The sequence below is a fragment of the Bacillus sp. FSL K6-1338 genome (assembly GCF_038006965.1).
Lineage (GTDB): Bacteria > Bacillota > Bacilli > Bacillales > Bacillaceae_G > Bacillus_A > Bacillus_A thuringiensis_S.
The window spans coordinates 762,501-819,432 of record NZ_JBBOWI010000001.1 but is presented as its reverse complement, the minus strand read 5'-3'; the positions used below and the strand labels follow the sequence as shown (position 1 = coordinate 819,432).

The following is a 56,932-nucleotide window of genomic DNA, read 5'->3' as shown; positions in this document are numbered from 1 at the left end:
CTGTCGTTTCTGATTTAATTCCCTCAGCTCGCCGCGGAGAAGGCATGGGATATTTTGGCCTTTCTGGAACAATTGCAATGGCCCTCGGTCCACTTATAGGACTATGGCTCATGCAAACATATAACTTCACAATTCTTTTTTTATGTGCACTATCGTGCACAATTGTTTCATTAATATTAACGAAACTACTTCAAATCCAAAAAACGAAACAGCCGCCACAACAATCATCTAGTACTTTTCTCGATGGATTTATTGAGCGTAAAGCTTTACTTCCTTCATTATTAATATTATGTATTACATTAATGTACGGAGGAATCGGAAGTTTTATCACACTATTTGCTACAGAAGTCGGCATAGCTGATATTAGCCTCTTCTTTTTATGTAATGCACTAGCAATTGCTGTAACTCGTCCATTCTCTGGAAGGCTATATGATGCGAAAGGCCATACATTCGTCATCATTCCGGGAGTTATTATAACGTTTACAGGCATTATTTTATTGTCGTATACGACGACAATTCCGAGCTTAATTATTGCTGCAGCATGTTACGGAAGTGGTTTTGGAGCGATCCAACCTGCACTACAAGCATGGATGATTGACCGCGTAGCACCGCATCGACGCGGCGTAGCAACAGCTACATTCTTCTCCGCATTTGACCTTGGAATCGGCGCTGGAGCGATTATATTTGGATTTATTGCTCATTTTACAAACTATGCAACTGTATATCGTTACTCCTCTCTATTACTTATTGCTTTTCTCTTCATTTACATTACAAGCATAAGAAAACAAAAGTATGGCGATAAAAACACGGAAAAAGCTGCTGGATAATTCAGTGGCTTTTTTATCGTGTTAAAAAAATTGTTTTCTCTCGTTTTGCTGTTATAAAACTACATGCATTTTCCTACATATTTTTTTAACTTTCATCAAAAAATATACGATGAACTCGCAGACGCTTTCCTTGATATTCAACTGAACAATACTATTCTAAAAAGTATGATTTCTTTACAAAATTAAGATTTATACAAGATGAAAACCAATAAAATACAGCTGTTTCTTTAAGGTATTGTAAACTTTTCTACCCTTTGTAAATTTAGTGTAAATTTTACTAGCAAACCGTTTACAGTGACTCAAGGTTCAGTTAATAATTACATCGTACATGAAATTTAAGGAGTGGAATGCGTGGAATATAATGTTCAAGATATGATCTTCCAGTTCATTGGTGGATTAGGTATTTTCTTATTCGGGATTAAATACATGGGCGATGGACTGCAACAAGCAGCTGGAGATCGTCTTCGTGATATTCTAGATCGTTTTACAACAAACCCACTCATGGGTGTACTAGCAGGTATGTTAGTTACGGTATTAATCCAATCAAGCTCAGGAACAACCGCTTTAACAGTCGGACTTGTAAGCGCAGGATTTATGACATTAAGACAAGCAATCGGTGTTATTATGGGTGCAAACATCGGTACGACAGTTACTGCATTTATTATCGGAATTAAAATCGGAGAATACGCTCTCCCAATTATGGCAGTTGGAGCTATCTTATTATTCTTCTTTAAAAATAAAAAAGTACATTCTTTAGGTCAAGTTATATTCGGCTTTGGTATGTTATTCTTCGGTTTGGAATTAATGAGCGCAGGTATGAAACCTCTTCGCTCTTTAGAATCATTCCAAGAATTAACGGTTAGTATGAGTGATAACCCAATTTTAGGAGTTGTTGTCGGTACAGTCTTCACTTTAATTGTACAAAGCTCAAGCGCAACAATCGGTATTTTGCAAGAATTATTCGGTCAAGGTGCAATCGATTTACAAGCTGCCCTTCCTGTATTATTCGGTGATAACATCGGTACAACAATTACAGCTGTATTAGCAGCAATCGGTACTTCTATTGCCGCAAGACGTGCAGCATTAGTTCACGTTATCTTTAATATCGTCGGTACAATTATATTTACGATTTTATTAGTACCATTTACAAGCTTAATTCAATATTTCCAAACATCATTAAACTTAAATCCAGAAATGACAATTGCATTTGCACACGGAACATTTAACGTAACAAATGCAGTTATTCAATTCCCATTCATCGCTGTATTAGCATGGATTGTAACAAAACTTATTCGCGGCGAAGACTCTGCTATTGATTTCAAACCGCAACATTTAAACCCAATCTTTATTGAGCAATCTCCAGCTATCGCTTTAACAGAAGCTCAAAAAGAAATTATCCGTATGGCTGAGTTTTCATTACATGGATTAAAAGAAGCAAACCAATTTTTAAATACACAAGACAAAAAACACGCTGACATGGCTACTCAATTAGAAGGAGCTATTAACAATTTAGATAAAAAAATTACCGAGTATTTAGTTCTACTATCTGAAAAGCCGCTTTCACCTACGGATTCTGAAAAACATTCCGTTTTAGCAGGTGTTGTTGGAGATATTGAACGTGTTGGTGATCATGTAGAAAACCTTGTAGAACTTGTAGATTTCCAAATTTCAAATCGTGTTTCACTATCAGACGAAGCATTAGGTGAATTAAACGAAATGCTGGAATTAACGATTTCAACACTGCAAGACTCAGTTGAAGCTTTAACAAACTTCGATACCGAACTAGCTCAAACTGTTATTGCAAAAGAACGCAAAATCGACCAAATGGAACGTGTTCTTCGTAAACGTCACGTATTACGTCTAAACGAGCGTAGCTGTTCAGGTGATGCAAGTATCATCTTCGTCGATATGGTAAGTAACTTAGAACGCATTGGCGATCACGCTGTAAATATCGCTGACGGTGTTTTAGGTGAACAAGGAAAAATCAATTTAAAACAATCATTATAATGAAGAAAAGAGACGCTACATTAAGCGTCTCTTTTTTCACTTTATTTTAACAACTGTTCTTCCTTTTAACTTTCCTTGCAATATAAGTGCAAACTTCTCATCTAATTCTTCTAATGTACATTCTTCTGTATAAGACGCTAACTTTGAATTTTCCCATTCATCCGCTAACAATGTCCACACATCTCTTCTCACATCCACCGGGCATTGCACGGAATCTATCCCTAAAAGGCTTATGCCTCGTAAAATAAACGGATATACCGTTGTATGTAATTCCTGTCCTGCCACATTACCGCATGTCGTTACACAACCACCATACTTTACTGTTTTTAAAGCTGTTTCTAACATATGTCCACCTACAGTATCGATAACTCCGGCGTATATCCCTTTTAACATTGGTCTTCCTGATTCATCATTCAATTCCGCGCGATGAATCACTTTTTTCGCTCCTAGACGTAGTAGCATCTGTTCCTCTTCCATTTTCCCTGTCGCTCCTACTACATTAAACCCTAACTTACTTAAAATACTAACAGCTACACTCCCTACGCCGCCTGTAGCACCAGTTACTAGAACGTCTCCCATACCAGGATTAATTCCTGCTCCAATAAGCTTATATACCGACAAAGCAGCAGTAAAACCTGCTGTCCCATACATCATACTTTCCTTTAATGACATTCCTTCTGGTAAAGGCACGACCCAAGATGATGGGACGCGAATATATTCTCCGAAACCACCAGAGGTATTCATACCTAAGTCATATCCCGTTACAATAACTTGATCTCCTACATTAAAGGAGTTATCTTCACTTCTCACAACTTCTCCTGCGGCATCAATTCCTGGCGTATGAGGATACGTTCTCGTAACACCTTTATTACCAGTAGCTGAAAGGGCATCTTTGTAATTTAATGAAGAATAATGAACTTGTATGAATACGTCTCCCTCAGGTAAACTACTTACTTCTCTCTCAACAACTTTTCTTACAAACTGATGATTTTCCGTTTCGTTCACAACGATTGCTCGGAATGATGTATGATTCATTATGCTCTCTCCTTTATCCGTCAAATTCTTCTTTATTATATAGAAGAAATAAGTAAGCTTACTCATTTCTTCTTGGCTATATTTCAACAAATCTTACTTCCCTATCACTTTCTCATAATATATATTTTCATTTCTACCAAAAGCCCTTATACTTATTCTACATCTAAAAAAGAATATATAGAAAATCTGACTTTTTATAAATAAATTGAATTTTTACGAAATGTAAATGATTTGTAATGTTTTTTTTCGCTAAATTTCATTATAATAAGTGGATATGAGTGTCGTATTTCAATCCAAATGAAGGAGTACAGGAAATGGAGCAAAACCCATCTTTGCAAGAAAATACACGCAGTAAACCGAACAAAAATAAGAAAAAAATAAAAATTATTATAAGCGCTATACTATTCGTTTTATTAATAGGTGGCGGTTATACTTGGTTTTTAGTAAATAAAGCATCTTCTGCTGTTCGAAATGCCGCACACGATTTAGCACGCGGTGATAAATCAGATTTACGAGATAAAGCTGTTAAACCTATTACAAATAACGTCTCTGTTTTAATAATGGGTGTTGATGAAAGCGATGTCCGAGGAAAAGAATATGGTGAAGCTATAAGAACAGACGCGCTTTTACTTGCAACATTTAATAAAGATAGCAAAACTGTTAAACTATTAAGTATCCCACGTGACACATATACTTATATTCCAATAGAAAAGAAAAAAGATAAAATTACACATGCTCATGCATTCGGTTCTGCTAAAAACGGAAAAAATGGTGGACCACAAGCAAGCATTGATGCAGTTGAAAAATTAATGAATGTTCCTGTCGATTATTTTGTGAAATTTAACTTTAAATCATTTATAAAAATCGTCGATGACTTGGGCGGTGTTGAAGTTGATGTACCAGTTGAATTTACTGAGCAAGATAGCAATGATAATGCTGAGGCAATTCACCTAGAAAAAGGTGTTCAAAAGTTAAATGGCGAAGAAGCTCTTGCTCTTGCTAGAACAAGACACATCGATAGTGATGCAATGCGTGGACAACGTCAACAACTCGTTATCGAAGCTATTTTAAAGAAACTAACAAATGCTGGTTCTGTAACAAAAGTTGGCAACATCATTGATGATATTAAAGGACAATTCGTTACAAACTTAACATTTGATGATATGCTTTCATTCTATAAGTACGGATCGGATTCGGAAATTGAGAAATTACAAATCCAAGGTGATGATTGCTATATGGCAAAAGGTGACGATACATGTAGCAAATCTGCTGGTGGTGGTCGAACTTACTACTACAATCCAGATAAAAAAGAATTAGCTAATGTTACAAATGAACTTCGTACTCATCTTGGGCTACCTGCATATACAAAGTCTGACTCAGACTCTGATTCGAAAAAGACAAAAGAATCTAAGTCTGAAAATTCAAGTGAACGCGAATCAAGTAACAATGAAGTGAAAAATAAGAACAAAAATAGCAGTGAAGATACAGAAACATCGTCTAACGACAATGAATAGTAAAGAAGCAGTACTCTATGGAGGTAGAGTACTGCTTCTTTTTATTTCGTCAGAATCAAAAATCAGAACTTTCTAACTATCTTTTTTAATATTTTTAAATTATAATAAATAGTAGCAATCTATTCCAATTATCAGGGGGCTCATACATATGAAAGCTGCAGTAAAACATAACATCTCAGATTTTAAAGACTACTTAAAATCCAACGATATATACATGGAAGAAAATATAGATGAAAATGATGGCTCTGTTCATTTTTCAGTAGGATTAGAGACAGAAGCTGGCGCAAAAATTCAACTTATCGCTGCTTTCCAAAACGAACATCCTACGGTGGATATATACTGCTTCAATGTTGCTCACGTGCCTGATGCAACATCAACAAATGATATTTTACATGTCATTAATGAATTAAACACATCTTATCGCTTTGCAAAATTCACATTAAACAAGCAAAATGCAATTGATATTTCAGCATCTCTTGCATTCTCAGAACCAAACTTTAATCCAGCACTTGTCTTTGAACATACGAGAATGCTATATAAATTAGCAAATGACGAATATAAAAACTTAATGAAAGTTATTTGGGCATAAATAAAAGGATGGGCTACAAGCAGCCCATCCTTTTATTTCGATATCATATCAATCCACATTTTAACAGCAGTGCCTACAATCAAAATCGATAACATATATTGCAGTGCTTTTTGATTGGTCCCCTTCCCGACTCGCACTCCAAGCGGCGCAGCAAAGATACTTGCAACCGCAATAATAAGAGCTGGAATTACAACTACTTGACCAGTTATCACTTTTCCAGTCGTAATCCCTACTGAGGAAATAAACGTAATAGCGATAGATGTTGCTATTGTTGTACGTATCGGCAATTTTAAAATAACTAACATAATCGGTACTAATAAGAAAGAACCGCCAGCACCTATAATGCCTGATGCTCCTCCTACAATAAACGCTAACAAGCTTGCTAACCATTTATTATATGTCACTTCACCACTGTTATTTCGTTTCGGTACGAACATCATAATAGCAGCAATTGTTGCTAACGCTGCATAAACAACATTGACCGTATGTTCCTCTAATACGTTAGCACCAAAGCTCCCTATGAAACTTCCTATTAAAATACTAGCTCCCATATACACAACTAACGTTTTATCCATATCATTACTTTTCCGATAAGCCCATGCGCCTGCAAAAGTTGCAAAGAATACTTGTACCGCTGTAATACTACTCACTTCATGTGACGTATAACCAGTAAATCCTAACAATACTGGAATGTATAAGATCATCGGATAATTAATAATCGCACCGCCAATTCCAACCATTCCTGATATAAACGATCCTATAAACCCAATTATAAAAAGTAATAATACTAAACTCACCTTACATCCCCCTCCTTCTAAAAAGAAGGTGATTTAAATGAATAAGTTTACATTCCCATCCGAAGCATCTGCTAAATATGCCCCTACGCCTGCAAACTCTATCCCTTCCATAATCTCTTCCTCTTTTAACCCTAATAAATCTACTGTCATTTGACAAGCTACAAGTTTAATTCCTTGTTCTTTCGCCAAATCAATTAAATCTGGCAAAGGCATTGCATTATGTTTTTTCATAATGCCTTTAATCATCTTTGGCCCCATGCCAGCAAAATTCATTTTGGATAATCCCATCTTATCGGCACCGCGTGGCATCATTTTTCCAAATACTTTTTCTATAAATGTTTTCTTTACATTCACATGTTCATCTTTCCTTAAAGCATTTAATCCCCAGAAAGTATGAAAAATAGTTACCTCTTGGTCATACGCCGCTGCACCATTTGCAATAATATAAGCAGCCATTGCTTTATCGTAATCTCCGCTAAATAACACGATTGTCGTTTTCTTCTGTTGTTCCATATTGTTCCTCCTTCGAATTACCTATAGGGGTATTTAATTATTTATAAAAAGGCTCAAACCTTTTATCTCTATGCTATATGACTTTACCTTCCCAAGCTAACATACCACCTACCATATTGATTGCTCGAAAACCGTAACCTTCTAAAAATTGAACGGCTCTTGCACTTCTCGCGCCAGAGCGACAAACGATAATATATTCTTTCTTTTTATTCAACTCATGCATACGAAACTCTAATATCCTTAGCGGAATATTACATGCTTCTGGAATTTTTCCTTCAGCTACTTCTTCTACTTCACGGACATCCACAATATTTACTGCTTCTTTACGTAATAATTTTTCTTCTAATTCTTTTGCTGTCATTTCTTTCATTTTAAAGTCCTCCTCACAAACCATTCATACCACCTGAAACATTGATAAGGTGCTGGAATCCTAATTTCTTTAATACCTTTGCCGCTTGCTTACTTCTCATCCCGCTCTGACAAATAACGATTACTTCCGCATTTTTATCTAATTGATTTGCTTTACTAGCTAACTCATTTAACGGGATATTTCGAAATCCCTTCATATGATTCCCTCTATATTCACCTACTGTACGAACATCGATAAATTGCTTCCCCTTTTTCCCCACTATACTCTTTAATTCTTTTCCACTTATATTTCGAACACCTTTTACCGGTAAAAAACGTGAAATAACAAATCCTGCAGCAAGTACAATGAAAAGCGTACTTAATATTGTGTTCATATAACTCCCCCTCTATATTTATAAAATTATTTCTTTACTACGCCTTCTTAATCCAAAACTTTAGTACATCGCCTTCTTCTTCATGCTTTACAATGTCATGACCACTTTTATTTGCCCACGCTGGAATATCCTTAACTGACCCTTTATCCGTTACATGTATTTCTAACACTTCTCCAGTGTCTAAAGCATCCATTGCTCTCTTTGTTCTTACAATCGGCATTGGACATGCTAAACCTTTCGCATCTAATACTTGTTTTATATTCATAATCAATTCCTCCAATTTGTTATTTTTATAATGACTCATGCACTGCACAACGATTTGGGCCAATCTCCATTTCTCGCTCTTCTTCCACACTCGGATGAATTTTCCCCATATTCGTTTGACGAATTTCTTCATATGCATTTGGTTGTGGCGGTAAGTTCTCTGTCACAGCTTTACGAAACTCTATTTCATCAGCAATATTTAACCCTACATTCTCTTTAAATAAATCTTGTAAGCTCGCACTCACAACGCCTCTTTCATCCATTTCACTTATTTTTGAATAATGGGCTGGTAAAACAATTAAATCTTGAGACAGTTCCTTATAAAGTGTATATAACGTATTTCTTAAATCACTCACCCAATCTTCAGCCTTACCAGCAAGATCAGGACGCCCGATTGAATCTACAAATAAAATATCGCCTGATAATAAATAAGAATCATCAACAATGAATGACGTACTTCCAATCGTATGCCCTGGTGAGTATAATGCGTCAATTACAATTTTAGTACCCCCCACCGTAATAACAGATCCTTCAACAAGCGGTTCGTATGAGAAAACAACTTCCTCGGCATCTTTTGGCGGTAACCAATACGTACCACCTACCTTTTCAGCTAACTTACGTCCACCAGAAATATGGTCTGCATGTAAATGTGTATCCATTACATTCGTAATCGTAACGCCATGCTCTTTCGCAAACTCTTCATATGCCTCGGCTGTCCTTACCGCATCAATAACTGCTGCTTCACCGTTAGAAACAACCATATAAGATAAACAGCCTTTTCCAAGACGATTAAATTGATATATACTCCCTCCGCCCTGTACATCCCCTACTTTTAACGGCTTCACATATTCACTCCAAGCTTTCATTCCACCAGCTAAATAATAAATATTTTGTAATCCCGCTTCTGTTAATTGCTCTGCCACAAATATAGAAGACCCTTCTTTTGCACATACTACTAAAACATCTTTATCTTTAGGTAATTCACTTACAATATGATCTACACCATCTAACAAGTCAAAGTAAGGTTTATTAATAGAAGAAACTTGTTTCCCTTCAATTTTCCAATCTTCATAATCCGTCTCATTACGAACATCTAAAATGAATAACTCTCCGAATAAAACTTTCTCTGCAACATCTTTTGCTTGTAACGGTTTAACATTCATCTTATTACCCCCATAGGTATATTTTCGTTCAAAAAAATTTACTTCTCTATATTCCCTTGCCACTCTACCATACCTGGAATGACATTTTTCACATTTAAATAACCTTTCTCATTCAACATTTGGCAAGCTATATCACTGCGATTACCAGTTCGGCAAATAACATAAATTTGCTTCGTCTGATCTAACACTGCGCTGTCTAATTCACCTAATGGCACCGAAATGGCAGATGGAATATGGCCAAAAGTAAATTCCGCTGCTTCGCGAACATCTAATACAATGCTCTCTTCCCCATGAGACAATATAGACTGTAATTCTGCATTCGTAATTGTATGTGGATATTTCACAGCTTCATTCACTTCATGCTCGTTTGCTTTCCTAACATAATGCACCAATACATCCCCCTCGTGTTTCGTCCCGATATATTGATGTCCTACTTTACTCGCCCAACTTTTTATATCTACCGTAGATCCTTTATCTGTTGCCTTAACTTCAATCACCTGCCCTGGTGTTAACCCTTCTATCGCCTTCTTCGTTTTCACAATAGGCATCGGACAAGCCAAACCTTTACAATCTAAACTCATATCCACTTTTATACTCATAATCGATTCCTCCACAATTCACATACATATACCTGTATGGGTATATTAAAATGTTTTTGAAAATCTGTCAACACTTACGTTTGACAGATTATCGGCTTTTTACAAGTAATTGAACAGCTTCTTTAATTAACTCTTCATTTGAACCATTACCACTTTCAAACTGTTCACGCAAACATTGCTCTAAATTCGTTCCAACAACGAGTCCAATTGTACGATCAAGTGCAGAACGAGATGCCGTTAACTGTGTAATAACCTCTCGGCAATCTTTTCCTTCTTCCATCATACGAAGCACACCACGAACTTGACCTTCAATACGTTTCAATCTATTTTTCATATCTTGATTGTATTCCACTATAGACCACCTCCGTAATTGTAACTATATTATACATTACTTTATAACTTTGTATAATATCATATACCCTTCAGGGTATATTGTAAAGTTTTTAATCTTTAGACTGAAATTTATACTTACTTCACAATTTTTCTAAATTATATAAAAATAGGCCGAATCAACCATATGATTGGTTTCGGCCTATTTTTATTAATTTACGTTAATCATTATTAATTTAGCTACATTTCTATCATTAATCACAATCTCTTTTTTCTCATTATTCGGCAATAAAATTATATACTTTCCTTTTCTAGGAATCTTCCAAATCAATTTTCCTTCTTGATTAGTTTTCCCTATCGAAATCACGATTTCTTTACTAGGCTGAGGGGTAATTCATCTTTTATAAGCATAATTTCAAAGTCTTTTATCTGTTGTTTCTCTTTATTTTGAACATAGAAAGTTATAGGATTAACAACTTTACTAACATTCTCTTCGTTATTTACTATATAACTAGACATCATGATTATGACCAATATACAATACAAAATCCAAATAGAATTACTATATTTATTCAGGCCATTTTTTAATATTATTAAACACATCGTCTGTTATCCGATTTCCAAAATTCATATTTTTATTTCCTCTTGTATGAATGGCTATTATTTTGATACCGGTATCGAAATACTGATATACAGGTGATCCACTTTGCCCCTCATAAGTATCAATCTTGTATGTTAACATTCTAGGAGAAACTCCCTCAATTGGACCATAGTCTCTCCACATTGTGTAACGTTCATTTCCTATTTTATCAGCGGGATATCCAGGAATCGCCGCAAGTAAACCTTTTGGTGATTCTACATAGGTAGTTCTATATCCCAACCAGCCAATATAATCTCCTGGAGACCCATTTAATTTAATCGTTCCATAATCATAATCTGAATTTTCATTATCAGTCCATCCACTTACTGAATAGAGTTTTGTCCAACTATAAGGTAAATACGGTGCTTGGTTTCCATTTCTACCAGGGGTCACAATAACATTTGTCGCCCATCCACCAATTTCTTTATTGTAAATACAATGTCCAGCTGTAAGCACTGTATCTTTACTAACTAGTGCTCCTGTACACCCATAAACTTCTCCACTATTTTACTGAGTCGCAACATGGACTATAGCGCTATACGGATATGAATTTGTATCATTAACCCGTATTCGATCATCGCTTCCTATAACAGAATAGGTAAGAATATTAGGTGAATAATTTAACGTACTATTTTCCAAATATGCTCCCCAATCTTCCCCACCATGTTTTCGCCCTTCAAATGAGGGCGAAACAAGATCTTCTCCCCTTCGATCATTACTATACAATGATTGTTCTTGAAACAGTTCACGTTCTCCCTCATTTGAGACCGATGTCCACGGTACATCTTCTGCATACACCTTCTGATGCACCAAAAATACTATGCAAAAAAATATAAAAAGAACACCAAAACGATAAAGAGCCAACCTGCATCTTATAGAAATAAAGCTATCCAACATAACTTACCTCCTATACAAGTGATAGCAAACAATTGAGGATCCCTTTATAAATTCTAGTTTTTCTTTTTTTAGAAGTCAATGTAATTAACAATGATAATCATTGTTAATTACATTGACTTAATAAACTCAAACAATTATTTATATTCTTTACTCTGCTTTCAAAAATCTGTCTTATTAAAGCTTCACTTTATTACATAAGCCCGTAACCTTCTTCACAATCAGCTCCGCAGTATTTTTCTCCGGTGGCATCAATAAATTCGTAACAGGCCCATATACAACAGGATTTAATTCTACTTCATATCCACCATATGTAAACTCTTCCCTTGTCGGTAAATAACCAATATATCCATTCGTATATCCACCAAGAAAGGCTATTTCATTTTGAAGACTCTCTTTCACTTCTAACGCGGTTTCTGAAAAAGGTTCCATCGGTATACCAAAGAACATTCCATCATTAACTTGAAACAGTTGAACTTCTAAATCAATACGTAACTGCCGAATACCTTGCTTATATTTCTCTAAAACGATAGTAAGCCACTCGTCCGTGTTCACACCCCACTGCTTCTCCGCCAATTGAGCCATGCTTCGTATCTCATTCATTTCAGGAATATCTTTCAACTTCATTTGCATCATACTCGAAACTGTTCTTAAATTTACAATTGGGCTATATGTAACTATTGGCAATATTGTTAATACATGTCCACTAAGTGTGTAAGCCATTTGCTTTACTGCTTCCCTTGAACCGCGATACTTCGCATTTACATTACCAGCAGCTCCTTGCACAATAATAACAGGGCAATTTACGATTTTCTCAAGAATCTCCCTCGTCATTCCAGGATAATCCGCTGATAATACATCGCTATCACCTTTTAAAACATTCGGATGCGCAGTACAAAATACAATAATCCCAGATAGCTCCTTCGTTTCAGCATTTCTTATTGCTAACATGCCAATTCGCTTATCTACAACACCCTCTATATTTGTTCCCATCTTTGCTCTTCCATCAGATGTTCTCTCTCTTCGGTTTATCCCAATATCACCTGTCGTAACACTCCAGCCAACTTCACATAGCCCCAAGTTATTATTTGCAGTAACAGCACCGTGCACTACATTATTTACTAAACTCGTTTTATACGACTTTACTAAAGCTTGCTCACCAACAGTTTCCGGACCAGAATGTGTATGTGTATAAACAACTGTTATTCGCTCAAATGGCACATGAAGCCTGCTAGCTACGCGCTCACGAATAATATTCGTATCTTCTACTAACATCCCAATATTATCAATGCTTATAAACACAGTTTTCATTTCATCTTTTTCAAATACAAAAACTGTCCCATAAATATGCTCTTCAATATTATTTATTCCTGTCTCTCTATGGTATCCAACAAAATCAATACCGACAGGCGGCGTAATATCTACCTTGCATACCCCTATTTTGCTCATTTGAATCGCTCCATTTCTCTATATAACTCCCTTTCTTCAAGAATAGCATATTTAACTTTGCCCCAAATAAAAAAGAACGGACATAGCATTCTATGTCCATTCTTTTCATCACACATACTTCCGATGCACCATCTTCCCATCATAAGAAAACACAACGCCCTTACTTTCCACAATCGACTCCATATGCACCGTTCTTCCCCATAACTGATGAATGTATGGCAGTACTTTTTCTAAGTATTTTAAATCGAGCTCAATTCCTTCGTAACTATGTTTAATGTACAACTCTCCGTTCTTTAAGTAGTCACCATCTTCTACTACTAAGTACGGGAAGCCACCATTTGTACGCATATTTACGAGCTGATCACGTACATGTTCCCACTCTTTATCTATTACCTTATATTCTTTTCCTTGGCGTTGGAATAAGTACATATCTTCTCTCATTACGAGATCTTTGTTTAAGTAGTTCCTTAAGAATGATACATCCCATTCGATTTCGCGTACTTCAAAGATTTTGTCACGGCCAGATCCTGGTTTTACACCGCGTCGTTTCATTTCTTCTGTCGGGTTATTGTAGCGCTCCTCTATATCTTCAAACATTTTAATACCTAGGTAGTATGGGTTAATACTTGTTTTTGATGGTTGAACTACACCTGCATTAAGCTTTGCGAATTCAATCGCTTCAGAAGATGTTAAGTCCATTTCACGGAGTATGCGTTGATGCCAGTATGATGCCCAGCCTTCATTCATAATTTTTGTTTCAAGCTGCGGCCAGAAATATAGCATTTCCTCACGCATCATCGTTAATATATCTCGCTGCCAATCTTCTAGCTCACGGCTATATTCTTCAATGAAGAGGAGTAAATCTTTCTCTGGTTGCGGCGGAATTTTCTTCTTTTTATGCATATTAGGTCGTTCTCTCTTTTTGTTTCGATCATCTAAATTCCATAAGTCATCGTACTGTGATATCTTTTTCTTTTCTACATCCTCTTCTAAATCTTCAATACTCCACGCAAGTTTTGGACGCATAATCGATGGGTCAATATGCTCTTGAATGGCAAGTACGGCATCTAAAAATGTTTCTACCTCTGCTTTTCCGTACTTATGCTCATACGCTTTCACACGGTCCGCTGTTGCCGCCATACTTTCTACCATATCTCGCTTCGTATTTGAAAAACGAATATTATTTTTGAAGAAGTCACAGTGTGCTAAAACGTGCGCTACAATTAATTTGTTTTGAATTAAAGAGTTCGTATCTAATAAAAAGGCGTAACATGGATCAGAGTTAATAACGAGTTCGTATATTTTACTAAGACCTAAATCGTATTGTAATTTCATTCTGAAAAACTGTTTTCCAAAACTCCAATGTGAAAACCGCGTTGGCATCCCATATGCACCAAATGTATAAATAATTTCCGCTGGACATATTTCATAACGCATCGGATAAAAATCAAGCCCAAATCCCGTCGCAATTTCCGTAATTTCCGCAATCGCATATTGCAGTGCTTTATCGTCACTTGCTCTCATTATTTTCCCTCCTTACACTTTCCCTTAAGAAAGTGTATGATGAAAAACAAGCTTTCATGAGGATTGATTGCATAATAAAAAGACACCCCCGCAAAAACGAGAATGTCTCATCTATTAACCTTCAATAATCTCCATCTTCTCCGTAATCGGAGTACGAGCTTTTCCTTCTGGCGCTTTATCGAAATAGCCGATATGAAGAATTCCAACGATACGTTGTCCTCTTGTTAAACCGATTCCTTCTATAAATAATGGATTGTAGTTCAATCCGCCTGATTTCCAAACGCAACCTAATCCGCGTTCCCAAGCAAGAAGCTGGAAGTTTTGCATAAATGCACATGTTGCAGCGTAATCTTCGTCACGCTGAATTTGACGCGGATCTTCATTTATATATACAACGATTTGTGCAGGCGTGCTTAAGAAACGATCTGATAAAATTTTACCGCGCTTTGCTCTTTCTTCTTCTGTGAAAGAGTTTAATACTGCATCTACTAATTTCTTGCGGCCTTCTCCAATGTATAATTTACAATTCCATGGTTCACGATATTTATGATTCGGTGCCCACGTTGCGTCGTTTAATAGTTCAATTAATAACTCTTTATCTACCGCTTTGTCTGTAAATGTACGAACAGAGCGCCTTTCTTTAATCACATTAGCGATGGAAGTATATGTAGTCATATTTATCTCTCCCTTATTTTTATCTATATGTATAAGTTTATTGTTGGCATTGATATTGATTTTCAATTTCGATTATACCTTAGTTTTTTACTATTAATCAATGTTTTATGTTGGAAAACTTCTAAAAACGTCATTTCATACTGTGAATAAAAAAACTTAACTTGTTCACAAGTATTTCACATTTTATGGAAATGATATGTGTACAGTTTTCTACATTATCCATCTAGGAGGAGTTTACATGTACAAAAAAATCGCAGTAAGTATGACTATGGCAGCATTATTATGCGGGATATCCACCTTCCCTACGTCCGCTGCCACGCCAAAAGAAGTAACAATGCATCATCATAAACCAATTTCAGAAGAAGAAATGCAATCGCTAGAAAAACTTGGCTATAACAAACATGAAATTTGGAGAGCTGCTCACATTGCAAGAATCAGTAAACAAGAAATAAAAGATGTTTTATCTTACTATAAGCAAAATAAATCTTGGGAGAAAACAGCCGAGCATTTCGGTGTAGATCCAAGTAAGCTGAAAAAGCATCATATGAATAAAGAAACAAAGCAAGCACTGCTACAACAGTTAGCAACTATGCAAAAATCCACACCGGATCAGCTAAAGCAAAAAATGAAAGAATATAACATCAAATTGCGTCATCTTACTGTGTTAACAATCATCTCTCAAAAAAGCAATACCCCTCTTGATGATGTATTAAAAATGAAAAAAGATGGAATGGACATTAAACAAATTGCCGAAAAATTAAATGTAAAAAGAGAAGATATACGAGCGGAAATGATGAAATTAGTGAAGTCTATTAAAGAACAAAAAACAAATTAAAATGCTAAAAAGGAAGAGCCATTCACCACTCTTCCTTTTCTTTATGAACTTTCAATTTTTAAGTATAAATTCCCGTCTTTCCCAAAAACTAACACAAGTAAATGATGTAAGTTAGGGGTGAGAAAATGTTCGGTTTATCATCTAAGAAATCAAAAAAGACTAATACAAAAACACTTTGTTCTATCCCAGAATTTATACAAACCATGAAAGAATCAAGCGATTTTGTTTCTTATAACGTACTTGAAGATGAAACGTTATGCTTGTTTTATTATAAATCTGTCGTGGAAGCACTTATTATTAAACAATTTATTTTAACTCCTCTAAAAAAAGAATCGGAACAAATTCAAAATATCTCTGATTTATGTAATATCGTCTCTATTGAAGATATTATTACCTCCCCTTCTATTGATGATATTCGTGAGAAATTATTAGGTGGATATATTTTAATACGCTTAAAAAACAATTCGAATCCCGATCAATATGCTTTAATTCGTGCTGAAAGTACTGTTTTAGGAACACGATTATATAACGATACAGAAAATGAGTATAGCGTAATCGGGCCTAAAATCGGTTTTGTTGAAAACCTTGATACAAATATACACTTATTACGCCGAAATATTGTAACGGAGCAACTCATTTTTAAAGAAGTTACCGTCGGATCTATATCAAAAACGAAAGTAGCAGTTGCTTATATAGAAGGAGTTACAAATGAACAATTTATCAACACCGCAATACAACGGCTAGAAGACATTGACTTTGATGTCCCATTTGATTCAACTATGATTGAGCAATTTATTAGTGATAATAGCAATTCACCTTTTCCTGTTCTATTACCTACAGAACGATTAGATCGAGCTGTATTTGCGTTAATTAACGGGGAAGTTTTGATTTTAACAGATGGCTCTCCATATGCTTTATCAGGACCAACAACGTTACTGGATTTTTTCATTTCACCAGAAGATTATTATTTACCGTGGATGATTGGATCGTTCTTTCGTATTATTCGTTTTTTTGGGGCTATATTTTCTCTTTTTTCCTCCGCTATTTATACAGCGGCTTTAACATATCATTATCAAATGATTCCTGCCGATTTACTAGGTCCTATTATTTTCTCGAGAGCTAACGTACCTTTCCCTCCTATTCTAGAAGCACTCTTTTTAGAAATTACAATCGAATTGCTTCGTGAAGCAGGAGCACGTTTACCAACGAAAGTCGGACAAACGATTGGGATTGTTGGGGGGATTGTAATTGGCCAAGCATCCGTGGAGGCGGCTTTGACAAGTACAATTTTATTAATTGCAGTCGCTTTATCCGCTCTTGCATCTTTCACAACACCAACCGTAAAGATGTCTTCTACTATCCGGTTATTACGCTTTCCACTTATTCTTTTAGCCGGTGCATTCGGAGGATTAGGCCTTATTGTCGGATTTGTATTCATTTTAGCTCATTTAATTAAATTAAAATCACTTGGATCACCTTATTTATTACCTTTATATCCATTTCGTGGTTTAGGTACAGCAGAAGGTTTTCTTCGATTACCATTTAGTCAAACGGCTCAAAGACCTTCTTTTCTTAGACCAAAATCAAAATGGCGCTATAATCCAAACAAAGCGAAGCAAAAACGTGATGGTGAGAATGAATGAAAAAAATTTTATTGCACCTTATCATTATCTTCTTCATTTTACAAACTGGCTGTACACAAACCTATATAGTGGATACACAGCGTATTATTCATATTGCTGGATTTGACATCACAAAAAACAAAAGATTCCAAGGAACTATCTTATTCCCTGAATACACACATGGTGTAAAGTCTAAGCCAGAGACGCAATCAACATCTGCTCGTTCCCTTGAAACAATCGCTTCACGATTAAATGCGAAATCTCCTCACAATGTCGTTGTAGGTCAAATGCGTGTCGTCCTATTTGGAAAAACGCTAGGAGAACGCGGAATGGGAGAAATTATTACTAACTTACAACGTGACCCAAATATCGGGCGTGATGTACAACTAGCAATTGTAGATGGATCGGCTGAAGAGCTTTTAAATTACGGAAAAAAAAATGGGTCTTTATATATTGCCGATTTACTCGAGCAAAATATACGAAATGAGAACATTCCACAAACCACATTAAACATTTTTTTATATAATTATTACTCTTCTGTATGTGATGCCTATGTTCCTTATATTAAAATGGACGATAATCATTCTATCGCTGTCAAAGGACTTGCCTTTTTAAAAGGCGATAAAGTAGTCATGTATACAGATAAAAGACATTCTGTTTTAGCAAAATTACTTATTAATCCTACGAAAAATGGACGTTACGAAGCAGCAATAAAAAAAGATAAGCATAAAGGTATGGTTGTTATACAAAACTTAGCTGGAGAAAACAAGTATGATATAGATCAAACTGGCGACATACCAAAAGTAAAAATCCATTTAAAATTAAATGGATTAATTAAAAACTCCCCCAATTGGATTGATTTAAGAAAAAAAACAAATATCAACTATATAAGAAAACAAATTGAACGAAATGTTGAAAAAGACTGCGAAGATTTAATAAAACAATTTCAAGAAAAGGAAATTGATCCTTTAGGAATACGAGATGAAATTAGAAGCCATACGAGAAAATGGAATATAAAACAAATTCGAAATATGTATAAAAATGTAGCAGTAGATATAAATTTAGATCTTAATATTGTACAATCTGGAATCGGTGAATAGTGAGGTGAAATGAGCAATGAATACAATGAATACATCAAAAACTGTCTCTCCATATTTTGCATTTATTTTATTGCATTCTCTCCAGATTGGTATAGGAATTCTCGGATATCAACGTGTAATTTTAAAAAACGCTGGTTATGATGCCTGGATTTCTCTTATTATTGCGGGAATTGCAACTCATATTGTACTGGTTTGTATGTTAAAAATGCTTGAAAAAGACGGAGATTTAATTAGCATTCATACAACAACCTTTGGAAAATGGATTGGCTCTATATTTTCTGTAATTTTCACTCTTTATTGCTTATTATTTTGCCTTACTGTTCTTCGTACATATATGGAAGTGATACAAGTTTGGATTTTCCCTACCATTAAGTTATGGAAACTTACCCTTATGTTTTTATTAGTCACTTACTACATTATAAAAGGCGGCTTCCGCTCTGTGACAGGGATATGCTTTTGGGGTATTGTGCTTCCTATTTTCGTGATATTTTTTTTAATTTATCCAATGAAGTATGCACATTTCCGTAATATTTTACCTATTTTTACGCATTCACCTTTTGACATGCTTATATCTGCAAAGCACTCCGCATTGGAATTTCTGGGGTTTGAAACAATTCTTATCTTTTATCCCTTTATTGAAAAAGGAAAATCTTTAAAACGATGGGCCCATGCTGGAATTGCTTTTAGCACCTTAATTTATGTAGTTTTAGCTATCGTATCCTTTATGTATTATAGTGAGGGTCAATTAAACCGTACTATTTGGCCTACTTTAACAATGTTAAAAATAATTAAAGTTCCTTTTATTCAGCGTTTTGAATATATTATTATTTTCGTTTGGTTTTTAATTATTTTACCAAACCTTTGCTTAACCATTTGGTCATCATGTCAAACGATGAAGCGTTCCTTTCATATTTCATTTAAATTTACATTACCGTTTTTTATTTTCATCATATTTTCAGCTTCTCTGCTTTTCACAAACCGTGAAAGTATCAATACATTAAATACCGTACTATCTCAAGCGGGTTTATATATTGTATACGCTTATATCCCAATTTTATTTCTATTTCATTCGCTAAGATGGCGTTTCAAAAATCAGTCGAAAAAATCTTCACCCGACACTCCATAATCTCTGATACAATTTGATTAATACATTTGTAAAGGGGACAAGCGAATGAAAAAGTATGTATTTTCTTTACTTGCAGTACTAAGCTTAATTCTTGCTGGATGCGGAAGTACTGGTACAAATGACCAAAAATCTTCTGAATCAAAAAAAGAAGAACATGACCATGCATCCCACACTCAACAAGCTGACATTCAAGAGAAAACAAAAGGAGTCGACACACTTCCGACCTTCCTAGATAAGCTTGATCCACAAATGAAAGATATTTACACCGTCGCTGGGCAAAATGCAGAGCTATTAGATTGGATTCCATGCTATTGTGGTTGCGGTGAAAGTGTAGGACATAAAAATAATAAAAACTGCTTTATTCGTGAAATTAAAAAGAATGGTGAAGTTGTTTGGGATTCCCACGCAACGACTTGCGTCAATTGCCTAGAAATCGCAGTTGAATCTGCTTCCATGAAACAAAAAGGAAAATCAACGCTTGAAATTCGTAACTATATCGATAATAAATACAAAGAAGGCTATGGCAAACCAACACCTACGCCAATGCCAAAAGCTTAAAAAACGAGGGAATTCCTCGTTTTTTCTTTTCATTCTCTTTTTTTCTTAACAAATTCTTTCAAGTGTATTTCTCCTTACTTATCACACACTATATATAACTCTCGGTAAGGAGGGTACACAGTGCAAACATATAACGACTATGATAAAGCTCTCTATTACACGTATTGCTGTAATTGGGATAAATTACTCGTTCTCATGGTTCAAACGAACGATCAATTATTTTCTAAGCGTATTGAGCATTTTTTACACGCTTATCAATACAGCAAAGAACTACCAGAAGTTGATAAACAACTGCAGCTCCTATTTCAATATATTGACCATGCATCCCAAAAGTCGCATGTAGAAGAAGTAGAGCAAATTCAAATGTAAAATATAGCGCTATTCTCTTTAGGAGAATGGCGCTTTTTTAAAATATTAATACCAATAAAAGTTTCCTCTTATAAAACTTTTATTGATAAACATATTTTTTCTTTCTTTTCTATACCACTTCATACTATAATTTAGTATGTAACTATTATAAGAGAGGTATAAAATATGGGACGAGAAAAAAAGCAAGAATATGCTTTACTTACCGCATGGGGAGCTTCTTTTATCGCTACACTAGGAAGTCTGTACTTTTCCGAAATCATGAAATTTGAGCCTTGTGTCCTTTGTTGGTATCAACGCATTTTTATGTATCCATTCGTTTTATGGCTTGGTATTGCTGTAGCAAAGAAAGACTATCGCATCGCAAGTTATTCTTTACCAATCGCAACTATTGGCGCTTGTATTTCTTTATATCACTATGCAATTCAAAAAGTCGCAGCATTTTCAGCAGCTGGGGCAGCTTGTGGACGTGTACCATGTACGGGAGAATACATAAACTGGTTCGGCTTTGTGACAATCCCGTTTTTAGCACTTATCGGCTTTATTACAATCGCTGTTTGTAGCTTTATTGTCATCAAAAACAAATAAGGAGATGAAAGAATGAAAAAAATGCTTATATTTGGTGGTATTATTATCGCCTTGTTCGTGGCAATTTTTGCAGTAACACAAATGGAAGAAAAAAATGCTACTAGCCAAAAAATTGATAATCCTACTGAAAGTAAGACAAACGGTTCTGACTACTACACAAATAAAATCTCTCTTTCAGATCTTCAAAAGAACTTAAAAGAGAAAAAAGAAGAAACAGTATACTTTTATCAAACATCTTGCGTTCATTGCCAAAAATTATCTCCTGTCGTAGTGCCGATGGCTAAAGACTTGAACGTTGATATGAAAGTTATGGATATTGAAAAATTAGATGATCCTTGGGATGAATATAAAATTCAAGGTACACCAACAATCATTCATTTTAAAGATGGCAAAGAAGTAAGCCGTATTAGCGGTGAACAGCCAAAAGACAAATTAAAAGAATGGCTTGAGCAAACGAAAAAGTAACGAGAAAAGGAAACTCCTTCTACACATGAAATGGGCGTAAAATCCCACACTAATGTATAAGGAGGGGGTTTTATGCCAGAAGTAAGATGTTCTGTTTCCAACTGTTCTTTTTGGGGACAAGGTAACTTTTGTCAAGCAAGTGCGATCGTCGTTCAGCCTGATGCAGATGAAACTGGTCAAACTGAAAATGATTCATATACAGCTGCTGTTTTAACAAACGAGACGCTAGAAAGTTCTGTAGCAACGAGTGTAGAGACTTGTTGTCATACATTTAAGCCTAAATATTAAACATAAAAAGCATACGATTCATCGTATGCTTTTTTACATCCCTCTCCAAAAATCATGCATAATAAAAAAATATAAAATAACGAGAACGGCCGTCCCGCATAGGGTAATGCGCCGATATATACTCTTCTCTCCTTCCCTCGCTTTCACAAACGCCCAAATAAATCCGAAGAATAATATTAAATCAACATATGGAACATAAAAAGAAAAGACGAGAAACGCATATAAATACACGATAAATAAACAGGTCGTTACTAAGAAAACTTTAAACGCAAATTCACTTTTCATAATATAACCGCCCCCTATCTGTACTGTATTATATTCAGCAAAATACAATAGTTGCAGTTAAACTCCAAGTATAAATAAGCTACCGTCTGTAATACGGTAGCCATTACGGAACATTGTATTTCCGTTTATATATATTACTTAAGATCGAAGAAGGAATTTGCTCGTAACGAATTTTCTCTCCTGTTTCATCTATAATATACGAATTGTTTCCTATATAATATATTCCATCTTTTCGCTTTGAGTACACTGGATATCTTTCGTTCGGCAATACCGTTTTCACTTTCGTTAACTGTCCATTTGGTTCTTGCCAATATATATCTGCGCGGTCTACTAACGTAAGTACTCCAATTTGTTCTTCTTCTATTTTTCGTCCATTCCAGCTCACAACGCGATAACCAAGCTTATTCGCTTCATATTCGGGGCTCGTATGAAAACGAGAAATGATTACTTTTGTTTGTAATTGTACTCGGTCATATAACCATTGTATATCCCTGTCATGCATGCGAATACAGCCATTTGATTCCCTACTTCCAATCGTCCATTCCCGATTTGTCCCGTGAATCGCATATTCATTCTTATCTAGCCCAAGCCATCTCGTACCAAGAGGGTTATTCGGTGCACCCCCAGCTATTTTTTTTCGATGGTATTCTTTATTTTTAAATTTAGTTATAATACAAAAATTACCTTCAGGCGTAGGTGTACGATCTCTTCCAGTCGTTACTGGAAATGTTTTTGTGTAATTTCCATTCTCAAAAAAAGACAACTGGTTTGTGGTAAGATTCACTAATATTAAATGATCTGTATCAGCAAAAGCACTAACCGGTAGGAAGAAAAATAATAGTAAAACGAAACATACCCTTTTCACCTATATCCCCCCTAGCGCTCACCATAATAATTGTAATTAGCTTTACTTTGCTCTTATAAATGAAAACTATCCATTTACAATAACGCCCCCATTTACATGTATCATTTGTCCCGTAACATAAGAAGAATCACCAGACGCTAAATATACATATGCCGGCGCTAACTCATATGGTTGACCAGGCCTTTGCATCGGGACATTGCTCCCAAACTGAGAGACTTTCTTCTCATCAAAGCTCGATGGAATAAGCGGTGTCCAAATCGGTCCCGGCGCAACACCATTTACACGAATTCCTTTTTGTACTAATGATTGAGAAAGTGATCTTGTAAACGCTACGATTGCTCCTTTCGTTGCGGAATAATCAATTAACGTTTCATTCCCTTCATATGCAACGATAGATGCCGTATTTATAATGACATCTCCTTTCTTCAAATGAGAAAGTGCGGCTTTCGCAACGTGAAAATAAGAAAAAATATTAATACGAAAAGTCTTTTCTAGCTGTTCTGCTGTAATATACTCTAGTCCTTGCTGCGGATATTGCTGCGCGACATTATTTACTAAAACCTGTAAACTACCTAGCTGCTGGACGGTCTCTTCTACAATATCTTTACAATGCTGTTCATCACTTAAATCACCTGGCAACAATACACACTTTACTCCTTCTTTTTCAACACGTTGTTTCGTCTCATTTGCATCTTCTTCCTCATCTAAATAAGCAATCGCAATATTTGCTCCCTCTTTCGCAAAAGCGATGGAAACAGCTCGTCCAATCCCACTATCTCCCCCTGTAATTAATACATTCTTTCCTTTTAACTTTTCGCTACCTTTATAATTCGAATCTTCAAACTGCGGAAGTGGATTCATTAATGATTCAATACCAGGCTGTTTATTTTGATGTTGCGCTGGCATTGTTACAAAGTTTTTTTGCTGTGGCATAGCTTCTTTCAACTCCTTTTTCTTATAATGTGCATAATAAAAACTGAAATTCAAACATCAAGTTACGATTAATATTCGAATTTAAGACACAAAATATGAATTGTTGTAAACTTTTTATACAAAACTATTGCAAAATAGTTAAAAAACGAATATTATATATAACTGTTGTGAAAATTATTCGTAAACAGAAAGGATGTTTATATGTTTAACCTTTCAAAACATAAAACTTCTATTAAAACTGAAATTATGGCAGGTATTATTACCTTCTTAACAATGGCATATATCATTGTCGTAAACCCAGTCATCCTTGGGGATGCAGGTGTTCCATTTGAACAAGCATTTACAGCAACAATTATCGCTGCTGTTGTCGGAACATTATTTATGGCGATCTTTACAAACTTACCAATCGCAATCGCGCCAGGTATGGGATTAAATGCTTACTTCTCTTACTCTGTTGTAAAAGCTCATGAAGGCATGACTTTCGCAATTGCATTCTCTGCTGTATTCGTAGCAGGTATGATTTTAATTTTGCTATCATTTACATCTTTCCGTACAAAATTAATGGAAGCAATTCCTGAAAACTTAAAACATGCAATTACTGCTGGTATCGGGCTATTTATCGCCTTTATCGGTTTACGTTTAACAGGTATCGTTACAAAAAATGATGCAAACTTAGTTGGACTTGGTGATCTTCACTCTGCTCCAGTTCTACTAGCATTAGCTGGACTTGGAATTACTATTATCCTTATGTCTTTAAATGTAAATGGCGCACTATTTATCGGTATGCTATTAACTGGTATTATCGCTTTCTTCACAGGACAATTAACATTCTCAAACGGTGTTACATCAATGCCTGGATTACCAGAAGGAATTATCGTTTCAAATCCAATTACTGCTGTATCTGACGTAATTAACTACGGATTATACGGCGTTGTATTCTCATTCTTCCTTGTTACATTATTCGATACAACAGGTACATTACTTGGCGTTGCTCAACAAGGTGGATTTATGAAAGATGGAAAGCTTCCAAAAGCTGGACGAGCTCTTCTATCTGACTCATTCTCAGCAACAATCGGTTCTATGTTCGGAACAACACCATCAACAGCGTACATTGAATCATCTGCTGGTGTTGCAGCTGGTGGTCGTACTGGTTTAACAACTGTTACAGTAGCTGTTTTATTCGCACTAGCAGCATTCTTCGGACCATTAGTAAGTGCCGTTTCTGGTGTATCAGCTATTACTGCACCATCATTAATTATCGTTGGTAGTCTTATGATGGGATCAGTTCGCCACATCGATTGGGACGCATTTGATGAAGCATTCCCAGCATTCTTAGTAATCTTAAGCATGCCACTTACATCAAGTATCGCAACAGGTATCGCTCTTGGATTTATTTCATACCCACTTATGAAAGTGGCAAAAGGTAAATTCCGTGCTGTTCACCCACTTGTGTATGTATTTGGAATTTTGTTTGCTTATCAATTAATTTTCTTACCACATTAAAATCCCTCATAAAGAGGGATTTTTTATTTATAAAAGAAAAGTAGAGCATCGAAATGAACTGCACCCCAATTGTTAGACACAGTCTAACAATTGGAGGTGCAGTTTTTCTATGGCTAAATTTACAGCTGATGAAAAAATACAAATCGTTCTACGTTATTTGAACGGAAATGAAAGTTATCGAGAAATGGGTAGATCGCTCGGTATAAGTGACACAATCATTTTGAATTGGGTAAACCAATATAAACAGAATGGTCTGGAAGCTTTTCTAAAACGATGTACAAATTACACACAACAATTTAAACTAGACGTACTAAACTTTATGATTGAAAACGGTATGTCCTTATTTGAGACGGCAGCTATCTTTAATATTCCTGCCCCTTCAACGATTTCTGTTTGGAAAAAACAGCTCGAAACACAAGGAATTGATGCCCTTCAATCTAAGAAAAAGGGGCGTCCATCCATGAAAAAAGATTCAAATAAACAATTAAAACAACATTTAGCTGAAGGGTCAGTCGAAGCACTTGAAGCACGCATTAAACAGCTTGAGATGGAAAATGAGTACTTAAAAAAGTTAAATGCCTTAGTTCAAAACAAGGAAAAATCACAAAACAAGACAAAGCGCAAGTAGTCTATGAATTAAGGCATAAATATTCGGTGAAGGCACTCGTGGAGCTAGCTACTATTCCTCGAAGCACGTATTATGATTTAGTAAAGAAAATGAATCGTCCAGATGTAGATGCCGATTTGAAAGCTGAGATTAAAGCGATTTATGAGGAAAATGAAGGTCGTTATGGTTACCGTCGCATTCGTGATGAATTAACGAATCGTGGCCAGAAAGTGAACCACAAGAAGGTTCAGCGCATTATGAAAGAGCTTGGGTTAAAGTGTGTTGTGCGTATGAAGAAATATAAATCCTATAAAGGAAAAGTCGGTAGAATTGCACCTAATATTTTAGAGCGTAATTTTCATACAGATGCACCGAATCAAAAGTGGGTAACAGACATCACAGAGTTTAAATTGTTTGGAGAAAAACTGTATGTATCACCTGTATTAGATTTGTATAATGGTGAAATTATTACCTATACAATTGGTTCTAGACCGACGTATTCGCTTGTTTCAGACATGTTAGAGAAAGCATTGGAACGTTTACCTGAAACGCACCAGCTACTGATGCATTCGGATCAAGGATGGCATTATCAAATGAGACAATACGTCCGTACACTAGAATCAAGAGCTATCGTCCAGAGTATGTCTCGAAAAGGCAACTGTTACGACAACGCAGTAATAGAAAATTTCTTTGGGATTATGAAATCGGAGTTCCTCTACATAAAAGAATTTGAAAATGTAGAGCACTTTAAAATAGAATTAGAAAAATATATAGATTATTATAATACGAAACGGATTAAGGCAAAATTAAAAATGAGCCCGGTACAATACCGGACTCACTTTTATCAAGCTGCCTAATCAAATAACCGTGTCTAACTTTTAGGGGTCACTTCAAAATTAGATGCTCTACTTTTCTTTTGTTACTTTTAACACTTCTCATTTACTTGTAATTCTTTACTGTACTTTTGAATGAACACTGACGAAATAACCATTACCATCCCTACACTTAACCCAATAAGCTGATCTAGTAGCATTTCATCATGAATGAACCAGCGCAGTAAAAATACACCACTAAAAATAAGCAACATAGCAAATCCAGTATGTCTAAGACCTTTATATACATTTTCCATATGTATCACCTCTTCACATACTTTTATCCATATTATACTATACATCCATCAAGCAAACGTATTGTCCTCTGGCAGCATGCAGCTACCTTTTGATCGTGTGTTACAACTAGCACCGTTTTCCCTTGTTTATGAATCTCTTTTAAGATGCTCATAATTTTCTTTCCGTTTTCTTGATCAAGAGCACCCGTTGGTTCATCAGCGAGGATAATTTTAGTATCTTGTGCTAAAGCCCTTGCTATTGCTGTTCTTTGCTGTTCTCCACCTGATAACTCGTAAGGATATTTGTTAATATGCCTCTCAATCCCTACCATTTTCAGCATTTCTTTTGAAATTTGCATACGTTTCTTATGAGAAATTCTTCTATATACAAGCGGAAGCATTACATTTTCAACAACTGTATAATCATCTAATAGCGAAAAGTTCTGAAACACAAATCCCACTTCCGTATTTCTATACTTATGATAGTTTGCCTTTAATGTACTTGTATCCACTCCATCTAAAAAATACTTTCCAGTAAAGGGGCTATCAATTAAGCCAATAATGTTAAGAAGAGTAGATTTCCCTGAACCAGAGGGGCCCATAATAGCTATCATTTCGCCTTGTTCTATTGTAAGATTAATATCTTTTAAAGCACTAAAATTACTATGTCCAAAGCACTTCGCTACATTCTCAAGCCTAATCATCTATAACACCTCTTTCATATATATTTTTTTATTTTTAATACAGTGAAATAAATGATTGCATATATAATGAAGATCATTATAATTGATAAAGCACCTATAACAACCAATGATTCTATAGAGACTTTTAACGTTCCAAAGAAAGATACTATACTATTTTCTAACCCTTTCTGAATTTCAATTACTCCGCTATTCTCCCATTGAAAATACATTATTCCTAAACATATCGATAAAACGAATAGCAACATATACTCAATAATAAATGGAAGACATATTTGAAAAGTGCTTGCACCTAACGCTGATTTAATAGAAATATTTTTATACTCCATATAAAGTGCTGCCATTGATGTTAATACGATAGATAGAAATGAAAAAAATAAGACTGTACCGCTTAATAATAAGGGGTATGACATATTATCAATACCTTGTTTTTCATTTTCTAACAATTTATTCGGATTTGTAACATAATACGAATAACCCTTACCTTCTGTTACCTTTAATACTTTCTTTTGAAATTCATTTATATTTATCTTTTCATTTGTTTCTATAATTAACCCATTGTATAAAAGTTCTGCACTATAGAACTCTATTTCTTCTGTTCCAATTGGTAAAATCGCCATGTCATCTAATAATGTAATACGATTATCCGATATTTCACCGCTTCGAGGATATGTGAATGGTGAATTTTTTTCTAAAAAGCCAATTACTTTTAGCTTCATTTTTCCAGATGGTATAACATCACCAATAGATACCTTACCTATATAATTAGCACCTAATATAACAGGTCTAATATCAAATACTGATTTATGAAATTCCAATTCCTCAAAATATCTTCCTTGTGAAATTCGTATATGAAAGTACTTATTAATATCTTTATCAACAATAAGAGTCTTTATCGTTCCATTTTCTTCTTTTAAACTAAGTGAATAGTTACGGAACAAATAATTTGTTTTATTTGTTATTGGTATCGTATTAGATAACCCTTGCATGAAATGTTGATAATCATTTTTCGCTTTTTCTTCGCTAAACAATGTTATATCTTGCGTCGCATAAAGTTCATAGAAATTTTTATGAGTCGATAAATTATTTGCTATCGTCATCATTTTTCGATATCCGGAAAGATTACTAACAAATTCTATTGCTGAAGAAAATGCAATAATTAAAGAAATTACTATAATCAAACTTGGTAACAACCGTTTTTTCACAGACCGTATAGAATCAAATATAAAAAACATGAAGACCTCCTACGTTCTTAAATGTTTTCCGGGATATATATTTATAATGTGCTTGATTGGAATTACAGTAACACAAATTGTAAGAAGAATTATAAAAACAACATTGCATATCAATACATATAGTGTTAACGGTTTTACTAAGTATGTCTGAAAATAAGTATGAATTGTTCCCGAAAACATTTCTAACGTAATAAAAACTAAGAACATCGCTACTAGAGAAATAAACAAAATTTGAATATATAGTTCGCAATAAATAGATATATTAGAAGCACCTACTGCTTTTTTTAATGAAATCTCTTTTTCTTTTTTATAAATCCAAAATAAAACCGCAGAAATGCCAGAAACAATTGCAACAAGAATGAATTTATAGTAATACTTATTTGCTGGATCTACATGTGTCACATCTAGTTCCTGAAGATTTCGTTCATTCAGTATTTGAACATCTCCCGAAAGCACTTCTTTACTCCTACCCATAAACTTTTTTATTTCGTTATGAATAGATGATGTAGGATTAACAACTGTTAATTGTAATTGTTTACTCGCGATAATACCTTTTTTAGATATAGTAGGTAAGTTTTGAAGTGGAACGTATATGCCTGCTACACCGACGTCACTGTCCTTTCTTGATATAGTTCCTATTTTTTTATATGTATCATCAAATTCATATAACTCCTCTACATTCGTTTGATCGCCAACAACCATATCGTTTACATTTTCACGATGAAAATATTGTCCTTCAGAAATATATGGCTTCCAATAATAATCATCTTTTAAGTTCACAGCTATGATCTTTGTTGCCCCTGAACTATTCAATGCTTTTAAATTTTCTACGTAAATATCACTTTTCACAAAAGTATCTTGTATGAGGGGAATTATCGTTTCCAATTCGGTTTCATTCGCTATCGGAACAGTTAACGTTTGATTCTTTTCTGGAAAACCAATTTGAAAGGCAGCTATAAAATTTCGTTTAGACTCTGTTAAAAGCGCGGCTACTGATATAGAAAGAAAAGAAATAAAAAATGACATAAGAAGAATTAAGAAAAACAGTTTATTACTTTTTATATTTTTAAAAGCTAGGTACATGTCTGTGCTCCTTTTAAATAAGAAGGAGATGATGAACATCCCCTTCTCCTTATCCAAATATTTATAAAAACAACTGTTTAATATTTTTTACCACTGTAATCGTAAGTTACCATTACTATCAAAAGTACCTTTGTGTGTATCTTCTTGATAGTCATTATTCTCATTCGCATAGTGCTCCGAGTATAGTCCTTTTGCACCAAAGGCGTTATATGCACCATTACTCACAGTTGCGTTTAATGCTCTTCCAGATTCATGGGATCCTAATTTGTCTGAAGCGCTTTCAATATATGAATTATTTCCATTTGATTTAATAAAAGAAATTGCTACTGAACAACGAGATGCATTTTGATTCGTAGTAGTTTGAGCTCTGTAAGATAGTAGGTTACCGCTTTTGTGACCGCTTAGAGTTGGATAGAATGCACTTGTTGAGATTGATGTTGCTAATAATACTAAAGTCGTAATTGAAAAAACTTTTCCTTTCATTAACAAGCACCTCATAAATTTAATAGTTTAGTAGCGCTACATCATCATAATATCCTTCAAATAAATTCTCCTCAATAAGAAACCTCGATGTTTTACAAACTCTTTAAACACTTAAACATTCATACATTTTTAAAAAGTAACGTATAAGTAGCAATATAAAAAGACTGCAGAGAAATTCTTCTCCGCAGCCTAATCATTATTTTTGTAAAAACGACTGTAAATCTGCAAACTGTCTCTTTGCATCTTCATAGCCTTGCTCGTATAAATTTTGTAGTTTTGCTGTATCTTTTTCCATACGATCTACTTGAAGCGGCACTTCTGGGCGAATAACAAATAAATTACCCGCTTGCTCTTCTTTTTCAATGTAGTGAAGCGTTTCATTATACACTTCATAACGATTCAGCATCGTGTTAACAAGGTTCGGATATTTTTTATACGCTTTCGCTGCAATCCATCCAAACTTTGATTTTTTCTTCGCGTAACCGTGATTTCTCGTTAAAATAACGACTAATTTTTTAAATCCATCTTCTTGCGCTTTACGAACTGGAATCGGATCAGAAATTCCTCCATCTAATAACTGCTTACCACGGTAATTTACTACAGGTGCAATGAAAGGTAATGAACTAGATGCTTGTAATAAATTTAGTGCATCATCATTTGTCCCCTCTTTTTCAAAATAAACAGACTGTCCTGTTTCACAATCTGTTGTGCCTACAAGGAAACGCTCTGGACTATTAAAGTATGTTTCAAAATCAAACGGTACATGCTTTTCTGGAATCTCATGAAAAATGAACTCCATATCAAATAATTGGCGTTTTCTCCATAAGTTTTTATACGATAAATATTGCGGGTGTGATGCATAATCAATATTTACTGTTTTATTTCTATTTCTTTGTCTGGAAAGATACGACGCTGCATGACAAGCACCAGCTGATACACCGATTACATATGAAAAATATAAATCTTGTTCCATAAAATATTCTAATATCCCGCCCGTATATACACCACGCATACCGCCGCCTTCTAATACTAACCCCGTATTTTCAAGCATGTTACTCTCTCCTCTATATATATTGACTCTTTAATTATTCACCATGTTAAGTATCTTTTTCTATTATATATGAGTTCTTTCAGAAATTATATTCAAAAGACTTGAGAAAAAGGAGTTTTTTCTTCCAATTATATTTCCAAATGATCTGAGACATCCTTTATAAACCTTTGAATAAAGTCTTGCTCTGCTTTCGTATAACCATCTAAAAGTAACAGCCACTTTTCTTCAGCTTGCTTATGCAATTTTTCATGAGCTATATATATTTCATTCCCACTTTCCGTTAAGCGGAAGAAGATTTCTTTTTGATTATCTAACATTTGCATCTTCTCAACGAATTGCTTTTGAAACAACTTTGTACAAATTTTAGAGATCGCTCCCTTCGTCATGCCCATTTCTATCGTGATTGCCGTTACATTCATCAAACCATTTTTTCCGATACATTCGATTACATGTAACTCAGATAAAGACATACTACTTACACCTGTCTCATAAAAAAACTTCTCGTTTTGTCGTTTTAAATGTTCTTCTTTTTTATGCAAAAGTGTACGAATGTCCGACAGTATTTCCATTTGCTTCGTTGTATGCTTCAATCCGTTCGCCTCCCAAGTTTCCAAAGAAACAATTTAACTATATACCATTTTAAAATTATTTTTTCATCTTTACAAGTGAGAAAATCATGTTAAAATAAATTTAGTTTCCAAGGAAACTAAAATACAAGGAGGTTAACAAGATGAAAAAATCTAAACTAACTTTCATTTTATATGTTGTCTGTATTAGTGCCTTACTCGGTTCCTTCGCTCAAAATATTTACACACCTATCTTACCGATGATTCAAAATTCTTTTCACACTTCTCTTTATCTTGTAAATGTAACAGTTTCACTTTTCACATTCGTTCTTGCAATTATGCAGCTCGTATATGGACCTTTAATTGATACAAAAGGGAGAAAATCTGTCCTTATCCCTAGTTTAGTCATTAGTACAATTGGTTCAATCGGATGTGCTTTTTCGGCAAACATTTATTTATTTCTCTTTTTTAGAGCTGTTCAAGCTATAGGAATAGCGGCTATACCTGTAGTTTCAGCAACGATTATCGGCGATTTATTTGAAGGAAAAGAACGCGGAGAAGCGATGAGCCTGTATCAAATGTTACTTGCTCTCGCACCTGCAATGGCTCCACTCATAGGTGGTTATCTTGGCAGTATACATGGTCACTTATCTGTATTTCTCTTTTTATCTACACTTGGCATTATCTTATTAATTATAAACATTTCACTACTTCCAGAAACAAAGCCAAATGTAATTAAGCGGTCTAAAGAACAAAAGAATTACTCTCTTATCTTAAAAAATAAAACTGGATTTTCTATTACTCTTATTGGCTTCATTCAATTTTGTATTTACTTTTGCTTTCTCGTTTTTTTACCGAGCATTTTAGCAAATTCATTTCATTTAGCTGCAAATGCAATTGGTCTTATGTTTGTACCAATGTCTCTTTCTATCATGCTAGGAAGTTATTGCTACAAGCTTTTGCAAAAACGCCTCACAACAAAGCAAGCTTTATTCATCACTAGTTTCTTCAATATTATATGTGTCACTTTATTCTCTTTCACATATAGCATCAATATCTCATTCATCATTATCGTTACATCTTTATACGGTTTTAGTATGGGACTTTCTATGCCAACTCACACTACTTTATTAACGGAGGAATTCGTACAAGAACGCGCAACAGCCATCGGTATGTATAACTTCATACGCTATCTCGGTATGGGCACAGGGCCACTTGTAGGTGGATTTCTTGTATTTAATCAAAATTACTTTTGGATTTTCTTCCTAGGTGCAATTACATTTCTATTTATCATTTTATGCGCAATGAAAATGCTACGTTTTCAGGCTGTACAAAAAGCAAAATAGAGACCTATAGATGGTCTCTATTCTAAACTCTTTGATCTGCAACGATATGAATATCAATATACTTCGTTTCTCTCATAATTTCATTTACAATTGAACCTTTTCGAATTTCTTCCCACCTTGTTCTTGCTGATTGTCCGAGTAAAATTTGCGTTACTTGTAGTCTTTTCGCAACTTCAATAATAACATCCGCTGGCTTTCTTCCTTTTGCCTCTTCTAAAACAAAACTCGCATCAAATTGATTCGTTAACGACTTCCACTCTTCAATCGTCTGCTTTTTCCCAGCTGAAATAGAATCTATATTTTCCCTCTCAACGTTTAATACGTACAATTCAGCATTTAACCGATCAGCCATGCGCCATCCCCGTCGTATTAATTTCTCCGCTGTCGAACTGTATTGTACACAAACAAGAATTTTTTCTTTTACACCAATCGGTTCTATTACTGTTTGGCTAATTTTCTCGTCCATATCATCTGCCACTTCCCGAAGTGATAATTCTCTTAGTGCCCCTAAATTATTAAGCGTAAAGAAATTTTGTAAGCTTTGCTCTATTTTTTCTTCCTTATATATCTTTCCATCTATTAACCTCTTCCTTAATACTTCCGGCGTTGCATCAACGAGCTGAATTTCATTTGCTTTTTGTAAAATAAAATCTGGAATACGTTCTCGCACTTTAACATTCGTAATTTGAGCAACAATGTCATGAACACTTTCTAAATGTTGAATATTAAAAGCTGATAAGACGGATATACCGGCATCTAGCAATTCCTGTACATCCATATAACGTTTCTTATTTTTAGATCCAGGAATATTGCTATGCGCAAGTTCATCCACAACAACGACTTGCGGTGCACGTTTTATAATTCCTTCCACATCGAGTTCATAAAATACTTTCCCTTTATACTCTATTTCTTTTAAAGGAACTTTTTCTAAATCAGCAATTGCTTCTTCCGTCTCTTTTCTACCGTGCGTTTCAATTAAACCAATTACAATATCCGTACCATCCTTTTTCATTTCTCTTGCATCAAAGAGCATTTTATAACTTTTTCCTACTCCTGGAGCCGCTCCTACATATAACTTTAACTTCCCGCGGTTTTGCTGACGAATATATTCTAAATACTCTTCTGGTGTTCGCCTTTGAAAAGTTGGTTTATAGTCATCCGCATACAAAACACTCACAACCTTTCTTTCGAAACAACGCTACCTCAATCCGTTAGATTGAGGTAGCGTTGTTTCTATTTCAGTAGTTTCTGCAATTCTAAATTTAACTTTAAAACGTTTACGCGGTTCTCTCCAAATAAGCCAAGTGCAGCACCTTCTGTTTGATCTTTAATCAACTGATTTAGCGTTTCTTTCGTAATATTCGTTAATTTAGAGATACGATCCACCTGCACAGAAGCTGCCTGCGGACTAATATCAGGATCTAGCCCTGAACCTGAATTCGTCACTAGATCAATCGGCACTTCTGTTACCGGAACAGCCCGATTTTGTTTCTTCCACTCTTCAATACTTTTCTCTACTCGTTTCTCTAAATCTGGATTAGATGGTGCATAGTTATTTGAACCAGATGCTTCAGCCTTATATTCAATACTAGAAACACGCCCTTGAAAATAACGTGGATCCGTGAAGTTTTGACCAATTAATTTAGAACCAATCACTTCATTTTTATCATTATATATTAGACTTCCATCCGCATTATCCTTCATCACTGCTTGTGCAATACCAGTAACAATAAGTGGGTATACAAGTCCACACAACACTAGAAATGTAAAAGTAATACGGATAATTGGTGATAGTATACTTTGTTTCTTCTCCATCTTTTTCCCCTCTTCCTTATATAAACAAGCCGACAATCATATCAATTACTTTAATTCCAATGAATGGTACAATCACTCCGCCAAGTCCATAAATAAGTAGGTTTCGGCCAAGTAGTGCATTCGAACTCATTGGTTTATATGCGATACCTTTCATCGCTAACGGAATGAGTAATGGAATAATAACAGCGTTAAATAGTAATGCTGATAAAATCGCTGACAGTGGTGATGTTAGTTTCATAATGTTTAATGCCTCCATTTGCGGAATCGCAAGTGTAAACATTGCTGGAATAATCGCAAAATATTTTGCTATATCATTCGCAATACTAAACGTCGTTAACGCACCTCGCGTCATTAACAATTGCTTACCGATTCCTACAACCTCAATAATTTTTGTCGGGTTCGAATCTAAATCAATCATATTCGCGGCTTCTTTCGCAGCTGTCGTACCACTATTCATCGCTAATCCAACGTCAGCCTGCGCTAATGCCGGCGCATCATTTGTACCATCACCTGTCATCGCTACAAGTTTCCCTTTATCTTGCTCTGCTTTAATAACCGCAATTTTATCTTCTGGCTTACACTCAGCAACAAACTCATCTACCCCTGCTTCTTTTGCAATCGTTGCTGCTGTTAACGGGTTATCACCTGTACACATAACCGTTTTAATCCCCATTTGGCGCAATTGTTCAAAACGCTCACGCATACCTGGCTTTACTGTATCCTTTAAATAAATTAAACCGTAAATACGATTATCCACTGCAACTACAAGTGGTGTCCCGCCCTCTTTGGAAATGGAATCTGCTTTTTGATTTACATCTTTCGGAATCGTTCCACCTTGTGACCTAACCCATTCAATTACGCTACCTACAGCACCTTTTCTCACTTTCGTTCCATCCTGTAAATCCACACCACTCATTCTCGTTTCTGCTTTGAACGGAACAAAATCACCTTGCTCTGCAATTTCTCGATTATATGATATAGCTTTCGTTTTTACATATTCTATAACTGATCGACCTTCTGGTGTTTCATCTAAAACTGAACTAATCGCGGCCCATTTCCCTACTTGCTCAATCGTCTCATTTCCTACAGGAAGCAATGTATGTGCCATTCGGTTCCCGAAAGTAATCGTACCTGTTTTATCTAAAATGATTGTATTAATATCACCCGCAGCTTCTACTGCTTTACCCGACATCGCTAACACATTGAACTTTGTCACGCGGTCCATCCCGGCAATACCAATTGCTGATAATAAACCACCAATTGTCGTTGGAATTAAACAAACTAACAACGCTACAAGTACAGCTGTATCAATTTGAAATCCTAAATAGTTTGTAAAAATCGGCAACGTCACAACAACGATTAAGAAAATAAGCGTTAAACTCGTTAATACTGTATTTAAAGCAATCTCATTCGGCGTTTTTTGACGAGCAGCTCCTTCTACTAACGAAATCATTTTATCAATAAATGATTCACCAGGATTACTCGTAATGACAATTGTAATCTCATCACTTACGACCATCGTCCCGCCTGTTACGGAACAAAAATCGCCGCCCGCTTCTTTTATTACAGGAGCTGATTCCCCTGTAATTGCAGATTCATCTACAGATGCTAATCCTTTGATTACTTCGCCATCATTCGGAATCATTTCTCCTTGTTTTACGATAACAACGTCACCTTTTGTAAGATCAGTTGCTGAAACTTGGACAATGTCTCCATTTTCTTTTACAACATTTGCAAACACATCTTTCTTCGACTGCTTTAAAGAATCGGCTTGCGCTTTACCACGACCTTCTGCTAATGCTTCTGCAAAATTCGCAAATAAAACTGTAAATAATAGAATGAGAGAAACTGTTATATTAAACCAACCTGGTATACTACTAGAACTACTTGGAAGAAAAGATAAAATGAACGTAATGATAAATCCAATTTCCACAACGAACATAATCGGATTCTTTATCATGACTTTCGGATTCAATTTCGCAATGGATTGCTTCATCGCATGTGTTACGATATCACGATCCATCGTTTTCGCTTGTCTAACTTCATCTTCTACAGCATGTATTTGTGACTCATTTAATTGTTTTTCTTTTACTACTACCGGTCTCATCATTTACCCTCCATTACTTCAATGTAAGAAATTCTGCAATTGGTCCGAGTACTAACATCGGGAAGAATGTTAATGCACCAACAATTACAATTGTTCCGATAAAGATACCACCAAATAAACTATTATCTGTACGGAACGTTCCGACTGTTTCTGGCACTACCGTTTTTTCTTTCAACGAAGCTGCCACAGCTAGCATCGTAATTAAACTGAAGTAACGTCCTAAAAACATAACTAAACCAGTCGTAATATTCCAAAACGGTGTATTATCTCCTAATCCTTCAAATCCAGATCCGTTATTCGCAGCTGACGATGTATATTCATATACAACTTGCGTTAAACCGTGGAAACCGGAATGAGAAATAGCATCCGTCCCTAAATTTGTTGAAAGAGCTAATGCCGAAAAGCCTAAAATGAGCAATGGATGAAATAAAATCGTGACCGCAATTAATTTCATTTCCTTACCTTCAATCTTTTTACCTAAAAACTCTGGTGTCCGTCCAACCATTAACCCAGATATAAACACTGCAATAATTGCATACATAATAATATTTACAAAACCTGCTCCAACGCCGCCATATACTGTGTTTAACATCATATTTACAAGTGGAACTAAACCGCCAATTGGTGTTAACGTATCATGCATCGTATTAACGGCGCCTGTTTCAGCAGCTGTCGTTACCGTTGCGTATAGTGAAGAAAATACCGTTCCAAATCGTACTTCTTTCCCTTCTGTACTTCCTTGTACATGTTCGATACCCATTCCATTTAATGCCGGATTCCCGTTTAGTTCAGATGTCGTAATTGTTATAAATCCTAGTAAAAACACCATAAAAAGTGAAACGAAAAGGATGCGACCTTGTTTTTTATTTCCTACCATTCGTCCGTACGTAAATGGAAGTGCTGTTGGTAATAACATCATAAGCATCATTTGCAAAATATTACTCATTTGTCCTGGATTTTCAAAAGGATGCGTAGAGTTTGCTCCGAAAAATCCACCGCCGTTATTTCCAAGTTCCTTAATGGAAACGAATGATGCAACTGGCCCACGTAATATACTTTGTTTCGCGCCATCAATCGTTTGTGCTGTAACGGCCCCGTCTAACGTTTGTGGTACACCAAGTGCGACAAAGACTAGCGCCGCAATAAATGCGATAGGAAGAAAAACTCTCGTTAACGCTCTCGTAAAATCAACGAAAAAGTTACCAAGTTCTTTTCCAGCGAGCCCTCTTATAAATGCCATAACGAGTGCTAATGTCGTTGCCGGTGCTGCAAACATTAAAAATGTAATTCCGATTAATTGTGATAAATAAGATAAACCATTTTCACCGCTATAATGCTGTAAGTTTGTATCAGCCATAAAACTAATTGCTGTATTAAAAGCGAGCGTAGGCTCCATTCCTTCAATATGTGCTGGATTTAGCGGCAACACACCTTGTAATCTGAAAATGAAATATACGACAACAATCATAAATCCATTGAGTAAAACTAATGATAATGCGTACTGTTTCCACGTTTGATTGTATGCTTTTACACCTGTAATTTTAAAAATAAGTTTTTCAAAAGGCCCGAATACTTTATCTAGCGTTTTGCTACCTTGAAAAGCTTTCTCTAAATAAATCCCCGTTGGCTTTGCTACTAAAATAAACAAGAGCATTGTAATAATGACTGCAACCCAAATCATAATGAATGATTCCCCCTAATTAAAACTTCTCTGGATTTAATAATGCATACACTAAATACACTGTAATTGCTGCGACTATAACCGATAAGACAATCATCATGATTGCTTTCCTTCTTTCACAACTTTATCTGACCAACTTGCAAGACTTGCCATCGATGCAACTAATAAAATAAAAATCCCGACCATTACAACATCTAACATAACTATCCCTCTCTTCATTTTGTTAAAATTTACCATTTAAATATTAAAAAAGAACACTGAGCTCTACTCAGTGTTCAAAAAATGAACAACAAAAAGTAAACCTCCTCTCTAAACGCTTACGAGGTTAGCTGTCGGATTCGGGCCTAAAGAGTAGCCCTACTTTCAAAACTGAAAGATTCACCCCAAGTGACGATGCACAAAATTGGTTCCCCCGCTCCATTTCTGGAACTCAGCGATTTTAGGTTTTTTTGGAAATTTTATGAATGATTTATGAGAGTAAATATACTCCTCTATATTTCACTTGTAAAGGGGTAAATTACTGAAAATAAGAAAATATCCATCTATTTAAACGCTTACATTGAGTATTATTAATATTCTTTCATCTATTTACTCGTCTTTTCTTTCATTTTCACAGAAATGATCTTTTCGATACGAAATAAAAAGAGCGAATGACATAAAGTGCATAGCTTGTTGCACTTAGCATTCGCTCTTTTTATTTCACTATTTATTCTCCTCGTAAAAAAGCACGTAAATTTCTCCCGCGAATATAAACTTGTGACAATTCTGCATGTAGCTGCTCATATTCGATAACATCTGTTTTTAAATATAAAGCGTCTTTCGATGGCAATATGATATAGGGCCTTGGAAAAATAGGATCCAGCACCACCAATTCTTGAACTCGCTCTACTGATATCGCCCAACGATTCGCTATATCTCCTAGTAACAACACTTTCATCTTCTTTTCCTCCACCCTATTCAAAAAATAAAAAAGAAATATTATCACAATTCGTAAACACGACAAATTTAGCTCCAATTGTTTCATAGAGCCTCGCTGGATATCGTTTATTCCTTGTAACAACAGTAATAGGTGCTTGAAAAGAAAAGCGAATGTGTTCTGTGAAGAAACTAACGATTGGAAGCTCATCTCCTAGTAAAATCACCTTCTTAATACACTCACAAATACTAGTAAAGTCCTGCTCCTTACTGCAACTATAAGTCCAATCAAACCCACAATTCCTAACTTCAGCCGCTATCTCTTCATTTGCCGTAAAAATAATTAACTCATGTTGAAATGATACTAGATCTCTTAAACTATCTACCTTACTTTCTTCTCCAACACAAATAAGTGTTAGTTCCATGTACCTCATCCTCCTTAGTATAAAAGAAATCAAACATAGATTGATATTCCCCTATACTAATCAGATCGATGAAGTGATGTATCCATCATGGCACCGTCCTCTCTCAAGACGCTTACGAAGTTAGCTGTCGGATTCGGACTTTGAGAGTAGCCCTACTTTCAAATTTGAAAGATTCACCCCTAGTGCAGACGCACAAATTGGTTCCTCCGCTCCATATAATTGGACTCAGCGTTTACAAAAAAATATATTCTGGCTGATATATTACTCCTGTATTTTGAAAAAGTAAACAGAAAAAAAGCCAGTTATAAAACTGGCTTTTCACTTATCTATACACGCGTTCTATTCACTTTATACGCAAAATGATTCGTCGGTCCATGACCACTACCAATATTCAATGGCTCTTCAATTGCTATACTAATAAATCGTTTTGCTTCTTGAACAGCATCTTTAATTGAGTATCCTTTCGCAAGTCCTGCTGTAACCGCTGAAGCAAATGTACACCCACTTCCATGCGTTTGCTTTGAAGGAATTCGCTCGCTTCTAAACTCAATAAATTTTTCTCCATCAAAGAGGAAATCAATTACTTCATTACCTTGATATTCTGCATGTCCGCCCTTCATAAGCACATATTTAGCACCTAATTCGTGCAATACTTTTGCAGCTTCCTTACTATCTTCAATATTATGAATCTCCATCCCAGTTAACACTTCTGCTTCTGGGACATTCGGTGTTATAACAGTTGCTACTGGTAATAAATATTCTTTTAATGCTTGAACTGCTTCTTGCTGTAATAATGATGCACCGCCTTTTGCAATCATAACGGGATCTAGCACAATATTATTCCAGCCAAACTTTTTAATTTGTTCTGCAACAATTTGAATTATTTCACTACTAAATAACATTCCTAGTTTCACTGCATCTGGTGTTAAATCCGTACCAATTGAATTCAGCTGTTCTGTAATACCTTCTAACGGAACAGGATATACCCCTTGAACGCCAAGCGTGTTTTGAGCAGTAATTGCCGTAATAGCCGTCATTCCGTATACACCAAGCTCTTGGAATGTTTTTAAATCTGCCTGAATTCCAGCACCGCCGCCGCTATCAGACCCTGCAATTGTTAAAGCTTTATTCACTTTCATCCCACTCATCCTTTTCTATCCAAAATAGCGATGATAAATCGTTTTTGCTTCGCTTATATCTTTCGTTCCATGTACGAGTACACGACCATCTTTAAAAGCAACTAATCTCTTTTCTTCCACAGAAAATGATAATAAATATGGATTTACATTTAAATCATTTACACGATCATCCAGCAGCTTTTTGTACCTCTCAAAATCCATTTCCTCTTTATGAGGTGGTCTAATTTGAACTGTATTTCGCCCGCATAAAACTGCTGTTTTCGATGTGTTTTCTTTATTTAAATACGGGTATATCGCATTCTCTCCGCACGAAGGACAATTGTGTTTACGAAGCTTTTGCACATTCATACATGAATATTCATTCTTCCATACATCAAATGACACAAGTCCATCTCGCAGTGATTCGTAATCTTCTACTAACAGTTTAAGAGCTTCTGTTACTTGATGAGAAACGACGAGAGATACAGCAGGTGATATAATACCCGCTGTATCACATGTTGCCCCGCCAAGCGGAATCGACTGTAATAAACATGATAAACATGGTGTTTTACTAGGAAGGATTGTGTAAGAAAGACCGTAACTACCTACACATGCACCGTAAATCCATGGAATAGAATATTTTTGTGCTATATCATTCACAATAAAGCGTGTTTCAAAATTATCAGTCGCATCAATCATTACATCAACATTTGTAACAAGTTCTTCTAGCTCTTCAGCTGTTACATCTTGAACGAGAGCTTCTATTGTTACATCACTATTGATCTCTTCTAAACGTTTTTTAGCCGCTATAGCTTTTGGAAGATTATTCTTTACGTCGCTCTCTGCATACAATTGTTGTCTTTGTAAATTACTCCAATCTACATAATCACGGTCAACAATTGTTATCTTGCCAACACCTGCTCTTACAAACATCTCTGCATTTGCACTACCTAATGCACCTGCACCGATAATAAGCACATGCTTTTCTCTTATCTTTTGCTGTCCTTCTTCTCCAATTGGAGAAAATAGTTCTTGGCGAGAATATCGATTATTCAACTACGCTCATTCCTTCTAAAGGACTACTTGCAGTTGCACAACGCTTACGTGCAATACGACCTGCTTCAAATCCTAAACGTCCTGCCTCAATACTTAATTTCATTGCTTGTGCCATTTTAATAGGATCTTTTGCTCCTGACACAGCCGTATTTAATAACACACCATCCGCTCCTAATTCCATTGCAAATGCCGCATCAGCTGGACTACCAATACCGGCATCAACGATAACTGGTACTGTCGCTTGTTCAATAATGAAGCTCAAATTTAATGGATTTACAATACCAAGCCCTGAACCGATTGGTGATGCTCCTGGCATAATCGCATGCACGCCAAGCTCTTGTAATTTACGTGCTAATACAACATCATCAGATGTATACGGAAGTACGATAAATCCTTCTTCTAGTAACATTTCAGATGCCTTTAACGTTTCTACCGGATCAGGTAATAACGTTCTATCATCACCAATAACTTCTACCTTTATCATGTCACAAAGCCCAGAGGCTTTTGCTAATTTTGCAATACGAACAGCCTCTTCAGCGTTTTTTGCCCCTGCTGTATTTGGTAATAACGTATATTTTTTCACATCAAGTTTCTCTAATAAATTAGGTTGCTTTGCATCAAAGATATCCATACGACGTACTGCAAACGTTAAAATTTCAGCTTCAGAAACGTCAATTGCCTTTTGCTGCACGTCAAAATCAGGGAATTTACCTGTTCCTAATAAAAGTCTAGAATGAAATGAAAATGGTCCAATGTTTAACATAATCAACCGCCTCCTACGAAAGTTACAATCTCAATTTGGTCTCCATCAAAAACAGATGTATCTGTATGATCATCTTTTTGTAAAATATCTTTATTACGCTCTACTACAACAATTCTGTTATCTAGCTCTAAATGTGTAAGTAGCTCGGCTACTGTTTTTACACTCTCTGGCACTTCAATTTGATTACCATTAATTTTCAAATTCAAACTTCCATCCCCTTTCTAAACCGTTTTAGAAAGCAATGAATCTAGCAAATGATTCTCTTGCTTTCCTTCTATTAAATCAGCCATATATTGGCCAGAAACAGGACTTAATAAAATACCGTTTCGATAATGGCCCGTGCAAGCATATAAACCTTTTATTTCTTCATGCTCTCCCATATAAGGAGCTTCATGATTCGATTGTGGTCTTAATCCTGCCCACGTGCTTTCCCATTCTGCTTCTTTTAAAGCTGGCAATATTGTATAAGCACGCTCTAATATAGAAGTTATACTTTCTGGCTGCACAGTTTTATTGAACGTATGTGGCTTCATTGTTGCCCCAATTACGTAACGTCCACCGCGCTTTGGAGTAATGTAAAATCTTTCTTGAAAAATAGGTGCTTTTAAAAGTTGTTTTCTACTTCTTACCGCAACCACTTCTCCTTTAACTGGATATGTACCCCAATCGCGGTGAAAATAACTGAGTAACTTCGTGCTCCATGAACCTCCTGCAATAACGACTTTCTCACATGTGACAATACCTTCACTTGTAATAACTCCAGTCACTTTATTATTTTCAATACGGATATCAAATACTTCTGTCTGTTCATATATATCAGCACCGGAAATCGCTGCAGAATGTGCGAATGCTTTCGTAAGCTCTGGTGCAATAACATGACCGTCTTTCGGATAATATACTGCTCCTATAATAGATTCGGATAGATATGGCTCTTTTTCCCGCACATGGTCTCCCGTTAGAAAATAAGAATCTTCACCTATTTTCTGCTGCCAATCCATAATGTGAAGAATTCTTTCCTTCTCATCTTCATTTTGAGCAATACGATAAATTCCTTTTTCTTCATATCCAATATCAATACCCGTCTTTTCACGTAAAACTGCTGCAAGTTGTGGAAATATAGCTCGGCTTTCTCTAGCAAGTTCAAATAGCGGATCATACGCATCCCATTCTGCTTGAACACCAAGTAAACCAGCAGCTGCTTTCGAAGCTTCCGATGCAATTTTTTGCTTCTCTACAATCGCTACTTTATGTCCTCTTTCTGCTAGAAAATGTGCAACTGAACTACCAATTACACCACCACCAATAATCGCTACATCATACTTCTCACACATGTTTTTCCGCCCACTTTCTTATTGATTCCTTATAAGACTTCGCTTTGCTATACGGGTTACTACTACTTAAAATTCCAGACATAACAGCAATTCCACTTACTTCACTTGCCAGAATATCCTTTGTATTCTCAGGAGTAATTCCTCCAATTGCTGTAATCGGTATAGATAAACACCTTGCAATGTCTGAAATTTCTTCAAGCCCTCTCGCTGGCACACCTTTTTTACAATCTGTCGGAAATACATGGCCATAAACGAGTGAATCCGCTCCATTTTTAAAAGCTACTATTGCTTCATCTAGCGAATGCACAGAATAACCGACATGCAAATACGAAAACTTTTCTTTCACTGACTTTACATCTGTACTTCGATATCCTAGTTGAACACGAGGAATATTTAATAAAATGGCGATATCAATTCGATCGTTTATGACAATTTTAGAAGCCGGAAAGCCCTCCATTAATAGACTTTCCACACCTTCATATAATTCCTTCGTACTCTTCTCACGCTCACGAATATGCAAATAATCAATCTCACTCTCAATTTGCATCGCTACATTCACTAACTCTTCGAATGGCATATGGCCATTTGAGATTACGTGGAGCTCATTTTTCATATTCATTCGCCTACTTTAAAATATTTTCGAATAGTTCATCGGCTGGGACGGTTTCTTTCGTCATTCCTTTGTCTTTCAGCCATTTATTTTGTTTTTCCCATGATTCTTTTGAATCTGATAAAAATGGCTCATCTTTCGTTTCCATCTTCTCTAATAAAATTTTCATACTTTCTTTTTCAACTTCTGGCACAAGCGGGAAGTTTTCTTTTTCTTGATGATTTAATAAAATATTTAATGCTTCATCTGGATTTTTCTTCATGAAATCATAGCCTTTTTTCGTACCACGTAAGAAGGCTTGCAACGCTTCTTTATCTTTTTTCAACGTTTTATCACCTGTTACAAATACAAGCTCATGATAATTCGGTACACCATAATCTGCTGGATTAAAGTACGCTGGTTCATGACCTTCATGACGCATAACAGGTACTTCATGGTTAATGTATGCCCCTGTTACCGCATCCACTTTTTTCGTAATTAATGCTGGTACTAAATCAAAGCCAACATCGACTACTTTCACTGTATCTGGATTACCACCAGCTTCTTTTACCATCGTTTTTAAATACATCTCACTTAAAGGTGTTCCAGAATATCCAACTGTTTTCCCCTCTAAATCTTTTGGCGATTGAATGCCTGCTGACTTCAGTGATACAACATGATTTAATGGGGAACGTACGACAGCTCCAATTGATTTCACTGGAATTTGTTCGTTTGCTTTTGCCATAACAACATCTGGTTGATAATATAAGCCAACCGTTACTTTTCCTGCAGCTGCTAAAGTTAATGGATCAGTCGGATTAGAAGGGAATTTAATATTCACCTTTACTCCTTCTTCTTTAAAATAGCCTTTTTCAATTGCTGCATAAATAAAGCTATGTACCGCATTTGGGTACCAATCAAGCATGACCGTTATTTCTTTTTCTTTTTTACTCTTATCTGATGCTGAATTACTAGAACATCCAGCAATCATTGCAACTAATAATGTAAACACAAAGATGCGTTTTAATAATTTCATGAATGCTTCCTCCAACTAATGAATTTCTTTTCTAATATCGAAATAAGGATGACGAAGAAAATAGCTAGTAATGATAACAATACAATGGGTGCAAATACACCTGCTCCGTCTAACTGCGTCATCATTCTTTTACTGAAATATCCTAACCCAGCTTGCGCACCGAGCCATTCGCCAATTGCTGCTCCGATAACACTAAGCGGAACTGCGATTTTTAAAGCTGAGAAAAAATAAGGAAGAGCAGACGGCAATTTTAATTTAAGAAAAACATCTTTTTTCGTTGCCCCGTATGTAACTAAAAGCTCTTCCCATTCTTTTTTCGTACTGCGTAGTCCATCATACGTATTGACCGCAATCGGGAAAAACGTAATTAAAACCGTAACAACGACTTTACTCCAAATCGTATATCCAAACCATAAAACGAAGAGCGGAGCAAGCGCTGTAATAGGAATCGTTTGTGAAGCGACTAATAATGGATAAAATGCTCTCTCCATCCAATTACTCGCGTTCATTAACATCGCTAGCCCTACCCCAAGTACGATAGAAATTGCCACACCTATTAAAACGACATATAATGTTGCCGGCAAATGAACCGTAAATAATATATCTTTTAGTTTCCATATCTTCATTACAATCGCAGACGGTGACGGTAAAATGTACATTTCATCTACGATCCTTGCGCCTACTTCCCAAAAGGCAAGTAAAATACTAGAAAGTGTAAGGGCAGGTAATAGCTCCTTCAACCGGTTCATCATACGAGTACCTGCCTTTGTAACATACTAAGAAGCTCATCTTTAAGCGCTAACACTTCAGGTTTATATAAATCTTTTCTTGTTCGATTACAATCAAGCGGTACAACCCTCTCGGTTAAAGTAGTTATCGGTTGCTGCTCTACTACTAAAATTCGATTAGAAAGAAACAACGCTTCTTCCACATCATGAGTGATAAATAAAATTGTTTTTTCCCACTCTTTCCATTGTTCAAACAGCCATTCTTGCAAAGATGCCTTCGTTAAAGCGTCCAACGCGCTAAACGGTTCATCTAACAACAATACCTCCCCACCTGTTAATAAAGTCCGAATAAAAGATACGCGTTGTCTCATACCACCAGATAAATCTTTCGGATATTTTGTCTCATACCCTTGTAAGCCAAATTTATGTAGCAGTTCCTTGGCCTTTATTTGTGCTTCTTTCTTCTGTACACCTTGACACTCTAGCGGCAGAGCAGCATTCTCAATAATCGTTCGCCACGGCAGGAGCATATCTTTTTGGGGCATATACCCTACAGGATGGCTCTTCGTTTCTGTCAGCTCTATCTGCCCAGTACTTACTTCTTCTAAACCTGTAATAAGGCGAAATAGAGTACTTTTCCCGCATCCACTCGGTCCGATAATACTTACAAACTCTTTATCTTGTATAGAAGCATTTAATTCATTGATGATTGGTTTCTCATCATAATGAAAAGAAACATTATGAAACTGTAGTATGTTCTTGCTCCTCAAATCCCCACATCTCCTTACGATAGGACATATCCCAGAATAAATATTCAAATCGACTGGAATATAGGAAAATCTCCTCTAATTGATCTAGCTCTTTTTCAGACTTTCCAACTGCCATTTCATTTAATAAATCGATTAACCAAATACAAAGGTTACCGTATTCTTCAGAACTATATCCTTGAATCCACTCACCAAAGAACTCATGATCTCTTGCTCCAGAAATATCATTTAAACGCTTTCCAATTTCCCAGTAGCTCCACATACATGGAAGAAGTGCTGCTATTAATTCCGCAAGTGTGCCATTTTGAGATACAGACATCATGTAATTTGTATAAGCCAAATTTTTAGCAGATGGCTTTGCAGACTCTATCTCCTCTATAGAAATTCCCAGTCTTTTTGCATATTGTTTATGGATTGTCATTTCTCCATTTAATATGCCATCAATTTGTTCAGCAAATTTCCCCATTACTTGTGGATTTGTTGCTTTTACAACACCAATCGCATATAGCTTTGCATAATCTAACAAATATAAATAATCTTGAATAATGTAATACTGAAACTTATCTTTTTCTAACGTGCCATCCCCCATACCTACTACAAACGGATGATTATGACTCATCTCCCAAACTGGTTGTACAGTTTCTAATAATCTATCGCAAAATTTCATTTCGCTATCCCCTTCCGGTATGTGTATTTAAATAAAAAACCACTTCTAAATAAGAAGTGGTTACAGCAAATAAAATTATAATTTATTCGTTGCTCCACTTCCCTTCGCTAGTATTACCTAGATCAGGTCTGTAAGGGTTAAGGATTATTCCTCTCTCAGCACAACAAGCACCCCTAGTGGTTTCAATATGAAATTTTTAAACAAAAAAGCCCCGTTTCTATACGCAAAGAAACGGGGACTTATTATTAGTGTCCGAATTGCTTCCCTACGCTAGCATAATCTAGATCAGGTAATGAAAAGGATCAAAGGCTTACGGCCTACTCTCAGCTGGCAACACCAGCTCTCCTAGCAAACTATGAAATTATCACTGTCAGTATAACATCGTAATAAGACATCATCAACTGTTTTAATTTTCTCAATTGTCAACAAAATAACAAAACTATATAATACTTATATTCTATCTTAGAAATTATTATCCTAATTAATTGGATAATAAGGAATCATTATCCTCAAAAAATTTATTTTTATATTGATTTCATATTACATTTATGTGAATACACCCACTATATTATATCTTTATACTATAATAAAATTACAACTATACAACTAGAGGAGGTCTCTATTATATGAATATGAAAGCTACTGCTTTAACAGCAACTACTGTAGCGATTGCTTCTTTACTTCCTTCTATGGGTGAAACAAATGTACAAAAAGCAAACGCTGAACAATTATCTAATATTAAAACTGGGTATGTCAAAGTCGATCAAGTAGCATTACATACAGAAGATAGCGTAAAAAGCACATCAATTGATACAATTCGCTTTAATACAAAAGTGAACATCCTTGAAATAACTAATGGTTGGTATAAAGTATCTGTTCATAATAAAGTAGGTTATGTACAAAAAGATGCTATTTTACTAAAAAACAAACTTCGATCTAATGATCAATACATCGTCAATGCTAATGCATTGAACGTTCGCTCCGAACCTAATTTAGAATCTTCCATTTTAGATGTATTACCAAATGGCAAGTTCATTACCGTTCAAGAAGATCAAGGCGAATGGTATAAAATATCACATAATGGCCAAACAGGTTACGTACAAAAAGCATTCATCTCTAATGGTTCACAGCCCTTAGTAAAAGGAATCACCGTTCAAAATAATACAAAATATACTGTTGCAACACCTAATCTGAATGTACGTAGCAACACTAGTACAAGTAGCGCTCTACTCGGTTCATTACAAAAAGGTACACAAGTACAAGTAGTAGAAACTGCAGGAACTTGGTATAAAATTCGTTTTGGCACAGGATACGGATATGTAGCAAAACACTATGTAGTACAAAATCAACCACAAGCCAAAACAGATCAGCCTTCATCTATTCCAGCTGCTTTCAAATTCCCTGCTCAAGGAAGAATTAGCTCAACCTTTGATATACGCTGGGAACAAATGCATTATGGTATAGATATTGCCGCTCCAGGGAACGTCTCTATCCAAGCTGCTGCTGCAGGTAAAGTTGTGAAATCTTATTATTCAGCTAGCTATGGCAATGTTGTTTTCATTGCGCATCAAATCAATGGGAAATTATATACAACTGTTTATGCTCATATGAAGGATCGCACTGTACAAGCTGGTGATCAAGTACAAACTGGACAATTAGTAGGTCATATGGGAAACACAGGTCATTCATACGGGCAACATCTTCATTTTGAATTACATAATGGAGAATGGAATTTTGAAAAAACAAATGCAGTAAATCCACTGCCATATTTAGTTAGGTAAGTTGTATGCCACGCAATATACCTCTTATAATTGAATACGTAGCCTTTTTAGGTTTAATCTGTTGTTTAATCATTTACAATACAAACATTGTATTTTTATCTATTATTATTGCTTTTGTTGCATTAGAAATTATGATGGAATCATTTCAAGTGCAACTAAAACAAAAAATTGCCCATATTTATAACGCTATATTTCTTTTGAGTGCTCTCATAACAAATATAATTAGTAATGGCTTTTATTTATCTACTGTATTTCCAATATTCTTTATGGCTGTTTTATTATTTGTAGCTAGATATATTAATGTCCCTTATAACCAAAAACAAGAACAAGAAGCTTAGAAAGAGGAGACACTGTGTACCAATCTTTCAAAGATACTCCAATAAAATACATATTGAATTTGTATAAGAAAGCCAATACTTTTTTTGGTATACAAGGAAGTTATACTGCACAACTTCTCCTATATGGAATGTTGTTTCTTGTCTTAATCACTTTCTCCTTGTTTTACTAACAAAAAAGGATCTCACATAAACTGGAGATCCTTTTTAATTTATATTAATTTTTCATATCGAAAATATTGTTTATCCACAAGCATATTTTTCATAAATAAAGCTCAGATTATATTTTTTCTCTAAGCTCATTCGTTGTTCGTCATCGCACCAATAGAAAAGAATATCATGAATCGTTGCGTAACGCTTATTTTTAAGAAATAGCCTAAAGAATGATGGTAAACAATCATGTAATTGTATAAATATATAATTGCGTAGTGTTTCTTCTTTATATTCAATGCCCTTACAAATATACAGTAATTCTTCACAATAATATGCATGCTGTGGAACTTGTATCATTTCGAAAAATGGCACATAAGATAGTAGCTTTCCAATAAAATGACCGTATCGATCCATTACTCCTAGCGTCATATGCTCCATCATTTCTTTCATCACATATAAATAATCATCTACATGAGTTGTCTTTAACGGGTCTAAGCGATCGGAAATTTGAGATAATACAGCTCTTTGACATGCTAAAACTGCCTGACTAGGTCCATAATATGATAGGAAATCTGTACACTTACGATATTTACGTAATAAATCATGTGTATATAAATCATATACGAAAGTATTACAATACATTGCTAAACTCATCATATCACTATTTAATTGCTCTTTTGATAATGATTTCGCTCTCTTGCACATATAAAAGAATGTAAACTCCAATACTTCTTTATGAGATAATAAATGTTTACAATCGGTTATACATTTCTCATTAAATTTAACTCTATCCCAAATTTCAATATCCCTATCTGTCAGTTCACCTATACGATATTTAATAATTAAATAGTTTAAAGCAACTGATTGCGTCAAAAGATCCCATGTTTCATATTCCAATGAAGTATGAACAAACTCAGCTAATCCTTGCGCTATCATAAAAGCATTTGCCTCTTCATACCAACCAATCTCTTGGCATAAGCGAAGAATACGCACTAAAGTTGGAATTTCATCTTTATGAAACTGCGGTAAATTCTTTACTTTATTCATGCCATATACGATAAATGCCGCTAAATTTTCTTCTTTATAAAATTCTTTCTCTTTCCATACTAATATAGTTCGTTCTTTCCCCTCACCTTTTGGGTGACAAGGTACAAGCAAAGAAAATAATTCAGCGAAATTATTTGGTTCTATATATGTATCTGTAACCAAATTCCAATTTGGATCGCCCTGTACAGCCTTCATATAATTCCCCTTCCCTTTTCATCTATGTAGGAAATATTAATTTAATATCGAACCATTAAAAATTAATATTGTTATATTCAAAATCTCTCATAATACTTATATCTATCAGTATATCATCTTTTCTCTTATTAAAAATTAAGAATAACAAATTTTAAAAAACTGTCGAAATTATTCACCATATACTTATTATATAATGCATCAGATACATCACGCTAATATATTAGTTTAATCCATATATACTAGAATAATGCATCTGAACTTTATATATAATTTAGCTCTTTATGAGTGACCATTAAAATCTCGGTTAATTAAAGTTTCAATTTATTCTGTATGCTCTGAGATTTCGCTCAAGGCAAATCCAGCTTGATCATCTGCCGATTCCCTTATAGCTAAATCTCCTAGTGCTAACATGCCAATAAGCTGACCACTATCAACTACTGGTAACCGTCTAATTTGATACTGTGCCATTAGCTCTGTAGCCTTTTCAATAGAATCATTTGGAGAAACTGAGATAATATTTGTTGTCATTACATTTGTAATTTTATTAGATCCAGGATGTTTTTCAGCAATCCCTCGAACAACTAAATCTCGATCAGTAACAAGCCCAACAACTTGCTCATTTTCAACAACAGGAATTAATCCAACCGATTCTTCCTTCATTTTTACAGCTGCCTCATATACATTGTCTAGTGGTGTACAATGTACAATATGGGTACTCATTAAGTCTCTAACTTGTGTCATTATTTATTTCCTCCTTTTTATACATACCATAGCTTTTCCAAAATTCCTTTATTTATTTCTGGAAAGTAACATTATAAAAAGGATTAACAAAATAAAAAAGAGCCAGCATAATGCTGACTCTTTTTTGTATGACCCGTACGGGATTCGAACCCGTGTTACCGCCGTGAAAGGGCGGTGTCTTAACCACTTGACCAACGGGCCATGGCTCCGCAGGTAGGACTCGAACCTACGACCGATCGGTTAACAGCCGATAGCTCTACCACTGAGCTACTGCGGAATAATATATGGTGGGCCTAAATGGACTCGAACCATCGACCTCACGCTTATCAGGCGTGCGCTCTAACCAGCTGAGCTATAGGCCCATATACTTACAGGGGCAGTAGGAATCGAACCCACACTGGAGGTTTTGGAGACCTCAGTTCTACCTTTAAACTATGCCCCTAAATGATGCCGGCTAGAGGACTTGAACCCCCAACCTACTGATTACAAGTCAGTTGCTCTACCAATTGAGCTAAGCCGGCATAAAAAAAAATGGTGGCTCGGGACGGAATCGAACCGCCGACACGAGGATTTTCAGTCCTCTGCTCTACCGACTGAGCTACCGAGCCAACATAAATGGCGGTCCCGACCGGGGTCGAACCGGCGATCTCCTGCGTGACAGGCAGGCATGTTAACCACTACACCACGGGACCATTTGGTTGCGGGGACAGGATTTGAACCTGCGACCTTCGGGTTATGAGCCCGACGAGCTACCGTACTGCTCCACCCCGCGACAATATTAAATTTAAAAAATGGAGGAGGTAGAGGGATTCGAACCCCCGCGCGACTCTCGCCGCCTGTCGGTTTTCAAGACCGATCCCTTCAGCCGAACTTGGGTATACCTCCATGAAGGAAAAATAAATATTTTATTATTATATGTCTAAACCATTTAAAAGAAAATGGAGGAGGTAGAGGGATTCGAACCCCCGCGCGATTCTCACCGCCTGTCGGTTTTCAAGACCGATCCCTTCAGCCGAACTTGGGTATACCTCCGAGACATATATTAAATAAAGTGGAGCCTAGCGGGATCGAACCGCTGACCTCCTGCGTGCAAGGCAGGCGCTCTCCCAGCTGAGCTAAGGCCCCATGTTTTTTGGAATATCGGGAAGACAGGATTTGAACCTGCGACCCCCTGGTCCCAAACCAGGTGCTCTACCAAGCTGAGCCACTTCCCGTTAATAAAAGCGCGCCCGAGAGGAGTCGAACCCCTAACCTCTTGATCCGTAGTCAAACGCTCTATCCAATTGAGCTACGGGCGCATATGGTGCCGAGGGCGGGGGTCGAACCCGCACGGTGGTCACCCACCGCAGGATTTTAAGTCCTGTGCGTCTGCCTGTTCCGCCACCCCGGCATGTCATATTGAAAATTGGAGCGGAAGACGGGATTCGAACCCGCGACCCCAACCTTGGCAAGGTTGTATTCTACCACTGAACTACTTCCGCAAGACATGTATGAGTTATTTTATTAAAAGTGCGGGTGAAGGGAGTCGAACCCCCACGCCAAAGGCGCTAGATCCTAAGTCTAGTGCGTCTGCCAATTCCGCCACACCCGCATGTTTTATTAAAAATGGTGAGCCATGAAGGATTCGAACCTTCGACCCTCTGATTAAAAGTCAGATGCTCTACCAACTGAGCTAATGGCTCTTAATGGCTGGGCTAGCTGGATTCGAACCAGCGCATGACGGAGTCAAAGTCCGTTGCCTTACCGCTTGGCTATAGCCCAATAATTAAGAATGGTGGAGGGGGGCAGATTCGAACTGCCGAACCCGAAGGAGCGGATTTACAGTCCGCCGCGTTTAGCCACTTCGCTACCCCTCCGACATATATGGTGGAGGATGACGGGATCGAACCGCCGACCCCCTGCTTGTAAGGCAGGTGCTCTCCCAGCTGAGCTAATCCTCCATTTTGCCTGGCAACGTCCTACTCTCACAGGGACAAGGTCCCAACTACCATCGGCGCTAGAGAGCTTAACTTCCGTGTTCGGTATGGGAACGGGTGTGACCTCTCTGCCATCATTACCAGACTGTATTCATTTAAGACAAGAATCATTTTAACTTATTTACTTTTGAAAGTCAACAAGTTTTTATATTCTTTCAAAACTAGATAACATTGCTTCATATTATATGGTTAAGTCCTCGATCTATTAGTATTCGTCAGCTCCACATGTCACCATGCTTCCACCTCGAACCTATCAACCTGATCATCTTTCAGGGATCTTACTAGCTTACGCTATGGGAAATCTCATCTTGAGGGGGGCTTCATGCTTAGATGCTTTCAGCACTTATCCCTTCCGCACATAGCTACCCAGCTATGCCCTTGGCAGAACAACTGGTACACCAGCGGTGCGTCCATCCCGGTCCTCTCGTACTAAGGACAGCTCCTCTCAAATTTCCTACGCCCACGACGGATAGGGACCGAACTGTCTCACGACGTTCTGAACCCAGCTCGCGTACCGCTTTAATGGGCGAACAGCCCAACCCTTGGGACCGACTACAGCCCCAGGATGCGATGAGCCGACATCGAGGTGCCAAACCTCCCCGTCGATGTGGACTCTTGGGGGAGATAAGCCTGTTATCCCCGGGGTAGCTTTTATCCGTTGAGCGATGGCCCTTCCATGCGGAACCACCGGATCACTAAGCCCGACTTTCGTCCCTGCTCGACTTGTAGGTCTCGCAGTCAAGCTCCCTTATGCCTTTGCACTCTACGAATGATTTCCAACCATTCTGAGGGAACCTTTGGGCGCCTCCGTTACACTTTAGGAGGCGACCGCCCCAGTCAAACTGCCCACCTGACACTGTCTCCCGGGTCGATAAGACCCGTAGGTTAGAATTTCAATACAGTCAGGGCGGTATCCCACCAGCGCCTCCACCGAAGCTAGCGCTCCGGTTTCAATGGCTCCCGCCTATCCTGTACAAACTGTACCAAAATTCAATATCAGGCTACAGTAAAGCTCCACGGGGTCTTTCCGTCCTGTCGCGGGTAACCTGCATCTTCACAGGTACTATAATTTCACCGAGTCTCTGGTTGAGACAGTGCCCAAATCGTTACACCTTTCGTGCGGGTCGGAACTTACCCGACAAGGAATTTCGCTACCTTAGGACCGTTATAGTTACGGCCGCCGTTTACTGGGGCTTCAGTTCAGAGCTTCGCTTACGCTAACCCCTCTCCTTAACCTTCCAGCACCGGGCAGGTGTCACCCCCTATACTTCGCCTTACGGCTTCGCAGAGAGCTGTGTTTTTGCTAAACAGTCGCTTGGGCCTATTCACTGCGGCTTTCCGTTAAGAAAGCACCCCTTCTCCCGAAGTTACGGGGTCATTTTGCCGAGTTCCTTAACCAGAGTTCTCTCGCACACCTTAGGATTCTCTC

At 36.3% G+C, this 56,932-nt stretch carries 59 protein-coding genes, 20 tRNA genes, 2 rRNA genes, 3 pseudogenes and 4 riboswitches (2 of these 88 only partly in view); of the genes and pseudogenes, 18 read left to right on the top strand and 66 right to left on the bottom strand.

What is annotated here, in order from left to right:
- On the top strand, positions 1 to 827 hold the 3' portion of the coding sequence (locus NZ044_RS04315; RefSeq protein ID WP_000503241.1) for an MFS transporter. It extends 376 nt beyond the left edge of the window; the window shows 827 of its 1,203 coding nt (coding positions 377-1,203); its start codon lies beyond the left edge, outside the window; the stop codon is at positions 825 to 827.
- Positions 828 to 1,178: 351 nt separating this feature from the next.
- A complete protein-coding gene (locus tag NZ044_RS04310) occupies positions 1,179 to 2,834 on the top strand; it encodes a Na/Pi cotransporter family protein (RefSeq protein ID WP_000456251.1) in 1,656 nt (551 codons plus the stop codon).
- Positions 2,835 to 2,870: 36 nt separating this feature from the next.
- Here the strand turns inward: NZ044_RS04310 and NZ044_RS04305 are convergent, their stop codons facing one another.
- Complete coding sequence (locus NZ044_RS04305) at positions 2,871 to 3,956, bottom strand: YhdH/YhfP family quinone oxidoreductase (RefSeq protein ID WP_074790768.1); 1,086 nt, start codon at positions 3,954 to 3,956, stop codon at positions 2,871 to 2,873.
- Between the two features lie 227 nt (positions 3,957 to 4,183).
- Between NZ044_RS04305 and NZ044_RS04300 the strand changes: the two genes are divergently transcribed.
- Both NZ044_RS04300 and NZ044_RS04295 read left to right on the top strand, forming a co-directional pair.
- Positions 4,184 to 5,383, top strand: coding sequence for an LCP family protein (locus NZ044_RS04300; protein ID WP_340949576.1), 1,200 nt, complete (start codon positions 4,184 to 4,186; stop codon positions 5,381 to 5,383).
- 148 nt (positions 5,384 to 5,531) lie between these two features.
- On the top strand, positions 5,532 to 5,972 hold the full coding sequence (locus tag NZ044_RS04295; protein WP_000642361.1) for a hypothetical protein: 441 nt from the start codon (positions 5,532 to 5,534) through the stop codon (positions 5,970 to 5,972).
- 32 nt (positions 5,973 to 6,004) lie between these two features.
- Here the strand turns inward: NZ044_RS04295 and NZ044_RS04290 are convergent, their stop codons facing one another.
- The 13 genes and pseudogenes from NZ044_RS04290 to NZ044_RS04230 all read right to left on the bottom strand — a co-directional run bounded on the left by NZ044_RS04290 (position 6,005) and on the right by NZ044_RS04230 (position 15,563).
- Complete coding sequence (locus NZ044_RS04290; RefSeq protein WP_000060625.1) at positions 6,005 to 6,769, bottom strand: sulfite exporter TauE/SafE family protein; 765 nt, start codon at positions 6,767 to 6,769, stop codon at positions 6,005 to 6,007.
- A 33-nt stretch (positions 6,770 to 6,802) separates the two neighbouring features.
- Entirely contained in the window at positions 6,803 to 7,282 is a 480-nt protein-coding gene (locus tag NZ044_RS04285) for a DsrE/DsrF/DrsH-like family protein (protein ID WP_000437740.1), read from the bottom strand.
- 73 nt (positions 7,283 to 7,355) lie between these two features.
- Complete coding sequence (locus NZ044_RS04280; RefSeq protein WP_000661799.1) at positions 7,356 to 7,652, bottom strand: rhodanese-like domain-containing protein; 297 nt, start codon at positions 7,650 to 7,652, stop codon at positions 7,356 to 7,358.
- A gap of 13 nt (positions 7,653 to 7,665) precedes the next feature.
- A complete protein-coding gene (locus NZ044_RS04275) occupies positions 7,666 to 8,025 on the bottom strand; it encodes a rhodanese-like domain-containing protein (protein ID WP_001092313.1) in 360 nt (119 codons plus the stop codon).
- 37 nt (positions 8,026 to 8,062) lie between these two features.
- Positions 8,063 to 8,290: a sulfurtransferase TusA family protein gene (locus tag NZ044_RS04270; RefSeq protein WP_001022560.1), complete on the bottom strand. Its 228-nt coding sequence runs from the start codon at positions 8,288 to 8,290 to the stop codon at positions 8,063 to 8,065.
- Between the two features lie 25 nt (positions 8,291 to 8,315).
- Positions 8,316 to 9,452, bottom strand: a complete 1,137-nt coding sequence (locus NZ044_RS04265) for an MBL fold metallo-hydrolase (protein WP_001101340.1) — start codon at positions 9,450 to 9,452, stop codon at positions 8,316 to 8,318.
- Positions 9,453 to 9,490: 38 nt separating this feature from the next.
- A complete protein-coding gene (locus NZ044_RS04260) occupies positions 9,491 to 10,051 on the bottom strand; it encodes a sulfurtransferase TusA family protein (RefSeq protein WP_000023976.1) in 561 nt (186 codons plus the stop codon).
- A gap of 88 nt (positions 10,052 to 10,139) precedes the next feature.
- Positions 10,140 to 10,403, bottom strand: coding sequence for a metal-sensitive transcriptional regulator (locus tag NZ044_RS04255; RefSeq protein WP_000456206.1), 264 nt, complete (start codon positions 10,401 to 10,403; stop codon positions 10,140 to 10,142).
- A gap of 189 nt (positions 10,404 to 10,592) precedes the next feature.
- Positions 10,593 to 10,984 (bottom strand): annotated as a pseudogene (locus NZ044_RS04250) (DUF2606 family protein).
- Positions 10,950 to 11,918, bottom strand: a pseudogene (locus NZ044_RS04245) (trypsin-like serine peptidase). The pseudogenes NZ044_RS04250 and NZ044_RS04245 overlap by 35 nt, the downstream one beginning before the upstream one ends.
- Positions 11,919 to 12,092: 174 nt before the next feature.
- Entirely contained in the window at positions 12,093 to 13,364 is a 1,272-nt protein-coding gene (locus tag NZ044_RS04240; RefSeq protein ID WP_000034541.1) for a neutral/alkaline non-lysosomal ceramidase N-terminal domain-containing protein, read from the bottom strand.
- Between the two features lie 108 nt (positions 13,365 to 13,472).
- Positions 13,473 to 14,888, bottom strand: coding sequence for a stage V sporulation protein SpoVR (gene spoVR / locus NZ044_RS04235; RefSeq protein ID WP_001202690.1), 1,416 nt, complete (start codon positions 14,886 to 14,888; stop codon positions 13,473 to 13,475).
- Between the two features lie 114 nt (positions 14,889 to 15,002).
- Positions 15,003 to 15,563: a nitroreductase family protein gene (locus tag NZ044_RS04230; protein WP_000214814.1), complete on the bottom strand. Its 561-nt coding sequence runs from the start codon at positions 15,561 to 15,563 to the stop codon at positions 15,003 to 15,005.
- A gap of 238 nt (positions 15,564 to 15,801) precedes the next feature.
- On the opposite strand from NZ044_RS04230, the gene NZ044_RS04225 reads away from it, so the two are divergent.
- The 9 genes from NZ044_RS04225 (at position 15,802) to NZ044_RS04185 (ending at position 22,511) form a co-directional block, all read left to right on the top strand.
- The gene (locus tag NZ044_RS04225) at positions 15,802 to 16,398 is read left to right on the top strand and encodes a hypothetical protein (protein WP_000276984.1); all 597 of its coding nucleotides are present in this window, start codon (positions 15,802 to 15,804) and stop codon (positions 16,396 to 16,398) included.
- Between the two features lie 125 nt (positions 16,399 to 16,523).
- Positions 16,524 to 18,041, top strand: coding sequence for a spore germination protein (locus NZ044_RS04220; protein WP_000467500.1), 1,518 nt, complete (start codon positions 16,524 to 16,526; stop codon positions 18,039 to 18,041).
- Positions 18,038 to 19,120: a Ger(x)C family spore germination protein gene (locus NZ044_RS04215; RefSeq protein ID WP_000722242.1), complete on the top strand. Its 1,083-nt coding sequence runs from the start codon at positions 18,038 to 18,040 to the stop codon at positions 19,118 to 19,120. The genes NZ044_RS04220 and NZ044_RS04215 overlap by 4 nt, the downstream gene beginning before the upstream one ends.
- 16 nt (positions 19,121 to 19,136) lie before the next feature.
- Positions 19,137 to 20,246 (top strand): GerAB/ArcD/ProY family transporter, encoded by a 1,110-nt coding sequence (locus tag NZ044_RS04210; RefSeq protein WP_001095145.1) that lies wholly within the window; start codon positions 19,137 to 19,139, stop codon positions 20,244 to 20,246.
- A 45-nt stretch (positions 20,247 to 20,291) separates the two neighbouring features.
- Positions 20,292 to 20,804: a PCYCGC domain-containing protein gene (locus NZ044_RS04205; protein ID WP_000761026.1), complete on the top strand. Its 513-nt coding sequence runs from the start codon at positions 20,292 to 20,294 to the stop codon at positions 20,802 to 20,804.
- 120 nt (positions 20,805 to 20,924) lie between these two features.
- Positions 20,925 to 21,173 carry a YhdB family protein gene (locus NZ044_RS04200; protein ID WP_001195459.1) on the top strand — a complete coding sequence of 83 codons (249 nt, stop codon included), beginning with the start codon at positions 20,925 to 20,927 and terminating at the stop codon, positions 21,171 to 21,173.
- Positions 21,174 to 21,338: 165 nt separating this feature from the next.
- Positions 21,339 to 21,758 carry a disulfide formation protein C gene (locus tag NZ044_RS04195; RefSeq protein ID WP_000532265.1) on the top strand — a complete coding sequence of 140 codons (420 nt, stop codon included), beginning with the start codon at positions 21,339 to 21,341 and terminating at the stop codon, positions 21,756 to 21,758.
- 12 nt (positions 21,759 to 21,770) lie between these two features.
- Positions 21,771 to 22,223, top strand: a complete 453-nt coding sequence (locus NZ044_RS04190; RefSeq protein WP_118961782.1) for a thioredoxin family protein — start codon at positions 21,771 to 21,773, stop codon at positions 22,221 to 22,223.
- Positions 22,224 to 22,295: 72 nt separating this feature from the next.
- Positions 22,296 to 22,511, top strand: coding sequence for a DUF1540 domain-containing protein (locus NZ044_RS04185; RefSeq protein ID WP_001115488.1), 216 nt, complete (start codon positions 22,296 to 22,298; stop codon positions 22,509 to 22,511).
- 33 nt (positions 22,512 to 22,544) lie between these two features.
- Here the strand turns inward: NZ044_RS04185 and NZ044_RS04180 are convergent, their stop codons facing one another.
- The 3 genes from NZ044_RS04180 to NZ044_RS04170 all read right to left on the bottom strand — a co-directional run bounded on the left by NZ044_RS04180 (position 22,545) and on the right by NZ044_RS04170 (position 24,594).
- Positions 22,545 to 22,796 (bottom strand): hypothetical protein, encoded by a 252-nt coding sequence (locus NZ044_RS04180; protein ID WP_000834195.1) that lies wholly within the window; start codon positions 22,794 to 22,796, stop codon positions 22,545 to 22,547.
- Between the two features lie 103 nt (positions 22,797 to 22,899).
- Positions 22,900 to 23,661: a L,D-transpeptidase gene (locus NZ044_RS04175; protein ID WP_000831959.1), complete on the bottom strand. Its 762-nt coding sequence runs from the start codon at positions 23,659 to 23,661 to the stop codon at positions 22,900 to 22,902.
- Positions 23,662 to 23,727: 66 nt separating this feature from the next.
- Positions 23,728 to 24,594 (bottom strand): SDR family oxidoreductase, encoded by an 867-nt coding sequence (locus tag NZ044_RS04170; RefSeq protein WP_001136290.1) that lies wholly within the window; start codon positions 24,592 to 24,594, stop codon positions 23,728 to 23,730.
- 201 nt (positions 24,595 to 24,795) lie between these two features.
- On the opposite strand from NZ044_RS04170, the gene NZ044_RS04165 reads away from it, so the two are divergent.
- Both NZ044_RS04165 and NZ044_RS04160 read left to right on the top strand, forming a co-directional pair.
- Positions 24,796 to 26,097: an NCS2 family permease gene (locus NZ044_RS04165; RefSeq protein WP_000482710.1), complete on the top strand. Its 1,302-nt coding sequence runs from the start codon at positions 24,796 to 24,798 to the stop codon at positions 26,095 to 26,097.
- A 109-nt stretch (positions 26,098 to 26,206) separates the two neighbouring features.
- A protein-coding gene (locus NZ044_RS04160; protein WP_085959122.1) for an IS3 family transposase occupies positions 26,207 to 27,561 on the top strand; the annotation gives its coding sequence in 2 pieces (ribosomal slippage) (positions 26,207 to 26,660 and positions 26,660 to 27,561; 1,356 coding nt in all).
- A gap of 68 nt (positions 27,562 to 27,629) precedes the next feature.
- Here the strand turns inward: NZ044_RS04160 and NZ044_RS04155 are convergent.
- The 7 genes and pseudogenes from NZ044_RS04155 to NZ044_RS04125 all read right to left on the bottom strand — a co-directional run bounded on the left by NZ044_RS04155 (position 27,630) and on the right by NZ044_RS04125 (position 32,955).
- Positions 27,630 to 27,833, bottom strand: coding sequence for a hypothetical protein (locus NZ044_RS04155; RefSeq protein ID WP_044783318.1), 204 nt, complete (start codon positions 27,831 to 27,833; stop codon positions 27,630 to 27,632).
- Positions 27,834 to 27,865: 32 nt separating this feature from the next.
- The gene (locus tag NZ044_RS04150) at positions 27,866 to 28,516 is read right to left on the bottom strand and encodes an ABC transporter ATP-binding protein (RefSeq protein ID WP_340949571.1); all 651 of its coding nucleotides are present in this window, start codon (positions 28,514 to 28,516) and stop codon (positions 27,866 to 27,868) included.
- Positions 28,517 to 29,748, bottom strand: a pseudogene (locus NZ044_RS04145) (ABC transporter permease).
- 9 nt (positions 29,749 to 29,757) lie between these two features.
- Positions 29,758 to 30,831, bottom strand: a complete 1,074-nt coding sequence (locus NZ044_RS04140) for an ABC transporter permease (RefSeq protein WP_000280233.1) — start codon at positions 30,829 to 30,831, stop codon at positions 29,758 to 29,760.
- 87 nt (positions 30,832 to 30,918) lie between these two features.
- A complete protein-coding gene (locus NZ044_RS04135) occupies positions 30,919 to 31,314 on the bottom strand; it encodes a hypothetical protein (RefSeq protein WP_000676983.1) in 396 nt (131 codons plus the stop codon).
- Between the two features lie 196 nt (positions 31,315 to 31,510).
- Complete coding sequence (locus tag NZ044_RS04130) at positions 31,511 to 32,365, bottom strand: patatin-like phospholipase family protein (RefSeq protein WP_098505633.1); 855 nt, start codon at positions 32,363 to 32,365, stop codon at positions 31,511 to 31,513.
- A 128-nt stretch (positions 32,366 to 32,493) separates the two neighbouring features.
- Positions 32,494 to 32,955 carry a MarR family transcriptional regulator gene (locus tag NZ044_RS04125; RefSeq protein ID WP_000683325.1) on the bottom strand — a complete coding sequence of 154 codons (462 nt, stop codon included), beginning with the start codon at positions 32,953 to 32,955 and terminating at the stop codon, positions 32,494 to 32,496.
- A 140-nt stretch (positions 32,956 to 33,095) separates the two neighbouring features.
- Here NZ044_RS04125 and NZ044_RS04120 point away from each other — a divergent pair, with 140 nt between their 5' ends.
- Positions 33,096 to 34,277, top strand: a complete 1,182-nt coding sequence (locus NZ044_RS04120) for an MFS transporter (RefSeq protein WP_000748724.1) — start codon at positions 33,096 to 33,098, stop codon at positions 34,275 to 34,277.
- A 22-nt stretch (positions 34,278 to 34,299) separates the two neighbouring features.
- Here the strand turns inward: NZ044_RS04120 and kdpDN are convergent, their stop codons facing one another.
- The 18 genes from kdpDN to tenA all read right to left on the bottom strand — a co-directional run bounded on the left by kdpDN (position 34,300) and on the right by tenA (position 49,275).
- Positions 34,300 to 35,454 carry a KdpD-like non-kinase potassium sensor gene (kdpDN, locus tag NZ044_RS04115; protein WP_074790778.1) on the bottom strand — a complete coding sequence of 385 codons (1,155 nt, stop codon included), beginning with the start codon at positions 35,452 to 35,454 and terminating at the stop codon, positions 34,300 to 34,302.
- A gap of 56 nt (positions 35,455 to 35,510) precedes the next feature.
- The gene (gene kdpC / locus NZ044_RS04110) at positions 35,511 to 36,092 is read right to left on the bottom strand and encodes a K(+)-transporting ATPase subunit C (protein WP_000412611.1); all 582 of its coding nucleotides are present in this window, start codon (positions 36,090 to 36,092) and stop codon (positions 35,511 to 35,513) included.
- 16 nt (positions 36,093 to 36,108) lie between these two features.
- Positions 36,109 to 38,199 (bottom strand): potassium-transporting ATPase subunit KdpB, encoded by a 2,091-nt coding sequence (kdpB, locus tag NZ044_RS04105; protein WP_118961973.1) that lies wholly within the window; start codon positions 38,197 to 38,199, stop codon positions 36,109 to 36,111.
- Positions 38,200 to 38,212: 13 nt separating this feature from the next.
- Positions 38,213 to 39,880: a potassium-transporting ATPase subunit KdpA gene (gene kdpA, locus NZ044_RS04100; protein WP_000638328.1), complete on the bottom strand. Its 1,668-nt coding sequence runs from the start codon at positions 39,878 to 39,880 to the stop codon at positions 38,213 to 38,215.
- Positions 39,881 to 39,899: 19 nt separating this feature from the next.
- Complete coding sequence (gene kdpF / locus NZ044_RS04095; protein ID WP_223153441.1) at positions 39,900 to 39,977, bottom strand: K(+)-transporting ATPase subunit F; 78 nt, start codon at positions 39,975 to 39,977, stop codon at positions 39,900 to 39,902.
- A complete protein-coding gene (locus tag NZ044_RS04090) occupies positions 39,977 to 40,081 on the bottom strand; it encodes a SipW-dependent-type signal peptide-containing protein (RefSeq protein ID WP_000887894.1) in 105 nt (34 codons plus the stop codon). Before NZ044_RS04090 ends, kdpF begins: the two co-directional genes overlap by 1 nt.
- 99 nt (positions 40,082 to 40,180) lie before the next feature.
- A riboswitch (cyclic di-AMP (ydaO/yuaA leader) is annotated at positions 40,181 to 40,326 on the bottom strand.
- A 260-nt stretch (positions 40,327 to 40,586) separates the two neighbouring features.
- The gene (locus NZ044_RS04085) at positions 40,587 to 40,817 is read right to left on the bottom strand and encodes a hypothetical protein (protein WP_000866301.1); all 231 of its coding nucleotides are present in this window, start codon (positions 40,815 to 40,817) and stop codon (positions 40,587 to 40,589) included.
- Between the two features lie 16 nt (positions 40,818 to 40,833).
- Positions 40,834 to 41,220 (bottom strand): hypothetical protein, encoded by a 387-nt coding sequence (locus NZ044_RS04080; RefSeq protein WP_000424067.1) that lies wholly within the window; start codon positions 41,218 to 41,220, stop codon positions 40,834 to 40,836.
- 93 nt (positions 41,221 to 41,313) lie between these two features.
- A riboswitch (cyclic di-AMP (ydaO/yuaA leader) is annotated at positions 41,314 to 41,461 on the bottom strand.
- A gap of 85 nt (positions 41,462 to 41,546) precedes the next feature.
- Positions 41,547 to 42,359 carry a bifunctional hydroxymethylpyrimidine kinase/phosphomethylpyrimidine kinase gene (gene thiD, locus NZ044_RS04075; protein ID WP_000867375.1) on the bottom strand — a complete coding sequence of 271 codons (813 nt, stop codon included), beginning with the start codon at positions 42,357 to 42,359 and terminating at the stop codon, positions 41,547 to 41,549.
- A gap of 15 nt (positions 42,360 to 42,374) precedes the next feature.
- Complete coding sequence (thiF, locus tag NZ044_RS04070) at positions 42,375 to 43,394, bottom strand: thiazole biosynthesis adenylyltransferase ThiF (protein ID WP_001065427.1); 1,020 nt, start codon at positions 43,392 to 43,394, stop codon at positions 42,375 to 42,377.
- A complete protein-coding gene (gene thiG, locus NZ044_RS04065) occupies positions 43,387 to 44,157 on the bottom strand; it encodes a thiazole synthase (RefSeq protein ID WP_000931981.1) in 771 nt (256 codons plus the stop codon). The genes thiF and thiG overlap by 8 nt, the downstream gene beginning before the upstream one ends.
- Before the next feature lie 2 nt (positions 44,158 to 44,159).
- Positions 44,160 to 44,363, bottom strand: coding sequence for a sulfur carrier protein ThiS (gene thiS / locus NZ044_RS04060; protein ID WP_001049505.1), 204 nt, complete (start codon positions 44,361 to 44,363; stop codon positions 44,160 to 44,162).
- A gap of 15 nt (positions 44,364 to 44,378) precedes the next feature.
- Entirely contained in the window at positions 44,379 to 45,488 is a 1,110-nt protein-coding gene (gene thiO, locus NZ044_RS04055) for a glycine oxidase ThiO (protein ID WP_000333297.1), read from the bottom strand.
- On the bottom strand, positions 45,481 to 46,101 hold the full coding sequence (gene tenI / locus NZ044_RS04050; protein ID WP_000787168.1) for a thiazole tautomerase TenI: 621 nt from the start codon (positions 46,099 to 46,101) through the stop codon (positions 45,481 to 45,483). The genes thiO and tenI overlap by 8 nt, the downstream gene beginning before the upstream one ends.
- 10 nt (positions 46,102 to 46,111) lie before the next feature.
- Positions 46,112 to 47,113 (bottom strand): ABC transporter substrate-binding protein, encoded by a 1,002-nt coding sequence (locus NZ044_RS04045; protein WP_000771336.1) that lies wholly within the window; start codon positions 47,111 to 47,113, stop codon positions 46,112 to 46,114.
- Positions 47,110 to 47,862 (bottom strand): ABC transporter permease, encoded by a 753-nt coding sequence (locus tag NZ044_RS04040; protein WP_002162925.1) that lies wholly within the window; start codon positions 47,860 to 47,862, stop codon positions 47,110 to 47,112. Before NZ044_RS04040 ends, NZ044_RS04045 begins: the two co-directional genes overlap by 4 nt.
- Positions 47,862 to 48,611, bottom strand: coding sequence for an ABC transporter ATP-binding protein (locus tag NZ044_RS04035; protein ID WP_001256821.1), 750 nt, complete (start codon positions 48,609 to 48,611; stop codon positions 47,862 to 47,864). The genes NZ044_RS04040 and NZ044_RS04035 overlap by 1 nt, the downstream gene beginning before the upstream one ends.
- A complete protein-coding gene (tenA, locus tag NZ044_RS04030; protein WP_000666835.1) occupies positions 48,580 to 49,275 on the bottom strand; it encodes a thiaminase II in 696 nt (231 codons plus the stop codon). The genes NZ044_RS04035 and tenA overlap by 32 nt, the downstream gene beginning before the upstream one ends.
- Before the next feature lie 82 nt (positions 49,276 to 49,357).
- A riboswitch (TPP riboswitch) is annotated at positions 49,358 to 49,460 on the bottom strand.
- A gap of 60 nt (positions 49,461 to 49,520) precedes the next feature.
- Positions 49,521 to 49,632, bottom strand: a riboswitch (TPP riboswitch).
- A 269-nt stretch (positions 49,633 to 49,901) separates the two neighbouring features.
- Between tenA and NZ044_RS04025 the strand changes: the two genes are divergently transcribed.
- Together NZ044_RS04025 and NZ044_RS04020 are read left to right on the top strand one after the other, a co-directional pair.
- Positions 49,902 to 51,056: an SH3 domain-containing protein gene (locus tag NZ044_RS04025; RefSeq protein ID WP_001056038.1), complete on the top strand. Its 1,155-nt coding sequence runs from the start codon at positions 49,902 to 49,904 to the stop codon at positions 51,054 to 51,056.
- 5 nt (positions 51,057 to 51,061) lie between these two features.
- On the top strand, positions 51,062 to 51,394 hold the full coding sequence (locus NZ044_RS04020; RefSeq protein ID WP_001137820.1) for a hypothetical protein: 333 nt from the start codon (positions 51,062 to 51,064) through the stop codon (positions 51,392 to 51,394).
- 240 nt (positions 51,395 to 51,634) lie between these two features.
- On the opposite strand, the gene NZ044_RS04015 is transcribed toward NZ044_RS04020, so the two are convergent.
- The 24 genes from NZ044_RS04015 to NZ044_RS03900 all read right to left on the bottom strand — a co-directional run.
- Positions 51,635 to 52,786, bottom strand: coding sequence for a DUF3965 domain-containing protein (locus tag NZ044_RS04015; protein ID WP_000648916.1), 1,152 nt, complete (start codon positions 52,784 to 52,786; stop codon positions 51,635 to 51,637).
- A gap of 321 nt (positions 52,787 to 53,107) precedes the next feature.
- Positions 53,108 to 53,527, bottom strand: coding sequence for a CBS domain-containing protein (locus tag NZ044_RS04010; protein WP_000195542.1), 420 nt, complete (start codon positions 53,525 to 53,527; stop codon positions 53,108 to 53,110).
- 129 nt (positions 53,528 to 53,656) lie between these two features.
- Positions 53,657 to 53,728: transfer RNA gene (locus NZ044_RS04005), tRNA-Glu, on the bottom strand.
- A 1-nt stretch (position 53,729) separates the two neighbouring features.
- Positions 53,730 to 53,804, bottom strand: a tRNA-Asn gene (locus NZ044_RS04000).
- An 8-nt stretch (positions 53,805 to 53,812) separates the two neighbouring features.
- A tRNA-Ile gene (locus tag NZ044_RS03995) sits at positions 53,813 to 53,889 on the bottom strand.
- A gap of 9 nt (positions 53,890 to 53,898) precedes the next feature.
- Positions 53,899 to 53,969 (bottom strand) — tRNA-Trp (locus tag NZ044_RS03990).
- A 6-nt stretch (positions 53,970 to 53,975) separates the two neighbouring features.
- Positions 53,976 to 54,048 (bottom strand) — tRNA-Thr (locus NZ044_RS03985).
- Positions 54,049 to 54,059: 11 nt separating this feature from the next.
- Positions 54,060 to 54,135, bottom strand: a tRNA-Phe gene (locus NZ044_RS03980).
- An 8-nt stretch (positions 54,136 to 54,143) separates the two neighbouring features.
- Positions 54,144 to 54,219 (bottom strand) — tRNA-Asp (locus NZ044_RS03975).
- 3 nt (positions 54,220 to 54,222) lie between these two features.
- Positions 54,223 to 54,299, bottom strand: a tRNA-Met gene (locus tag NZ044_RS03970).
- A 20-nt stretch (positions 54,300 to 54,319) separates the two neighbouring features.
- Positions 54,320 to 54,412, bottom strand: a tRNA-Ser gene (locus NZ044_RS03965).
- Between the two features lie 54 nt (positions 54,413 to 54,466).
- Positions 54,467 to 54,559 (bottom strand) — tRNA-Ser (locus NZ044_RS03960).
- A 20-nt stretch (positions 54,560 to 54,579) separates the two neighbouring features.
- Positions 54,580 to 54,652, bottom strand: a tRNA-Ala gene (locus tag NZ044_RS03955).
- A gap of 15 nt (positions 54,653 to 54,667) precedes the next feature.
- Positions 54,668 to 54,741 (bottom strand) — tRNA-Pro (locus NZ044_RS03950).
- A 10-nt stretch (positions 54,742 to 54,751) separates the two neighbouring features.
- Positions 54,752 to 54,825: transfer RNA gene (locus NZ044_RS03945), tRNA-Arg, on the bottom strand.
- Between the two features lie 3 nt (positions 54,826 to 54,828).
- Positions 54,829 to 54,917, bottom strand: a tRNA-Leu gene (locus NZ044_RS03940).
- 16 nt (positions 54,918 to 54,933) lie between these two features.
- A tRNA-Gly gene (locus tag NZ044_RS03935) sits at positions 54,934 to 55,008 on the bottom strand.
- A 29-nt stretch (positions 55,009 to 55,037) separates the two neighbouring features.
- Positions 55,038 to 55,118: transfer RNA gene (locus NZ044_RS03930), tRNA-Leu, on the bottom strand.
- Between the two features lie 15 nt (positions 55,119 to 55,133).
- Positions 55,134 to 55,209 (bottom strand) — tRNA-Lys (locus NZ044_RS03925).
- A 4-nt stretch (positions 55,210 to 55,213) separates the two neighbouring features.
- Positions 55,214 to 55,288, bottom strand: a tRNA-Gln gene (locus NZ044_RS03920).
- Positions 55,289 to 55,299: 11 nt separating this feature from the next.
- Positions 55,300 to 55,383 (bottom strand) — tRNA-Tyr (locus NZ044_RS03915).
- 8 nt (positions 55,384 to 55,391) lie between these two features.
- Positions 55,392 to 55,467 (bottom strand) — tRNA-Val (locus NZ044_RS03910).
- Between the two features lie 5 nt (positions 55,468 to 55,472).
- A 5S ribosomal RNA gene (gene rrf, locus NZ044_RS03905) occupies positions 55,473 to 55,588 on the bottom strand.
- A gap of 100 nt (positions 55,589 to 55,688) precedes the next feature.
- A 23S ribosomal RNA gene (locus tag NZ044_RS03900) occupies positions 55,689 to 56,932 on the bottom strand; it runs 1,678 nt beyond the window's last position.

What these genes read in the sequence shown, in the direction of transcription:
- NZ044_RS04215 (WP_000722242.1), top strand. Translation starts at nt 18,038, where the DNA reads ATGAAAAAAATTTTATTGCACCTTATCATTATCTTCTTCATTTTACAA.
- NZ044_RS04260 (WP_000023976.1), bottom strand. Translation starts at nt 10,051, where the DNA reads ATGAGTATAAAAGTGGATATGAGTTTAGATTGTAAAGGTTTGGCTTGT.
- NZ044_RS04140 (WP_000280233.1), bottom strand. Translation starts at nt 30,831, where the DNA reads ATGTACCTAGCTTTTAAAAATATAAAAAGTAATAAACTGTTTTTCTTA.
- NZ044_RS04040 (WP_002162925.1), bottom strand. Translation starts at nt 47,862, where the DNA reads ATGAACCGGTTGAAGGAGCTATTACCTGCCCTTACACTTTCTAGTATT.
- NZ044_RS04155 (WP_044783318.1), bottom strand. Translation starts at nt 27,833, where the DNA reads ATGGAAAATGTATATAAAGGTCTTAGACATACTGGATTTGCTATGTTG.
- thiG (WP_000931981.1), bottom strand. Translation starts at nt 44,157, where the DNA reads ATGTTAAACATTGGACCATTTTCATTTCATTCTAGACTTTTATTAGGA.
- spoVR (WP_001202690.1), bottom strand. Translation starts at nt 14,888, where the DNA reads ATGAGAGCAAGTGACGATAAAGCACTGCAATATGCGATTGCGGAAATT.
- NZ044_RS04135 (WP_000676983.1), bottom strand. Translation starts at nt 31,314, where the DNA reads ATGAAAGGAAAAGTTTTTTCAATTACGACTTTAGTATTATTAGCAACA.
- NZ044_RS04085 (WP_000866301.1), bottom strand. Translation starts at nt 40,817, where the DNA reads ATGAAAGTGTTGTTACTAGGAGATATAGCGAATCGTTGGGCGATATCA.
- thiD (WP_000867375.1), bottom strand. Translation starts at nt 42,359, where the DNA reads ATGAAAGTGAATAAAGCTTTAACAATTGCAGGGTCTGATAGCGGCGGC.
- NZ044_RS04300 (WP_340949576.1), top strand. Translation starts at nt 4,184, where the DNA reads ATGGAGCAAAACCCATCTTTGCAAGAAAATACACGCAGTAAACCGAAC.
- NZ044_RS04120 (WP_000748724.1), top strand. Translation starts at nt 33,096, where the DNA reads ATGAAAAAATCTAAACTAACTTTCATTTTATATGTTGTCTGTATTAGT.
- NZ044_RS04225 (WP_000276984.1), top strand. Translation starts at nt 15,802, where the DNA reads ATGTACAAAAAAATCGCAGTAAGTATGACTATGGCAGCATTATTATGC.
- NZ044_RS04080 (WP_000424067.1), bottom strand. Translation starts at nt 41,220, where the DNA reads ATGGAACTAACACTTATTTGTGTTGGAGAAGAAAGTAAGGTAGATAGT.
- kdpB (WP_118961973.1), bottom strand. Translation starts at nt 38,199, where the DNA reads ATGAGACCGGTAGTAGTAAAAGAAAAACAATTAAATGAGTCACAAATA.
- NZ044_RS04185 (WP_001115488.1), top strand. Translation starts at nt 22,296, where the DNA reads ATGCCAGAAGTAAGATGTTCTGTTTCCAACTGTTCTTTTTGGGGACAA.
- NZ044_RS04045 (WP_000771336.1), bottom strand. Translation starts at nt 47,113, where the DNA reads ATGAAATTATTAAAACGCATCTTTGTGTTTACATTATTAGTTGCAATG.
- NZ044_RS04210 (WP_001095145.1), top strand. Translation starts at nt 19,137, where the DNA reads ATGAATACAATGAATACATCAAAAACTGTCTCTCCATATTTTGCATTT.
- NZ044_RS04195 (WP_000532265.1), top strand. Translation starts at nt 21,339, where the DNA reads ATGGGACGAGAAAAAAAGCAAGAATATGCTTTACTTACCGCATGGGGA.
- tenI (WP_000787168.1), bottom strand. Translation starts at nt 46,101, where the DNA reads ATGAAAAATGAGCTCCACGTAATCTCAAATGGCCATATGCCATTCGAA.
- NZ044_RS04270 (WP_001022560.1), bottom strand. Translation starts at nt 8,290, where the DNA reads ATGAATATAAAACAAGTATTAGATGCGAAAGGTTTAGCATGTCCAATG.
- kdpC (WP_000412611.1), bottom strand. Translation starts at nt 36,092, where the DNA reads ATGGAGAAGAAACAAAGTATACTATCACCAATTATCCGTATTACTTTT.
- NZ044_RS04295 (WP_000642361.1), top strand. Translation starts at nt 5,532, where the DNA reads ATGAAAGCTGCAGTAAAACATAACATCTCAGATTTTAAAGACTACTTA.
- NZ044_RS04010 (WP_000195542.1), bottom strand. Translation starts at nt 53,527, where the DNA reads ATGACACAAGTTAGAGACTTAATGAGTACCCATATTGTACATTGTACA.
- NZ044_RS04090 (WP_000887894.1), bottom strand. Translation starts at nt 40,081, where the DNA reads ATGTTAGATGTTGTAATGGTCGGGATTTTTATTTTATTAGTTGCATCG.
- NZ044_RS04150 (WP_340949571.1), bottom strand. Translation starts at nt 28,516, where the DNA reads ATGATTAGGCTTGAGAATGTAGCGAAGTGCTTTGGACATAGTAATTTT.
- NZ044_RS04220 (WP_000467500.1), top strand. Translation starts at nt 16,524, where the DNA reads ATGTTCGGTTTATCATCTAAGAAATCAAAAAAGACTAATACAAAAACA.
- NZ044_RS04240 (WP_000034541.1), bottom strand. Translation starts at nt 13,364, where the DNA reads ATGAGCAAAATAGGGGTATGCAAGGTAGATATTACGCCGCCTGTCGGT.
- NZ044_RS04025 (WP_001056038.1), top strand. Translation starts at nt 49,902, where the DNA reads ATGAATATGAAAGCTACTGCTTTAACAGCAACTACTGTAGCGATTGCT.
- NZ044_RS04285 (WP_000437740.1), bottom strand. Translation starts at nt 7,282, where the DNA reads ATGGAACAACAGAAGAAAACGACAATCGTGTTATTTAGCGGAGATTAC.
- NZ044_RS04265 (WP_001101340.1), bottom strand. Translation starts at nt 9,452, where the DNA reads ATGAATGTTAAACCGTTACAAGCAAAAGATGTTGCAGAGAAAGTTTTA.
- NZ044_RS04170 (WP_001136290.1), bottom strand. Translation starts at nt 24,594, where the DNA reads ATGCCACAGCAAAAAAACTTTGTAACAATGCCAGCGCAACATCAAAAT.
- NZ044_RS04190 (WP_118961782.1), top strand. Translation starts at nt 21,771, where the DNA reads ATGAAAAAAATGCTTATATTTGGTGGTATTATTATCGCCTTGTTCGTG.
- NZ044_RS04020 (WP_001137820.1), top strand. Translation starts at nt 51,062, where the DNA reads ATGCCACGCAATATACCTCTTATAATTGAATACGTAGCCTTTTTAGGT.
- NZ044_RS04015 (WP_000648916.1), bottom strand. Translation starts at nt 52,786, where the DNA reads ATGAAGGCTGTACAGGGCGATCCAAATTGGAATTTGGTTACAGATACA.
- NZ044_RS04275 (WP_001092313.1), bottom strand. Translation starts at nt 8,025, where the DNA reads ATGAACACAATATTAAGTACGCTTTTCATTGTACTTGCTGCAGGATTT.
- kdpA (WP_000638328.1), bottom strand. Translation starts at nt 39,880, where the DNA reads ATGATTTGGGTTGCAGTCATTATTACAATGCTCTTGTTTATTTTAGTA.
- tenA (WP_000666835.1), bottom strand. Translation starts at nt 49,275, where the DNA reads ATGAAATTTTGCGATAGATTATTAGAAACTGTACAACCAGTTTGGGAG.
- NZ044_RS04165 (WP_000482710.1), top strand. Translation starts at nt 24,796, where the DNA reads ATGTTTAACCTTTCAAAACATAAAACTTCTATTAAAACTGAAATTATG.
- kdpF (WP_223153441.1), bottom strand. Translation starts at nt 39,977, where the DNA reads ATGATTGTCTTATCGGTTATAGTCGCAGCAATTACAGTGTATTTAGTG.
- NZ044_RS04205 (WP_000761026.1), top strand. Translation starts at nt 20,292, where the DNA reads ATGAAAAAGTATGTATTTTCTTTACTTGCAGTACTAAGCTTAATTCTT.
- NZ044_RS04130 (WP_098505633.1), bottom strand. Translation starts at nt 32,365, where the DNA reads ATGCTTGAAAATACGGGGTTAGTATTAGAAGGCGGCGGTATGCGTGGT.
- NZ044_RS04280 (WP_000661799.1), bottom strand. Translation starts at nt 7,652, where the DNA reads ATGAAAGAAATGACAGCAAAAGAATTAGAAGAAAAATTATTACGTAAA.
- NZ044_RS04230 (WP_000214814.1), bottom strand. Translation starts at nt 15,563, where the DNA reads ATGACTACATATACTTCCATCGCTAATGTGATTAAAGAAAGGCGCTCT.
- thiO (WP_000333297.1), bottom strand. Translation starts at nt 45,488, where the DNA reads ATGTGTGAGAAGTATGATGTAGCGATTATTGGTGGTGGTGTAATTGGT.
- NZ044_RS04180 (WP_000834195.1), bottom strand. Translation starts at nt 22,796, where the DNA reads ATGAAAAGTGAATTTGCGTTTAAAGTTTTCTTAGTAACGACCTGTTTA.